Origin of the sequence: Vibrio sinus (assembly GCF_023634645.1) — a bacterium.
Taxonomy (GTDB): domain Bacteria; phylum Pseudomonadota; class Gammaproteobacteria; order Enterobacterales; family Vibrionaceae; genus Vibrio; species Vibrio sinus.
Genome location: NZ_JAMKMR010000003.1, coordinates 173,015 through 230,685 on the forward strand (window position 1 = coordinate 173,015; position 57,671 = coordinate 230,685).

At 42.6% G+C, this 57,671-nt stretch carries 46 protein-coding genes (2 of these 46 running past the window's edge); 26 read left to right on the plus strand and 20 right to left on the minus strand.

The features are described 5' to 3' along the window. Positions 1 to 216, plus strand: partial view of a threonine aldolase family protein gene (locus tag M9194_RS04715; RefSeq protein WP_250611445.1) — the 3' end only. The gene continues 867 nt to the left of window position 1, outside the view; only the last 216 of its 1,083 coding nucleotides appear in the window; the start codon falls outside the window, past its left edge; it ends in the stop codon at positions 214 to 216. A gap of 761 nt (positions 217 to 977) precedes the next feature. Beyond that, positions 978 to 4,472: an FYVE zinc finger domain-containing protein gene (locus M9194_RS04720; protein ID WP_250611447.1), complete on the plus strand. Its 3,495-nt coding sequence runs from the start codon at positions 978 to 980 to the stop codon at positions 4,470 to 4,472. Positions 4,473 to 4,555: 83 nt separating this feature from the next. On the opposite strand, the gene sthA is transcribed toward M9194_RS04720, so the two are convergent. Next, positions 4,556 to 5,956 carry a Si-specific NAD(P)(+) transhydrogenase gene (gene sthA / locus M9194_RS04725; RefSeq protein ID WP_250611449.1) on the minus strand — a complete coding sequence of 467 codons (1,401 nt, stop codon included), beginning with the start codon at positions 5,954 to 5,956 and terminating at the stop codon, positions 4,556 to 4,558. 254 nt (positions 5,957 to 6,210) lie between these two features. Beyond that, positions 6,211 to 7,041 (minus strand): MurR/RpiR family transcriptional regulator, encoded by an 831-nt coding sequence (locus tag M9194_RS04730; RefSeq protein ID WP_250611451.1) that lies wholly within the window; start codon positions 7,039 to 7,041, stop codon positions 6,211 to 6,213. Between the two features lie 271 nt (positions 7,042 to 7,312). Between M9194_RS04730 and M9194_RS04735 the strand changes: the two genes are divergently transcribed. The 3 genes from M9194_RS04735 to M9194_RS04745 all read left to right on the plus strand — a co-directional run bounded on the left by M9194_RS04735 (position 7,313) and on the right by M9194_RS04745 (position 11,379). Then, positions 7,313 to 9,229: a bifunctional 5-dehydro-2-deoxygluconokinase/5-dehydro-2-deoxyphosphogluconate aldolase gene (locus M9194_RS04735; RefSeq protein WP_250611453.1), complete on the plus strand. Its 1,917-nt coding sequence runs from the start codon at positions 7,313 to 7,315 to the stop codon at positions 9,227 to 9,229. Positions 9,230 to 9,279: 50 nt separating this feature from the next. Further along, positions 9,280 to 10,788, plus strand: coding sequence for a CoA-acylating methylmalonate-semialdehyde dehydrogenase (locus M9194_RS04740; RefSeq protein WP_250611455.1), 1,509 nt, complete (start codon positions 9,280 to 9,282; stop codon positions 10,786 to 10,788). Positions 10,789 to 10,929: 141 nt separating this feature from the next. Beyond that, positions 10,930 to 11,379, plus strand: coding sequence for a hypothetical protein (locus M9194_RS04745; RefSeq protein WP_250611457.1), 450 nt, complete (start codon positions 10,930 to 10,932; stop codon positions 11,377 to 11,379). A gap of 88 nt (positions 11,380 to 11,467) precedes the next feature. Here the strand turns inward: M9194_RS04745 and M9194_RS04750 are convergent, their stop codons facing one another. Both M9194_RS04750 and M9194_RS04755 read right to left on the minus strand, forming a co-directional pair. After that, positions 11,468 to 11,848: a hypothetical protein gene (locus M9194_RS04750; RefSeq protein WP_250611459.1), complete on the minus strand. Its 381-nt coding sequence runs from the start codon at positions 11,846 to 11,848 to the stop codon at positions 11,468 to 11,470. A gap of 40 nt (positions 11,849 to 11,888) precedes the next feature. Further along, complete coding sequence (locus M9194_RS04755; RefSeq protein WP_250611461.1) at positions 11,889 to 13,214, minus strand: hypothetical protein; 1,326 nt, start codon at positions 13,212 to 13,214, stop codon at positions 11,889 to 11,891. A gap of 274 nt (positions 13,215 to 13,488) precedes the next feature. Between M9194_RS04755 and M9194_RS04760 the strand changes: the two genes are divergently transcribed. From M9194_RS04760 to M9194_RS04770, 3 genes are all read left to right on the plus strand, one after another. Then, complete coding sequence (locus M9194_RS04760) at positions 13,489 to 14,421, plus strand: LysR family transcriptional regulator (RefSeq protein WP_250611463.1); 933 nt, start codon at positions 13,489 to 13,491, stop codon at positions 14,419 to 14,421. A gap of 58 nt (positions 14,422 to 14,479) precedes the next feature. Next, positions 14,480 to 14,776 (plus strand): Dabb family protein, encoded by a 297-nt coding sequence (locus M9194_RS04765; RefSeq protein WP_250611465.1) that lies wholly within the window; start codon positions 14,480 to 14,482, stop codon positions 14,774 to 14,776. Between the two features lie 212 nt (positions 14,777 to 14,988). Further along, positions 14,989 to 16,620 carry a sensor domain-containing diguanylate cyclase gene (locus M9194_RS04770; RefSeq protein ID WP_250611466.1) on the plus strand — a complete coding sequence of 544 codons (1,632 nt, stop codon included), beginning with the start codon at positions 14,989 to 14,991 and terminating at the stop codon, positions 16,618 to 16,620. Between the two features lie 66 nt (positions 16,621 to 16,686). On the opposite strand, the gene M9194_RS04775 is transcribed toward M9194_RS04770, so the two are convergent. Beyond that, the gene (locus M9194_RS04775) at positions 16,687 to 18,132 is read right to left on the minus strand and encodes a sugar porter family MFS transporter (protein ID WP_250611468.1); all 1,446 of its coding nucleotides are present in this window, start codon (positions 18,130 to 18,132) and stop codon (positions 16,687 to 16,689) included. Between the two features lie 498 nt (positions 18,133 to 18,630). On the opposite strand from M9194_RS04775, the gene iolE reads away from it, so the two are divergent. The 13 genes from iolE (at position 18,631) to M9194_RS04840 (ending at position 32,422) form a co-directional block, all read left to right on the plus strand. Beyond that, entirely contained in the window at positions 18,631 to 19,524 is an 894-nt protein-coding gene (iolE, locus tag M9194_RS04780) for a myo-inosose-2 dehydratase (RefSeq protein ID WP_250611470.1), read from the plus strand. 18 nt (positions 19,525 to 19,542) lie between these two features. Beyond that, positions 19,543 to 21,414, plus strand: coding sequence for a 3D-(3,5/4)-trihydroxycyclohexane-1,2-dione acylhydrolase (decyclizing) (iolD, locus tag M9194_RS04785; protein ID WP_250611472.1), 1,872 nt, complete (start codon positions 19,543 to 19,545; stop codon positions 21,412 to 21,414). A gap of 60 nt (positions 21,415 to 21,474) precedes the next feature. Continuing rightward, positions 21,475 to 22,650: a Gfo/Idh/MocA family protein gene (locus M9194_RS04790; protein ID WP_250611474.1), complete on the plus strand. Its 1,176-nt coding sequence runs from the start codon at positions 21,475 to 21,477 to the stop codon at positions 22,648 to 22,650. A gap of 11 nt (positions 22,651 to 22,661) precedes the next feature. Next, positions 22,662 to 23,663, plus strand: a complete 1,002-nt coding sequence (gene iolC / locus M9194_RS04795) for a 5-dehydro-2-deoxygluconokinase (RefSeq protein WP_250611476.1) — start codon at positions 22,662 to 22,664, stop codon at positions 23,661 to 23,663. A 99-nt stretch (positions 23,664 to 23,762) separates the two neighbouring features. Continuing rightward, positions 23,763 to 24,635, plus strand: coding sequence for a 5-deoxy-glucuronate isomerase (locus tag M9194_RS04800; RefSeq protein WP_250611478.1), 873 nt, complete (start codon positions 23,763 to 23,765; stop codon positions 24,633 to 24,635). 11 nt (positions 24,636 to 24,646) lie between these two features. Continuing rightward, positions 24,647 to 25,474 (plus strand): class II fructose-bisphosphate aldolase, encoded by an 828-nt coding sequence (locus M9194_RS04805; protein ID WP_250611480.1) that lies wholly within the window; start codon positions 24,647 to 24,649, stop codon positions 25,472 to 25,474. A gap of 78 nt (positions 25,475 to 25,552) precedes the next feature. Beyond that, entirely contained in the window at positions 25,553 to 26,398 is an 846-nt protein-coding gene (locus M9194_RS04810) for a MurR/RpiR family transcriptional regulator (RefSeq protein ID WP_250611482.1), read from the plus strand. A gap of 77 nt (positions 26,399 to 26,475) precedes the next feature. Next, on the plus strand, positions 26,476 to 27,306 hold the full coding sequence (locus M9194_RS04815; RefSeq protein WP_250611484.1) for a sugar phosphate isomerase/epimerase family protein: 831 nt from the start codon (positions 26,476 to 26,478) through the stop codon (positions 27,304 to 27,306). A 118-nt stretch (positions 27,307 to 27,424) separates the two neighbouring features. Beyond that, positions 27,425 to 28,240, plus strand: a complete 816-nt coding sequence (gene iolB / locus M9194_RS04820) for a 5-deoxy-glucuronate isomerase (RefSeq protein ID WP_250611486.1) — start codon at positions 27,425 to 27,427, stop codon at positions 28,238 to 28,240. A gap of 18 nt (positions 28,241 to 28,258) precedes the next feature. Then, complete coding sequence (iolG, locus tag M9194_RS04825) at positions 28,259 to 29,242, plus strand: inositol 2-dehydrogenase (protein WP_250611488.1); 984 nt, start codon at positions 28,259 to 28,261, stop codon at positions 29,240 to 29,242. Positions 29,243 to 29,378: 136 nt separating this feature from the next. Next, positions 29,379 to 30,158 carry a substrate-binding periplasmic protein gene (locus tag M9194_RS04830; protein WP_250611490.1) on the plus strand — a complete coding sequence of 260 codons (780 nt, stop codon included), beginning with the start codon at positions 29,379 to 29,381 and terminating at the stop codon, positions 30,156 to 30,158. Positions 30,159 to 30,311: 153 nt separating this feature from the next. Then, positions 30,312 to 31,232: an alpha/beta fold hydrolase gene (locus tag M9194_RS04835; RefSeq protein WP_250611492.1), complete on the plus strand. Its 921-nt coding sequence runs from the start codon at positions 30,312 to 30,314 to the stop codon at positions 31,230 to 31,232. A gap of 455 nt (positions 31,233 to 31,687) precedes the next feature. After that, complete coding sequence (locus M9194_RS04840; protein WP_250611494.1) at positions 31,688 to 32,422, plus strand: transporter substrate-binding domain-containing protein; 735 nt, start codon at positions 31,688 to 31,690, stop codon at positions 32,420 to 32,422. A gap of 75 nt (positions 32,423 to 32,497) precedes the next feature. Here M9194_RS04840 and M9194_RS04845 read toward each other — a convergent pair whose 3' ends face one another. Continuing rightward, positions 32,498 to 34,813 carry a methyl-accepting chemotaxis protein gene (locus tag M9194_RS04845; protein ID WP_250611496.1) on the minus strand — a complete coding sequence of 772 codons (2,316 nt, stop codon included), beginning with the start codon at positions 34,811 to 34,813 and terminating at the stop codon, positions 32,498 to 32,500. 352 nt (positions 34,814 to 35,165) lie between these two features. Between M9194_RS04845 and M9194_RS04850 the strand changes: the two genes are divergently transcribed. Both M9194_RS04850 and M9194_RS04855 read left to right on the plus strand, forming a co-directional pair. Beyond that, positions 35,166 to 36,068: a glycosyl hydrolase family 18 protein gene (locus tag M9194_RS04850; RefSeq protein WP_250611498.1), complete on the plus strand. Its 903-nt coding sequence runs from the start codon at positions 35,166 to 35,168 to the stop codon at positions 36,066 to 36,068. 136 nt (positions 36,069 to 36,204) lie between these two features. Then, the gene (locus M9194_RS04855; protein ID WP_250611500.1) at positions 36,205 to 36,609 is read left to right on the plus strand and encodes a hypothetical protein; all 405 of its coding nucleotides are present in this window, start codon (positions 36,205 to 36,207) and stop codon (positions 36,607 to 36,609) included. An 8-nt stretch (positions 36,610 to 36,617) separates the two neighbouring features. On the opposite strand, the gene M9194_RS04860 is transcribed toward M9194_RS04855, so the two are convergent. The 11 genes from M9194_RS04860 to M9194_RS04910 all read right to left on the minus strand — a co-directional run bounded on the left by M9194_RS04860 (position 36,618) and on the right by M9194_RS04910 (position 49,647). Beyond that, positions 36,618 to 37,892 (minus strand): MFS transporter, encoded by a 1,275-nt coding sequence (locus tag M9194_RS04860; RefSeq protein WP_250611502.1) that lies wholly within the window; start codon positions 37,890 to 37,892, stop codon positions 36,618 to 36,620. Continuing rightward, the gene (locus tag M9194_RS04865) at positions 37,889 to 39,460 is read right to left on the minus strand and encodes a hypothetical protein (protein ID WP_250611505.1); all 1,572 of its coding nucleotides are present in this window, start codon (positions 39,458 to 39,460) and stop codon (positions 37,889 to 37,891) included. Before M9194_RS04865 ends, M9194_RS04860 begins: the two co-directional genes overlap by 4 nt. Beyond that, entirely contained in the window at positions 39,457 to 40,371 is a 915-nt protein-coding gene (locus M9194_RS04870) for a thiopeptide-type bacteriocin biosynthesis protein (protein WP_250611507.1), read from the minus strand. Before M9194_RS04870 ends, M9194_RS04865 begins: the two co-directional genes overlap by 4 nt. Positions 40,372 to 40,373: 2 nt before the next feature. After that, positions 40,374 to 42,914: a lantibiotic dehydratase gene (locus M9194_RS04875; protein WP_250611509.1), complete on the minus strand. Its 2,541-nt coding sequence runs from the start codon at positions 42,912 to 42,914 to the stop codon at positions 40,374 to 40,376. Then, positions 42,911 to 43,672, minus strand: a complete 762-nt coding sequence (locus M9194_RS04880; protein ID WP_250611511.1) for a nitroreductase family protein — start codon at positions 43,670 to 43,672, stop codon at positions 42,911 to 42,913. The genes M9194_RS04875 and M9194_RS04880 overlap by 4 nt, the downstream gene beginning before the upstream one ends. Before the next feature lie 72 nt (positions 43,673 to 43,744). Then, complete coding sequence (locus M9194_RS04885; RefSeq protein WP_250611513.1) at positions 43,745 to 45,550, minus strand: nitroreductase family protein; 1,806 nt, start codon at positions 45,548 to 45,550, stop codon at positions 43,745 to 43,747. Further along, positions 45,543 to 46,253 (minus strand): hypothetical protein, encoded by a 711-nt coding sequence (locus tag M9194_RS04890; protein ID WP_250611515.1) that lies wholly within the window; start codon positions 46,251 to 46,253, stop codon positions 45,543 to 45,545. Before M9194_RS04890 ends, M9194_RS04885 begins: the two co-directional genes overlap by 8 nt. Next, positions 46,231 to 47,559, minus strand: a complete 1,329-nt coding sequence (locus M9194_RS04895; RefSeq protein WP_250611516.1) for a YcaO-like family protein — start codon at positions 47,557 to 47,559, stop codon at positions 46,231 to 46,233. The genes M9194_RS04890 and M9194_RS04895 overlap by 23 nt, the downstream gene beginning before the upstream one ends. Positions 47,560 to 47,587: 28 nt before the next feature. Next, complete coding sequence (locus tag M9194_RS04900; RefSeq protein ID WP_250611517.1) at positions 47,588 to 47,917, minus strand: hypothetical protein; 330 nt, start codon at positions 47,915 to 47,917, stop codon at positions 47,588 to 47,590. Between the two features lie 87 nt (positions 47,918 to 48,004). Then, positions 48,005 to 48,325 (minus strand): hypothetical protein, encoded by a 321-nt coding sequence (locus M9194_RS04905; RefSeq protein ID WP_250611518.1) that lies wholly within the window; start codon positions 48,323 to 48,325, stop codon positions 48,005 to 48,007. Between the two features lie 1,001 nt (positions 48,326 to 49,326). Then, the gene (locus M9194_RS04910; RefSeq protein ID WP_250611519.1) at positions 49,327 to 49,647 is read right to left on the minus strand and encodes a hypothetical protein; all 321 of its coding nucleotides are present in this window, start codon (positions 49,645 to 49,647) and stop codon (positions 49,327 to 49,329) included. Between the two features lie 918 nt (positions 49,648 to 50,565). Between M9194_RS04910 and M9194_RS04915 the strand changes: the two genes are divergently transcribed. Next, positions 50,566 to 51,519 carry a LysR family transcriptional regulator gene (locus tag M9194_RS04915; protein ID WP_250611520.1) on the plus strand — a complete coding sequence of 318 codons (954 nt, stop codon included), beginning with the start codon at positions 50,566 to 50,568 and terminating at the stop codon, positions 51,517 to 51,519. Between the two features lie 109 nt (positions 51,520 to 51,628). On the opposite strand, the gene M9194_RS04920 is transcribed toward M9194_RS04915, so the two are convergent. Next, complete coding sequence (locus M9194_RS04920) at positions 51,629 to 51,865, minus strand: hypothetical protein (RefSeq protein WP_250611521.1); 237 nt, start codon at positions 51,863 to 51,865, stop codon at positions 51,629 to 51,631. A gap of 217 nt (positions 51,866 to 52,082) precedes the next feature. On the opposite strand from M9194_RS04920, the gene M9194_RS04925 reads away from it, so the two are divergent. Together M9194_RS04925 and M9194_RS04930 are read left to right on the plus strand one after the other, a co-directional pair. Continuing rightward, the gene (locus M9194_RS04925; protein WP_250611522.1) at positions 52,083 to 54,746 is read left to right on the plus strand and encodes a heavy metal translocating P-type ATPase; all 2,664 of its coding nucleotides are present in this window, start codon (positions 52,083 to 52,085) and stop codon (positions 54,744 to 54,746) included. Between the two features lie 127 nt (positions 54,747 to 54,873). Then, complete coding sequence (locus tag M9194_RS04930) at positions 54,874 to 55,572, plus strand: substrate-binding periplasmic protein (protein ID WP_250611523.1); 699 nt, start codon at positions 54,874 to 54,876, stop codon at positions 55,570 to 55,572. Positions 55,573 to 55,609: 37 nt separating this feature from the next. Here M9194_RS04930 and M9194_RS04935 read toward each other — a convergent pair whose 3' ends face one another. Both M9194_RS04935 and M9194_RS04940 read right to left on the minus strand, forming a co-directional pair. Continuing rightward, a complete protein-coding gene (locus M9194_RS04935; protein ID WP_250611524.1) occupies positions 55,610 to 56,341 on the minus strand; it encodes a substrate-binding periplasmic protein in 732 nt (243 codons plus the stop codon). Positions 56,342 to 56,506: 165 nt separating this feature from the next. Further along, positions 56,507 to 57,671, minus strand: the 3' portion of a protein-coding gene (locus tag M9194_RS04940; RefSeq protein ID WP_250611525.1) for a hypothetical protein. The gene runs 164 nt beyond the window's last position; only the last 1,165 of its 1,329 coding nucleotides appear in the window; its start codon lies off the right edge, out of view; its stop codon occupies positions 56,507 to 56,509.

Consider the following 57,671-nt stretch of genomic DNA (forward strand, 5'->3'; position numbering starts at 1 on the left):
CTGCATTTAATTTTCCCAGTTTCATGTGAAAGACTAGAAGAGCTGAGAGTCAGATTAGCTGAAGAAAAGGGCGTGTATATCGGCCGGCCACAAATGATGGAGCATCCATCGATGTCTAAGATCGAGTGGTACGTTGGAGATAACCTATTGAGTTTATCAGATAGTCAACTCCGGGAAGTGTTAAATTGGTTAATTGAAAAAATGAACAACGCTTAATATAGCATTAATCTGCTCCGTGGCATAAGCTATGGGGCAGTCTTCTAATATTTCCCTCCTTTCTAAGCCTTCGTTTTATTTTATCTTTTTCATACTGTTACGTGGCACACGATCATGTGCCCAAATAGAAGAATATAGTTTCGGCTATATGCTTTGACTATAACTTTATAGCTTTATTAAGAATAACGAATACACCATTCTGTAATTGGAAGTTGTGTTAAATAGGTTATGTGGCTACGTCACCCACAGATAAGGCTTTAAGTTTATTTATGAAAAATGATATATATTTAAAAAAATTGATAGACTTCGTCAACAAAGACTATTTCTTCTACAGAAAATCTAAGACTATTGTCAATGATATTGAAGTTATCAATAAACTTATAAGTGAAGCGAATTCAAAAGTAGGCTATACGCAGTTAAAAGATGTAACGATAAGCAAAGAGATGTTGCTGGTGTTTAGCAAAGTGTATGCTATAAAAGGAACCAACGGCAAACTATATACTAGAAAAGTATTCAACGAAATTAAACTTGTTAATGATGAGAATCAAAGCTCAATTCAGTTTAGTAAATCAATAGAAAAAGCAATAAAGCTATGCTTTAATTATATATCTGAGAATGAAAATAAAATAAGTAAAACTCAAATAGAAGTTAAGAGTTATAATAATATTAAGGATAATCTTAATAAACTCATTGGTAATAAATCTGATATTGGGTTCTCAAGGCAACTACAGAAGTTTTATCATTCTACAATAGAAAAAACGATGGAGTTGTACGTAAATTATGTGCTTTTCCCACTGCTCACGGAGCCTGGTAACTATGCTTGTATGTTGCAGGCCTGTCTAAATAAAAGTGACTATCAATTTGTATTGGTGAAGAACTTTTTGAAAGGGTGCGCATTTGATATCGAAAGGAATCGGTTAATGAACCTCTCTTTGTCATTCTATAATAAAATGAATACTTTTTTTTGTGATTACCAAGCCAACAATCGAATATCTAGCCGCATTGATGAAATGGTATTGTTATCCGCCAAGCAATATTATGAAGTGTCTAAGAGTAAAAGAAAAACGATTAAATATTTCCCTATGTCAGAATTTAATAACAATAAAACCTCAAGATTAAAAGGAATATTTTTAAAGAAATGGTTTGTTAATCAAAAACCAAAGGACAAAATATGCAACTTAAATTATATGTTTAAGGAGTTAATGCAAAAAGAGGTTAACTTTATTGAATCATTGTTTGGCGTTTCAGAATTCACAAGGGCAAACTTCGCACTTTATAACAACATCAATAGAGTTGATGGCCTAAGAGTCACTAGGAAAACAGATAATATAAATAAATATAGTGCGAAATATCATGTAGAAGCAACATTCGCATTATTGGATAGGAAGCAAATTGATATGGTGTATCATGCAAATGTTAAATTTCTATGCGATCAATACTTGTTGCTAAAAAAATATGACTTAATGATCAATGCTCTTAAACAAAGAGCTTATCGAATTTCAAACAAAGGAAGGTTGGATGATATCATTACGGATAGTAAAAAATCGATTAAGTTTACGGACTCTGGTGTTAAATATTGGCATAAAAGTTCTATAGCTAAGAAACGAATCACATTAATAAAAGAGTATATTGATTCGAGTGTCAATACAGTAAGAAGCCATTTGGCTCAGAAGCATGTCATCCAATACCAAGGAGGTAAGATCGATGAGTTGCTAAAGAGTCACATGAATTTACTTCAGAAAAAAAATAACGCCGTCAATAATCAAGATAGAAAGGGATGGTTAGGTATTCCATTAGGTAAGATTGCATCAGATAAGAAGGGTGATCGCCTTTCTCAGCTTATTGGAAGTCACGAGAACAGCAATGAAAATAACACATATGGGCAATTGAGTCGTAACTATGTAAGAGATTTCAATCAGTTTGATAAAGAAAAAGGTCAGAATCAAGGCCTAGAAAAGTATTCCAATTATGACGCACTAATTTTTCGAGATATAAATGATACAAAGGAGTACAAAAAACTTCCTGAGATCTCGATAAAAAAAACCAATATTGACACTGATTCCAATGCTTGTTTTATGGAAGTTGATTTTATCTATATTCTATTGGCGAAAAAAGTCGATGAGTACTGTAATCAGAAGTTGGGCCAGTCGCGAAATGTTCATGTGTGTTACCCACCGTTAGAAATTGAATACGATACCAAAGATGACTGGAACGTACTGGTTGAGTCATCGAAGGAAAGAGTTTTAGAGCAAATATTTAAGCTTTCACCCGGTCAGCTGCTATTGGTGCCAGTGTGTGAAAAAGACGTCCACTTCTCATTGCTAGCGTTCCGGCAAATGGACCAAGATAGATTGGTTGCCTTTTACTTTGATTCGTATAATACGAAACCCTATCCATGCCTAGCATCATTTTTACATTTTGATATTCGAGAAAGGTATCAACACTTTGAAAATAGAAGCAGGGAGTTTTCATATCAAATATTTACAGGGAACTATCAGGTCAATAATGATTGTGCGTTTCATGTGATTAATGCTGCGTACTACATCATTGACTCCATGCATTTCAAAAACAAGTTTATCAGGAAGCACTTTAATCAATTCTTATCAACTAATGAGTACATAATACGAGACCACTCTGATGATAAATTTGAGTGTAATAACAAGACAAGTTTTGACATGAGATGTCATTATATCAAGATTGCCAGAACGATTGATACGTCTTCGCTACTAGAAATTCCCAACTACGATCTTGCGGATAATCAAATGACTTTTACAGAGAGTAAAGACGAAACCTTGACTGATCTGGTTGAAGAAAGTAAGGAGAAAAAAGCACGCTCTTCTGATATGGCGAAGTTTTGGAGTAAATACGAAGATAGTATTTTTAAATTCTCAAAACGAGCGATTAAACATTACCAGCATGTCAAGAACCCTGCTCAGGTCGCTATACACAATTTGTTCGTTTGTTCATCCGTATTTTGGCGCTTCTGGATAATTTATGAATCGGCGATAAAGAAAATTGTTGGGTACAGTGTTGATATGCATAACCAAGAGGGCAGTTTTGCTAATCAAGCGTTAATGATAGAGAAGAAACAGTACCTAGAGTCGTCGTTGGGCAACCGATTCTATGGAGTAAAGAGCAAAAATAATTCGACGTTACCCTTTATGTCGAAAAGTAAATGGTCGTTTTCATGTGACAGTATGACCTACAGAGTTGCGCAACATCGATATAATGGCTTAGCAAACTACACCACGAATAAAGCGGACAAAGTGTCCTATCTATTTATAAAACAAAGGCTGGCGATATACAGGAGTCATTCAAGTAACAAAAAAATGTCTCGCCTGAAGATTGTTCCTCCTTCAGTTAAAAGCCAAAAAAATTCCTTACATACTGCTTTGAAACTTATCTTAGACAAAGATAATCATGTTCTTTGGCCACAAGATATCCATCAAAGGTTCATTGACTGTATGAACTCCATTTTCAAAATGGACGAGTTCATCGCCAAGTCAATGTCGGATTACACGGTAAAAAGTCTTCCTACTAAGAATGATGTCTCCGTTCAACTGGAGAGCATGGTGCAAGAGCTCCTCAATGAGGTAGCATCATTTCGAAACTCTCTCACCTCAAAATTCAAAGGGTTTATGATGGAGTCTATTGACAGCCTATCCAAGTCGGTTGATGAGCAAATTAGCAACATTAAGGACTCGGTGATGAGTGAGTTTGTAAAAATCGGTGGAACCTTGCTTGTAGGGCCCGTGTTAGGCATCGTAGCGAACAAAGCTTACTCTACTGCTACTAATATCAAGAAGGAGATAGACAACGACATTGAAGAGTTGAAAGAAAAGGTCGATAACAAACTCGGTGAACTTAAGGGAGAAACTTGCCAGTTTTGGTTAGCGATAGAGTTACTGAGTTTTGAAGTACATTTAAAAGCGCTGCTTTATACCCTTAAAACGACAGAGAAGGTTGGACGCACACAAATTTGGGATACGCACTCAACAAAGTGTAATAGCTGTAAAGAAAAGTTCGGCATGTTACAACGGAAGAGGGTGCACCATTGCCGCGTGTGTGGCTCGAAAGTTTGTGGTGATTGTAGCGGTAAAGCTAGGTCTATGGATAAGTTTGAGCTGGTAATGGAAAAAGGGCACACCGCCAATAAATCGAATGAATCTTTTAGAATGTGTTTAAATTGTGCCAGATTAAGAGTGGTGACGTTTAATTGGGTCTCAAAACCTAAGAACAAAAGCGTTCGGATGTAGTTTGGATATTAGAAAATAAAACCGCGGGCTTCGGAAGTCCGCGGTTTTTCTGTATACCTAGTCAGAACAATCTGTAAACCTAGTTAGAACAAGCGGTTTAGGCCATTTAACGCGGCAACACGATATGCTTCTGCCATCGTTGGGTAGTTAAATGTTGTATTGGTAAAGTATTCAATAGTATTGCCTTCACCTTTTTGCTCCATGATTGCTTGGCCGATATGGATGATTTCGGCAGCTCGTTCACCAAAGCAGTGAATACCTAAGATCTCTTTGGTTTCTCGGTGGAACAGAATCTTCAAGCTTCCCACATCATTACCGGCAATTTGCGCTCTGGCAAGGTGTTTGAAAGAGGCATTACCCACTTCGTATGGGACTTTTGCTGCGGTCAGCTCTTGCTCAGTTTTACCAACAGAACTGATTTCTGGAATGGTATAAATACCCGTTGGAATATCTTCAATTAGGTGGCCTAGTGCACGACCTTTTAAGATAGCTTGAGCGGCGAAGCGGCCTTGGTTGTAGGCAGCACTCGCAAGGCTTGGATACCCTATGATGTCGCCAACGGCATACACGTGATGCGCGTCTGTTTGATAATCTTCATTGACATTAATTAAGCCCCTTGAGTTGGCATTCACACCTAATACCTCAAGATTAAGCTTATCTGCATTGCCTGTGCGGCCATTCGCGTAAAGCAGACAGTCGGCTTTTAGTTTTTTGCCTGACGTGAGGTGTAATATCACTCCGTCGTCTGTGCCTTCTATCTTCTCGTAAGTTTCGTCATTACGAATAACAATGCCGTTGTTCCAGAAGTGATAGGAAAGCGCATCGGAAATCTCGTTGTCTAAGAACGCAAGCAGGCGATCACGGGTGTTGACAAGATCCGTTTTTAAGCCCAATCCGCGGAAAATTGATGCGTATTCACAGCCAATAACCCCTGCACCATAAATAACGATATGCCTAGGATCATTTTTCAGTTCGAGAATAGAGTCACTGTCGTAGATATTTTTATGTTCAAAGTCGACATCAGCAGGCTGATAAGGTCTTGAACCCGTCGCAATGACAAATTTATCTGCGGTATAGTATTCGATATTCGAGTCGGATTTGGTGACTGCAACGGTGTTGGCGTCAATGAATTTTGCGGTGCCAGAAATTAGTGTGCAGTCATTACGGTCATAGAAGCCTTGGCGAAGCCGAGTTTGCTTTTCACTGACCGATTTTGCTTGACTTAAAATGTCATAAAACGTTGAACGTAATGTGGAGTTACTTTTGCGAAACAGTGGATTACTGTTTATTTCAATGATTCGGCTTACTGCTTGACGCAATGCTTTGGAGGGTATGGTTCCCCAATGCGTGCATCCGCCACCGATACTGTGTTCTTTTTCAATAACTGCGACATTCATCCCTGCTTTTGTTAATCCCATTGCAGCCCCTTCGCCACCAGGGCCACTGCCAATAACGATGACATCGAAGTTTGTTGGTTGGGTCATTCCCACTCCTTACAGATTACACAATAGCCAGTAATGAGAAATGTTAACAAAACAACGTACACCCGTCACATAAACTCATAAAAGTTCCATTGTAACCTAAGTTTACAGGTGAAAATGAGTCATCCGATATTGACGAAAGTCATATTATTACTGCGTGATTTCAAAATTTGGCAGCATTTTTCTCGAAAAATTAACAAATCTGAAATTTCCAATCAATTTAAATCATCATGTGATAATTAAATAGGTTCAAATAGTTAAGAAACAGACCCTTCAAACGCCAGAGAAACAGCAAGGCTTTGCACTAGACACATTGAGGCGGCTTGGGATCGAAAAGCATCCACTTTGGCTTCTTTAATAACAAAACATGCATCGCTAAAGGTCGCCAGCGGACTGATTTCACTATCAGTAATCACAACTTGTTTTGCCCCAGCTTTTGAAGCAATTTCGCTTAGCGATAAAGTTTCCTCGGCATAGGGACTGAAACTGATGGAGACGACGACATCACTCGGCCCTATCATGCTAAGTTGCTCGTGAAACATGCCACCTAAGCCGTCAATTAAGAACGCTCGCTTTTCCAAGTGTCTTAACGCGTAGGTAAAATAAGAAGCAATACTAAATGAGCGCCTCAACCCAATTACGTAGATGTTGTCTGCGCAACGCAAGACTTGGGCAGCCTTTTCCAGCTCGCTTGATTCCGTCGTCGTTGACAAATGTTCTAGCGCTTTGGCATTAGCTCGAGCAAATTGGTCAAGGATATCCTTGGCGGTTTCTGGTGGGCGCTGCTCACCTTCTAGCTGTTTAAATAAACGAGCTCTATCGGTATAGCTGGCGGTATCTTCGACTAACTTTTGACGAAATAATTGTTTCATCTCGTTGAAACCGCTGAAGCCAAAAGCATTCGCAAATCGGATTAAAGTGGAAGGAGGTACGTTAGCCTGCTGGGCAATGGAGGCGACAGTATCAAATGCCACACTGCTTGAGTTTTCAAGAATATATTGAGCAACTTGCTGAAGTCGATTACTGAGATGACCATAACTCAGTTGTATTTGTTCTTTTAGTTCGTTAAGGCTAGTTGCTGCTCTCATGCTGTATGGCTCCAGTTCGTTTTCTGTGTGCTAAAGATAGCGGACTTTGAACGATAATGAAATATATGTTTCATTCGTGATGGAGTGACCGTATAGGCTTTAACTATATGTAATATAAGGAGGTATATTCAACTTTACCAGGCAAAGGCAATTAGGCGTGATGAGTTTTGGATCACATAATAGTATATTTATTTCAAAAATAATTTTAAATGAAATAAATGTTTCGTATAAAGGTGGGAAGACACTGTTAAACACATTCAAGGAGTAATGGATGAAAGCCATCGAAAAAACGCTCGATCTTATTTGCATGGGGCGAGTCGCTGTCGATTTATACGGCCAGCAGATTGGTGCTCGTCTGGAGGACATGGGGAGTTTTGCGAAGTACCTAGGCGGTTCATCAGGGAATGTGGCGTATGGAACCGCGAGACAAGGGCTGAGATCTTCTATGTTAGCTCGTGTTGGCGATGAGCACATGGGAAGATTTGTACGAGAAGAGCTACAAAGAGTAGGCGTTGATACCGCTCACCTCATTACGGATAAAGAAAGATTAACGGCATTGGTCATCTTGGGTATCAAAGATGAGGACACCTTCCCATTGATTTTTTATCGTGACAACTGTGCAGACATGGCGATCAGTTCCGATGATGTGAGTGAAGAATACATCGCATCTGCACGGTGTTTAGCGATAACGGGGACACACCTATCCAATCCACAAACAAGAGAGGCGGTGCTGACAGCGCTGAAATATGCTCGAAAGCATGGGGTAAAAACGGTGTTGGATATCGACTATCGCCCAGTGCTTTGGGGCTTGACCTCGCTGGGGGACGGAGAAACCCGCTATATATCGTCTGAGCGAGTGACAGAACAGCTTAAAGAGGTGTTAAGTTGGTTTGATTTGATAGTGGGGACTGAAGAAGAATTTCATATTGCAGGAGGCGATGACGATACTCTGAAAGCCTTACAAGGTGTCCGACAAGTGACTGAGGCTGTTTTGGTATGTAAACGTGGGCCTTTGGGTTGTAGCGTATTTACCGAGCAAATTCCTAATAGCCTTGATAGCGGAATTCATGTTGAAGGGGTTAAAGTCGACGTGCTGAATGTACTGGGCGCAGGGGATGCGTTTATGTCTGGCCTTCTAAGGGGGTATTTGAACGATGAAAGTTGGCAGCAGTGCTGCAAATACGCCAATGCATGTGGTGCATTAGTTGTTTCTCGGCACGGTTGTGCGCCAGCTATGCCAAGTAAAGAAGAGTTGGACGATTACCTTTCTCGAGCAGGTGCGGTAACACGCCCAGATTTGGATGACCGACTTAATCATTTGCATAGGGTGACGACCCGAAACAAACACTGGCAAGAGTTATGTGTACTGGCCTTTGATCACCGAATTCAATTTGAGGAAATGGCGAGATCTTGTGGTGCAGATATAAATCGAATTCCGCAACTGAAGCGTCTGATTCTCGATTCAGCACAGCAAGTCGTAGCAGAGATGAAGCTAGAAGGTAAAGCCGGAATCTTGTGTGATAGTCGCTTTGGTCAAGGTGTGCTGAATGAATTAACTGGTAAGGGTTGGTGGATAGGTCGGCCAATAGAACTGCCTGCTTCGAGACCATTGCAACTTGAGCATGGTAATATCGGATCTCAGTTAACCAGTTGGCCTCTAGAGCATGTCGTGAAGTGCTTGGTGTTTGCACACCCTAATGATGAGCATGACATGAGACTTGCCCAAGAAAAACAGTTGAGCGAAGTATACCAAGCCTGTTGTCAGTCTGGTCATGAGCTACTGCTTGAAGTTATTTTGCCACAGCAATCCGATCTCAATGAAGAACACTATGTCACCATAGTCTCCCAGTTTTATGATATGGGTATCAAACCCGATTGGTGGAAGCTTCCGCCTTTATCTGCCCAAGCGTGGAGCAAAATGGAATCGGTAATTACGGAGCGTGACTCACATTGCCGTGGTGTCTTGTTATTGGGCTTAGATGCCCCTGATCATGAGCTCCAACAAGGCTTCGCTCAAGCTGCTCAAAGCCCTATTGTAAAAGGTTTCGCAATCGGCCGAACGATCTTTGCTCAGCCTTCTTTAGATTGGCTTCGGGGTGAAATAGGTGATGCAGCGCTTGTCAGCCAAGTGAAGCATAACTACAAAAATCTTATACAAATTTGGCGCAGCAGACATCACGCGCAGTAGTTTCTCTGATCGGGGTCATCCCCTAAGCACAACGAAATTTAGGAATTCAAATGGAAACAGTCAACAATTTTATCAATGGCCAGCAGAGTGAAAGCCATAGCGCACGATTGGCCGCGGTATATAATCCTGCAACAGGAGAGCAGATTCGTCAGGTAGTAATGAGCTCTGCAGCTGAAACTGCAGAAGCGATCTCCATTGCAGACAAGGCCTTCCCAGCATGGTCGAAAACATCCCCTTTAAAACGAGCACGAGTGTTATTTAAATTTAAGGAGCTACTTGAACAGAACATCGAAAAATTAGCTCGCATCATTTCTCAAGAACACGGCAAAGTGTATTCTGATGCGGTAGGTGAAGTCACAAGAGGTCTCGAAGTTGTCGAGTTTGCTTGCGGTATTCCGCATCTGCAAAAAGGAGAACACTCGGCTAATGTCGGTACGGGAGTCGATAGCCATTCTTTAATGCAGCCTCTTGGCGTATGTGTGGGGATAACACCTTTCAACTTTCCAGCGATGGTGCCGATGTGGATGTTCCCGATAGCCTTAGCCACTGGTAACACGTTTGTTCTAAAGCCGTCAGAAAAAGATCCTAGTGCCAGTATTTTTATTGCTGAACTGTTGCAACAAGCAGGTTTGCCAAATGGGGTGTTCAATGTGGTGAATGGCGACAAAGAAGCGGTGGACTCCTTATTGACTGCCGAAAGGGTACAAGCGGTAAGTTTTGTTGGCTCAACACCAATTGCTGAATATATCTATACAACAGCTTCCAATCACGGCAAGCGATGTCAGGCGCTTGGTGGAGCGAAAAACCACTGCGTTCTGATGCCAGATGCCGATATGGATATGGCGGCTAGCGCAATTCTTGGTGCAGCCTATGGCGCGGCAGGAGAGCGCTGCATGGCGTTGTCAGTGGCTGTTGTTGTTGGTGATGAAACCGGAGATAGACTTGTAAATCAGCTTAATGAGCAAATTTCTCATATGCGAGTTGGCCCGGGCATAACTGAAGGTAACGAGAATGATATGGGACCTGTTATCTCAGCGGCGCATCGTGAAAAGATCATTCAATATATAGACTCAGCTGAAGAGCAGGGAGCGAAGATAGCCGTAGATGGTAGAGGTTTTCAAGTAGAAAGCTTCGAGAGCGGGTATTTTCTTGGTCCAACGTTAATCGATCACGTGTCGCCCGATATGACGGTGTATCAAGAAGAGATTTTTGGCCCAGTATTGAGTGTGGTCCGGGTGAAAAACTATCAACAAGCTGTTGAGCTAGTGAATGAGCACGAGTACGGAAACGGCAGTGCAATATTTACCCGAGATGGAGATACAGCACGCCAATTTGGCGAAGAAGTGCTGGCAGGTATGGTCGGTATTAATGTCCCCATTCCCGTGCCTATGGCTTTTCATAGTTTTGGGGGGTGGAAGCGTTCTATATTTGGCCCACTCAATATGCATGGTAGCGATGGCGTGCGCTTTTACACCCGTATGAAAACCATTACTAGCCGTTGGCCTACAGGTATTCGCGAAGAAGCGCAGGAAAGCCGCTTTACTATGCCGACCATGTAACTGTCGCTGAGTGACAGGGCGTGGCTTCAACCTTTCCTTGTGAGCGGGTACACATGAATCGCGTTCCTTTCATAAAGTTACCCGCCAACTCGACTGGCCAGATCTACACTTTAACGGTGATGTAAAACAAGGACAGTTACGATGAAAACTTCAGTGTTACTTAAAGTGTCTTCGGTGTTATGGATGATTTGGGGGGCGTTCCATTTTCTTCTCGGTGTAGGGATGATTTATCTCTTGGCGTTGGGTAACGAAGCTTTGTCGTTTGAATTCGTTGCCGCTGACCCGCTCATGGCTGACATGATCAGGGAGTACGTGCCAATTGTGACCGCATCACTGAAGCAACACTCTTGGAACCTGGGGTGGTTCGGAGTTGTCACCATGGTGGGGAGCGTTTATATATGGAAAAAAAGCGCGACGGCAATCTTTGTTTCTGCACTTGTTGGCGGACTTGCGGATTTTGGTTACTTCGTCTTTGTCGATATGGAAGGGTTAGCGCCCCCCGCAGGTACGTTAATGACAGTATTTAGTGCTTGTGCCATTATTTTAAGCTTTTATGCGTATTACAGCAGCAATAGATTAGCCGACGCTTAACACAAACGGCACCTTCAGAGGCTGTTAGGTTATCCTCGAATCCTGTTGAATCCCCCTGAATGTGCACTTTGGGTATAGTTTGCAATCTCTATTTTTGATATAAAGTGTGTTCTCTAAGTGTCAGATATTTAGTTAGTTTTATTAGGTTACTTTGAAACTTCATTGCCTCAACCTTGATAAGCTCACATCGAATTCTGGCGTTGTGCTTGTCTACATCACATTTTATCTGCTTTATAAAGCCATGATTAGGATGAAAAATATCCCCGATATCTCGCTCTACTTTCTTTACTTTTATACGAAGGTTTTGAATATCTTCTCTCATGCGAATTAGGTCTTCTTTGTATTCTAATTTACGTGCTAGAAGCTCATTTAATGCTCGGTTGATATCATCGAGAAATTGAATTTTAAATGTTTGGAATTTTAATTGTTTAGATACAGAGTAAATATTTTTGCAATGTTCTTCTGTCATATCAATTCCTTATATAATTAGGCACTCACTACTACTTAATCTATACTTTGCTTTTTTTAACAAACGTACCACTTCTTAAGTATCCAATTTCATATATTTGCTTACTAATAGTACTTAATGACTTTACAGCTGCTTTATCGACAATTAGTAATTTTTTCCCATTGGCTATAAAAGAGCTAATGAGTCTTTTTATGGTGTTTATATCTTGTTTGGCAACTGGAGTTTGACTTTGAATTTTTTTGAGCCACTCAAAAGTTAGGCCGTGATCAAGGCCCTTCAGTACATCTGGATTATTGATTATGTAAGTATCTTTAGTTGGATCTGACAACCTTAAAATTTCATATATGATATGTGCTTGAGATTTGGCGTTATCCATCGCAGTTGTGTTGAGTTGAAGCTCAGCAACAGCATCTGATTCAGGCATTCTCAGGAAAAACTTGATATCTCGGTAACCTGCTTTTGTTGCTCCAGAGTTGAACTTTTTGAGCTCTGAAGTTCCTGTATTATATCTATCTTTTAATGCTTTTTGATGATGCCTTATTGCTTGGAAAGCAGCATAATTGGCAATTTCTTGCTTAGCGAGGATCATCTCCTCTGAGGTGTTGAACAAAATTGTGGCTCGAGCACAATCCTTTAATTCCCCGACATTCGAGCTTCTTTCTCGTATAGTGACTTTTTGTAGGGCGCCACTGAAGCTTTTTGTGCCCTGGAATGCTCCTGGTGGGCTACATACTCTACCATTGAACTTTTGAGCAATGTCTTCGGCGAGAGTGAGGAGTTCAATCTGAGCCTCCATGAACTTTTTATAAAGAATAAACAGCTGCCTTGCTTTGAGCTTGACGTTACTCAACTGACTTCGACCTTGCAGGCTGAGCCCCTTCCAGTTGATTTTGTTATTTTGCATTAAACCGTTATTATCAATTTCATTCTGGATACTTTCATCTAGGTATTTTGTTAGTTTCAGGTCATTACTCAATACAGCTAGCATCCCTGTTAAAGCTTCTTTATTTTTTTTTGAGCCATTTGGTGCATGATAATTATAATAATTTGTTGCATTAGCCAATTTTTTTCGACTAATTAAGTTAAACCCTTGTGAAAGGTTCCCACCTAGGACTTCTATTTGTCGTAAGACTTTTGATTTGTTTTTCTTTACTTCGCTCTTCAGCTTTTCGTCATTCTTTGATGTTACAGATTGAACCGTTTCGCATACCACACTAGTATGCTTTTTCCTTTGTTGGTAGCCAGTTAAACTCTTATCTCCGGTATTTTTACTTGCTTTTTCAAAGGTAGGGATGTCTAGCGCGTCATGGATGATTTCAACTCCTTTCTCGTAACTTAAAGAAGCAGTATAATTTGGATTTGTCATATTATTTTGCCGCCTGTTTAGTTGTATTAAATAGTAATTATTAAATTAACAATATGATTGATATTGCTATTTAATTATTGATTTCTATATTTCAATAAAGTCAATTTGTTTTTTTTTAACTTATCAGTAATAGGTTTTCATAAACAGGAATAAGACATATTCCATTTTTTATTTTATAAATAAATAAAATACTCAATACGGAAAGTGCTGAAAGACAAACTGTCTTTTAATGTGCTATTGTTGTCGTGTATATAGTATTATTGATTATATAAATATGAATAAGCAGAATAAACCTCTTAGGACAAATAGTGTTAGGCTTGGTCAGTTACGAAGCTTTTTGTATAGTTACGAAACTTGTAGTTTTTCCAAAGCTGCAAAACTGATGGGTGTTTCACAATCCGCGATTACTAAAAACATCAAAAGTCTAGAAGACCATTTCAATGTAAAGTTGTTCCACAGAGATACGCGTAATTTTGAGTTAACTAAAGCGGCAAACAAACTATACCCTATAGTTCATGCACTTTGTTTTCAAAGTGATGCGCTTGACGAGTGCCTTAACGTCATTGATTGTGGAGATTATGGTGAGGTGCGTATTGGGTTTGATAGAGTGTTTGCCCCATATGGAAGCCAGCTTCTTACCAATTTGTTTTCTCAACAATTCCCGGAAATGAAAATATCGATTGTTGATGACCATATTTCCTTTCTACATCAGAAACTTCTCAAAGGTAAAATGGACTTTTATATCTACTATCATGGTGCTTGCAATTATGTCGATGAGGCAGAGCATTTGGTTGTGCAGCCTTTACTGGATCTTCAACCTCTCGCGGTTGTATCTCCAGAAGCAGAGTTTTTAAAGAATGAGGAGGCACTGGAGTGCTATAAATGGGTTTGTCCTAAAGTAGAAGGATATTTTTCAGATCATAACTTCTGGGAAAAATATCAGGAGATAAAAGACAAGGGCAACATCATGTATGAAATAGACAGTAACCATACTCGGATAGATCTCGCAGTCGAGGGTGTTGCTGCTACCATTTTGCCCTCCTTCACCGTGAAACAGCAGTTGGCGTCTGGAAAGTTAATACCGCTGCCTATCGAGTTAGACCCTATTCGGTTATCCGTCTTTTATTTAAAAACCAATCCCATTGAGAAAAAGTACAAGCTGATACTGGACAATTTTGTTAAACGATTCAATGATTTTTACACTTGATGTAATTTGGGTATGGTATCTTAATGCCTCAATTAAGTATCGCTGATGGAGTTAAGAGATGATACGCCACATATTGTTAATAAAATTTAAAGAGTCGGCTCAGCTTTTAGAAGTAGATAGACTCAAGTCATTGTTTTTGAGTATGCCTGACAAGGTATCAGGTGTAGAGTCCGTTGAGTGGGGAGAAAACGATAGCCCTGAAGATAAAAATCAAGGGTTTACACATTCCGTCTTAATGACCTTCAAAGATGATGATGGGCGAACCAATTATTTGTATCACCCCGAACATGAAGCGCTAAAAGAGGTATTTAGACCACTGCTAGACGATTTGGTGGTTCTAGATTATCGGGTGTAGGATATCGATGCCATTGAATCAGCAAACCGAATTTCAACTTATTGAGGCTATGCTAGTGCAAGCTAAGCAAGATGGTTCTCTGGATAGGATGCTAAGTCAATATAGAAAATAGTACAAAACTGTTGAATTCGTTCTATTTAATTTAGGTCTTTCTTGCGACGGAAGAGAACTTAACTATCCTGATAGTTATGTGAAACAAAACTCATAGCTTTATGAACAATAAAATCGTCATTGTCGCTGCGATTATTTTTATATCGGGTTGTCTACTTAGTTTACTCAGTTTTACGCTGTTAAAGTCGTCTGAGAAACAAGTGATATTTAAAGAGTTTGAACGGCAAATCAACACCTACAATGCCCATATGCATGAGGAGTTAGAAACCAGTTTTGAAGCCTTGTACGCACTCGGTGTACTTTTTCATAAGCCGCCACTTCCCAGTGAATCAGAGTTTCGAGAAGTAGCATCTTCAATTACCAATCGTCATCCTAGTATTCAAGCGCTTGAGTGGATTCCTGTGGTGGAAAAATCTGAGCGAGAGGAGTATGAATCGACAAAACGTAACTCATTCCCAAATTTTACCTTCACCTCGTTGAACTCAAAAGGAGAGCTAGAGGTTTCTCCAATTAGAGATATCTATTATCCAGTCTATTATGTTGAGCCATATATTGGTAATGAGCCAGCACTTGGCTATGATTTAGGTTCTAATCGAACTCGATTGGAAACGATTGAAAAATCCCGCGATACTGGCCGGCCGCAAGCAACTGCGAGCGTTACCTTAGTACAGGAAAAAGATCATCAAGCTGGCTTTTTATCCTTTATTCCCGTTTATAACCAAAAACATCAGACTATTGCTGATCGAAAAAGTGCAATTGAAGGGTTCGTCCTTGGTGTTTTTCGAGTTGGAGCGATTGCTTCTGAAGCTATACAGTATAACCCCGAGATTAATATCGAAATTTATGATATCACTCAGGCTGAACAACCAGTCAAGTTATATGACTCTCAAGCGAGTTTAAAGGAACATTTTTCTGCTTCAAGCTACTCTTATGTGAGTGGGGACATTGAGGTGTTAGGACGCCTTTGGGAGATTGTTGCGACCCCATCAGTAGAGTATATCCAGTCACGCAGCAAAGCTTATCCATATTGGCTGTTGCTAAGTGGCATCTCATTGTCGACCGTTATGACAATAATGATATTGTTTCTAGGTAGAGCGAACCAAATCATTAGTAACCAAGTAGAGAAAAAGACAAGAGAGCTATCTTCACTGAATCAATTGCTCAGAAATCAGTCAAATTTAGATGTGCTAACGGGGTTGGCGAACCGACGTTCATTCGATAATTCTTTTGAAGTGATGTGGAACAAGTCCATTGAAACGGGTCAGCCGATATCGCTTATCCTTATCGATATCGATGATTTCAAAAAATATAATGACTTATATGGTCACTTATGTGGGGATGAGTGTTTGAAGTCGGTCGCAGAAGGTCTCAGCTATGTTCCTCTAAAGGAGTCGGATGTGGTTGCGAGATTCGGTGGTGAGGAATTTGTCGTGTTGCTTGATAACTGTTCCAATCCAGTAGCAATTGCCAATCGATGCCATTCTGCGGTAGAGAAGCTGCAGAGTAGAAACATGGGCGAGAGTACCATGCCTATTGATAAAGTCACCGTGAGTATTGGTGTGGCGACAGTGGTGGCTAAGTCTGGGGTAAGCCCCATGTCTCTTTTTGAAAAAGCCGATCAGGCTTTGTATACCGCGAAAGGCGCGGGGAAAAATCAAACCTGCTTCGAAAGTGGCCAAAAAACGGCTAGTTTTAAAGTGGTAAAATCGGAACATCAATTAGAAAATTTGTGAGTGCAAACCTTGTCGGTTAACACTCACAACGTGCCCTTTTAAAGTCCAAACCTCTATGGAAACAGATTATGCTGACGCTTTGTTTGAGCGGCGTGAGCGTGAAGCACGGCCAAGCTTCTCTGCCATCACGTCTTGCATTTTCTCCAACGCCACTCCTTTTGTCTCGGGTACAAATTTAACGACGAAGTACATACAGATCATCGAAAGTGCCGCGAACAGCCAGAAACTAAAGCCACCATTAAAGTGTTCTTTTAAAAACGGGTTGTCGTTTAATATTGGGAAGGTTTGCGTCACGATAAACCCTGCGCACCATTGGGCCCCAACAGCGATGGCCATTGCCCTTGAGCGAATGCTATTAGGGAATATTTCAGAGATCATAGTCCAGCATGCGCAGCCCCATGACGTTGCATAAGACACCACGTACAGACATAAAGCAAACAGAGCGGAATATCCAGCGGACTGATTATAAAGCACAAAGCCCACATAGGTCATACTCAGAGCGCACCCAAGCGTTCCCCATTTCATTAACGGTAAACGCCCGACCTTATCAATGAGGTACATGCCCAATGCGTTGCCAAGGATAAACACAACCCCAATGAAAGTGGTCTGAAATAGTGCGTTTTGCGTACCGCCAACAATAGGCTTTAAAATCTCCGGTGTGTAGTACATGATAACGTTGATGCCGGTAAATTGCTGAGCCGCCGCAACAAAGGTTCCCACTGCAACGATGGATAACATGAGCGGTGACTTCATACTAACTTGGCTTTTCTTCGCTACTCTACTTGCCATCAGTGAGTCTTCTATTTCGGCAATGACATTTTCGGCATGTTGTCGATTGGAAATCTTCGTTAACACCGCTCTGGCTTGATCAAGTTTGCCTTTTAACACCAGCCAACGTGGTGATTCTGGGATGGTGAACAAGAGTACACCAAAAATCACTGCCGGTATGATTTCTGAACCTAGCATCCAGCGCCAGCCTAAGTCCTGTAGCCAGAGCTCCGTCATTCCTTTTGCTATCATATAGTTGACAAAAAATACCACGGTTTGTCCAACGACAACGGATTGTTGAAACATGCTAACAGCGCGTCCTCTAAATTCCCTTGGGGCGACTTCAGACATGTACATCGGTGACACCACAGCGGCAAGGCCCACACCAAGACCACCAACGATGCGCAAGAGGGTGTAAAACGTAAAACTGGTAGCAAGCGCAGATCCGACAGCGGAAATAGAAAAAAGAATGGCCGCAGCGAACAGAGTATTTCGGCGACCATATTTTAGTGAACACCAACCAGCACTGAGTGCGCCAATGATACTTCCGAGTACCACACTAGAGACCGCCCAACCTGTTTCCGCTGGTGATAGCGCAAAGTAAGAGGTGATTGGGCCGATCGCGCCTGATATTACGGCAGTATCGTAGCCAAATAATATGCCCCCTAGTGCGGCGACACAGCAAATTTTCACAATGTATGCAATGTTTCGTGGGGATTGTACCGTCGAGTTGTCCGATGACATGTGTAGTACTCCTTTATGGGGCCTGCTCTCGTTATTCTACGGTGGGTGAGAGCTAGGGTAGGGTTGGTTGTTGTGTTTTGGATAATGCATTTGCTTTCATTAACGGAGTGGATGTTAATGATAAATATTTTTCATAATTTTTCGATTCATCCTAGTTACTAGATTCGAACGCGACTAGTGTTAAATCTCACTTTTTTGTTTATTTGTTATCCTAGTCAAATAATGACAAATATTTTTCATTGTGCGATATTGTTACAAGTAATTGAAATATATGCATTTAAAAATAGTTTAAAAACTAAAAATTTTGACTAAACCCTTTATTTCAATAAGGACTCAGGCATTTTTTCATTTCTTTTTCAATACGCCGTAATGATGAAAAATATTTTTCATTTGTTGGAGTATTTCACTATAGTGATGCCATCGATATGGGCTTGGCGGTGCGAAAACGATCCACCGCCTCGGCTGGGATAAGACCCTTTTTAACGGCGGAGTATCAAAATGAGTAAAGTGCGATTTGGAATTAGCCCTCTAACATGGACCAATGATGATATGCCCGAGCTGGGTGGAGAAATCCCACTAGAAACGTGTTTAAGTGAGATGGCTGAAGCAGGTTTTACTGGCACTGAATTAGGTACTAAGTATCCAAGAGATCCAGACGTTCTTATTCCGCTGCTAGATAAGCATAACTTGGTGTTAGCATCAGGTTGGTATAGTGGAAATTTGATGACGCTTTCAGCACAAGAAGAAATACAAGCGATGCAACCTCACATTCGATTGCTGAAAGCAGCGAAATGTCAGGCGATGGTATATGGGGAAGTCAGTAATACCGTGCATGGAGACATTAATATTCCGACTTCTCAGCGCGTCATCTTGTCCATGGATGAATGGAAATCCTACGCTGCTAAGCTTTCTGAAGTCGCGAGTTATCTGTATCACGAGCATGATATCAAGCTGTCTTTCCACCACCATGTTGGCACCATTTGTGAGACGGAAGAGGACATCAACTTGCTTATGGAATTGACTGCACCTGAAGTGTTTCTAACGTTAGACACTGGCCACGTGACCTATGGCGGTGGTGACCCAGTCACCATGATTAAACGTTGGGGACATCGAATTGGTCATATGCATTTCAAAGACTTACGCCTAAATGTTATGGAAACGGCTCGTGCCGAAGACAAATCTTTCCTCAATGCCGTACTAGACGGAGTTTTCACTGTGCCTGGTACTGGTGATGTGAACTACGATGAAGTGTTTGCTGCGTTAAAAGAACGCGATTATGAAGGATGGTTGTTGGTTGAAGCAGAACAAGATCCAGCAAAAGCGAACCCGTTAGAATACGCAAAGATTGCTTATCAAAACATCACGCAATACGCGAACAAATATCAACTCTAATCGTCAGGGAAGAGAATCATGAAAACCATACGTCTTACCGTAGCTGAAGCGTTAGCCAAATATCTAGCGGCACAAATGATTAAAATTGATGGCCAAGTGGAGCAGTTATTTGGATGTGCTTTTGCAATATTTGGTCACGGTAATGTTACCTGTTTTGGCCAACAACTTAAGAATATTGAAGATAAAATTCCTACTTGGCGAGGCCAAAACGAGCAATCTATGGCGACGGCTGCTATTGCTTATGCCAAAGCCAATCAACGTCATCGAATTGGCATTGCTACCAGCTCTATAGGACCTGGAGCAACCAATATGGTCACAGCAGCAGGTATCGCGCACACCAATCGTTTACCCGTCTTGCTGATCTCGGGTGATTCGTATGTCAGCCGATTGCCAGATCCCGTGTTACAGCAACCTGAGAACTTTTACGACCCTTCCATCACCTGTAATGATGCCTTTAAACCTCTGACTCGTTATTGGGATAGAATTGTATCCCCGTCTCAGCTTATTCACACGCTGCCGCAAGCGATTGATACCATGCTCGACCCAGAAACGTGTGGTCCGGCATTTATTGGCTTACCGCAAGACATTCAAGGTGTTGCTTACGACTACCCAGAAAGCTTTTTTGTTGAAAAGATCCATCGAGTTCGCCGTCCTGAGCCAGAGCTTGCTGATTTACAAGAAGCAAAGGCGTTATTGATCAAGGCTAAAACGCCGCTCATTATTTCTGGTGGTGGGGTGCACTATTCCTTGGCAACAGATGAGTTGGCTCAGTTTGCGAAAAAACACAATATTCCAGTGGTTGAAACCATCGCGGGTCGCGCCACCATGTTGCAAGACAACCCCCTCAATGCTGGGCCCATCGGTGTAACAGGTTCGGACTCAGCCAACTACATGGCAGCCGAAGCCGATGTGGTCTTGGCGATTGGAACACGTTTGCAAGATTTCACCACAGGCTCTTGGAGCGTTTTCCGCAATGATGACATGAAGCTCATTTCGATGAATGTGGCTCGCTTTGACGCGGTGAAGCATCAAGCCTTAGCGGTGAAGTGCGACGCTCGTCAAGGTATATCGAAGCTTTCCTCATTGCTGGATGATTGGACAAGCAGCCCGGAGTGGGCCGAAAAGGCCAAGATCAGAGCGGATGAGTGGAAGCAAGTCGTACACAAGCGTACTCATCCAAAAGAGGGAGATCTGTTGCCTGGTTTGTCGTCTTATGCTCAAGTCATTGGCAAGGTAAACGCCAAGATGCAGCCCGGTGATACTGTGGTTACTGCGGCAGGGGGATTGCCTGCGGAATTGGCCATGAACTGGCAAAGTTATCAAATTGGTAAGTTCGATATTGAGTTTGGTTTTTCTTGTATGGGCTATGAGATTGCAGGCGGATGGGGCGCAAAAGTGGCTAACCCTAATAACGATGTCGTGGTTTTAGTCGGTGACGGTTCATACTTAATGCAAAACTCTGATATCTACTCTTCCGTTTTAACTGGCCATAAGATGATCGTGGTCGTGTGTGATAACGGTGGTTTTGCGGTTATCAACAAACTTCAGAACAACACTGGCAATACTTCATTTAACAACCTTCTAGAAGATTGCCGCCGTCCTGATGGTGAACTGGCTCGTGTGGATTTTGCCAAACACGCCGAGGCTCAAGGAGCGTTAAGCGAAAAACTCATTTCCATTGATCAGTTTGAAGAGGCCTTCCAACGAGCGAAAGAAGCGGACAGAACCTACGTTATTGTTGTCGATATTGATCCGGTATCTCCAGCAACTTGGTCTACCTGTGATTGTTGGTGGGAGGTAGGGCTACCGGAAGTCACCCGTGATGATAAAACGGCGCAAGCTGTTGCAGCATGGGAAGAGGGGCGCGTCAACCAACGTCGTGGTGTTTAGAACCAGTATTAAGTCTGATTGTACAGCTTAATTTGGCGTTAAATTTATTCGAGGTGAAGTATGTTTAATGAAGAAAGACGTTTTGAACAGCCGATTCGTTGGGCGATGGTAGGCGGTGGCCGAGGTAGCCAGATCGGTTATTCGCATCGCAGTGCGGCACAAAGAGATAATTTATTTCAATTGGTTGCAGGTGCATTTGATCTAGACTCGGAGCGCTGTAAAGACTTCGGCACCAATATCGGAGTCGATGCCGATCGCTGTTATTCTGATTACAAAGAGATGTTTCGCAAAGAATCTCAAAGAGAAGATGGGATTCAAGCGGTCTCAGTGGCAACGCCGAACTCTACCCACTTTGAAATTTGTAAAGCGGCATTAGAATCCAATTTGCATGTCATTTGTGAAAAACCGATCACCTTTACTACCGAGCAGGCCATTGAGTTAAAAACGTTGTCTGAGCAGCGCAATCACGTGTTGGGCGTGATGTACGGTTACACAGGCTTTCCTATGATTCAGCAAGCTCGAGAGATGGTCGAGCGAGGTGATTTGGGCGAAATTAGAGTGGTGAACATGACGTTTGCCCATGGTTTTCACAACGTCGAGCACGAAAAAAATGAACCTGGCTTGAAGTGGCGAGTGAGCCCTGAGGTGTCTGGGCCAACTTATGTATTAGGTGATTTGGGGACACACGCCTACTACTTGTGCGAGCTCATTACCGGACTTGAGGTCAAACGCCTCTCTTGTATGCGGCAAAGCTTTATCCCCTCTCGCGCACCGCTAGAAGACAATGCTCATGTCATGATGGAGTTTGAATCTGGCGCTGTTGGTACTTTATGGGCATCTGCTGTCAACGCTGGTGCTATGCATCAGCAAAAGATCCGTATAGTGGGAGAAAAAGCCTCCATCGAGTGGTGGGATGAACACCCAAATCAACTGAAGTATGAAGTTCAGGGAGAGGCACCACGTTTACTTGATAGAGCAATGGACTATTTATACAACGACTCAGAAGGAGTGTCGTCAAATCGAATCGGTGGCGGGCACGCTGAAGGGTATTTTGAGTCCTGGGCGAATTTGTACCATCGCTTTGCGTTGGCTTTCCAAGCCGCAGATCAAGATGATCAAGAAACGCTGTCGAAATTGTGGTACCCAGACGTCAACGCAGGTATTGAAGGCGTACGGCTATGTGAAAAATGTGCAGAGTCGGCAGACCAAGATGCGGCTTGGGTAAATTTCAAATAGGGGTCAACATAATGACACAGATATTGTTTGAGCCAGAGCGCCGACTGGATGCCATTGTTTTAGGGCGAGCTGGTGTGGATCTTTATGCCCAAGAACACAACACCGATATGGGAGATGTATCTGGCTTTAATAAGTTTGTTGGTGGCTCTGCCGCCAACATCGCTGTGGCGATCAGTAAGCTAGGTGGCCAAGTCGGATTTATCGGTTGTGTTTCTGATGATAGCTTTGGTGATTACGTAAAGCATTATATGACACAACAAGGCATTAATCTCGATGGGATGAAAACGGATGCATCTGGCTCTAGGACTTCAGTCGCATTTACGGAGATGAAAGCGTCGGATTGTGATGTTCTTATCTATAGAAATAATGCCTCCGATCTGCTCATTCAGACTGAAGACATTGACCCGCAATACATCAAGCTGGCGAAGAGCCTTATTGTCACAGGTACGGCTTTAGCCAAAAGCCCAAGCCGTGAAGCGACTTTGCTGGCGATGCAATATGCGCGTCAATGTGGCACGAAAGTCGTATTAGATGTGGATTATCGCCCTTATTCTTGGCGCACGGACGTAGATGCAGCGCTTTATTATGGTATCGCGGCTGGGCTGGCGGACATCGTGATTGGTAATCGTGAAGAATTCGACATGATGGAAACTGTCGTCGCCTCAGGTAACACGGATGATGAGTTAACCGCGAAACGCTTTCTCACCGGACCGACTCAAGTGGTGGTGATAAAAGCGGGCGAGTTAGGCTCTAAGGTATATCGCTCTGATGGAACACATTTATCTCAAGGCATTTTCCCTGTCGAAGCGGCTAAACCTTTCGGCTCAGGAGATTCGTTTGCGGGAGCGTTTATCTGGACACTAGTGAATGGAGGCACATTGGAAAGCGCGACGAAGAACGGATCTGCGGCGGCTGCCATCAATGTGAGTGGCCAAAGTTGCACTGAAGCCATGCCGACAAAAGAGCAGCTTTTTGATTTTATCGAGTCAAGAAGGGGTTGTGAGAAAAGCTGAATTTTCAATTTGCCGAGCTTGTAAAGTGAACGTTGTTATCTTTGCTCTCCATCGTGGCTCGGCTTTCTTTTTTGTTGATACCGAAAGTGAGATAAGGCAATGGGAAAACATATTGCGCCATTTGATAACCAAAACAAAGCCATCATTGATGTAGACGATGATACGACACCGCTGTGCTATTTCAACCAAGTCAAACTAACCCAAGGTGAAACCTTTACCTACTCGCTGGAAGGTTATGAAACCGCCATCGTTTTGGCGAGTGGTACATGCAGTATTAGTGTTTTGGATGAGCATGATGTTGAAACAACGTTTGACAACATTGGTCAGAGAACGTCGGTTTGGGAGGGTGAGCCTGAATCAGTGTATGTCCCTGTATATATGAAAGCGAAAATAGAATGTGTCAGTGACAGTGCCGATATCATGATCGCAGGGGGCAAGTTTGATCAAACACTTGAGCCATTTTGTGTAAGGCAAAGCGATGTCGATATCGTCCAATATGGATCGGATGAAACCAAAACACATCGTAAAATTAAGCATGTTCTAGGACAAAAAAATGCCGATCAACGAGGTCGTTTATTGGTGAGTGAATTGTTTACGGTCGGGGCAGGAGGGTGGTCAGGTTTTCCTCCACACAAACACGATGAAGATCGTATTAAGGAAGACGGCAGTCAAGAAACACTTTACGAAGAGGTTTACCAATTTCGCTTTAACCCTGGCTTTGGCTTTGGTGCACAATTCCTCTATGAACACGAGGACGATTGCGGACCAGTTTACCACGTTAAAACAGGCTCAGTGATTGCGATAGACAAAGGCTATCATCCGAGTGTCGCAGCACCTGGGTATGAGATGTACTACTTCACCATTATTGTCGGCAAAACGTCTAAGTCGCTGATTCAGCACTTTGATCCTCATCATGAGCATCAAGTACACACCATTCCAGGCATAAAAGACATGATTTCTAAGTTTAAGTAAGGACTCTTAATATGTTAGTTAACCTTAATGAGTTGCTTCCTGAAGCGGCTAGCAGTGACTATGCGATTCCCTGTTTTAACGTATTTGGTTACGAAGACGCAAGCGCAGTGGTGAGAGCTGCTGAGCAGCTAAACCGCTCGGTCATATTAGCGTGTAATAAGGATGTGGTTGATTTCTACGGCGTGGAAACAGCGGCTTCAATCTTTCTCAACCTAGCGAAAAACAGCCAAGTTCCCGTTTGTTTGCATTTGGACCATACCTACGAGGAAGACATTGTCTACCAAGCATTAAAATCGGGGTTCAGCTCGGTGATGTTTGATGGTTCTCAGTTATCCATTGAGGAAAATATACGTCGAACTCGCCAAGTAGCAAAAGTGGCACATGCATTAGGTGCTTCAGTTGAGGGAGAAGTGGGTTCGGTGCCCTATACAGAAGGGCGGGATCATATTAAGTCCATTTATAGCTCTCCTGAGGATGTATTAAAGTTTTCACAAGAAAGTGAAGCTGATTGTGTTGCCATATCTATTGGCAATATTCACCGATTGCAAACACCGACTTGTGAAATTGATTTTGGTTTACTTGATCAGATAGCCAGCCAGAACACGGTGCCACTGGTGATTCACGGCACAACGGGCATCGCTGAAACGGATATTAAGAAACTGAAATCCAGCCGTATTGCTAAATTTAATATAGGTACCTGTTTAAGGCAGGCATTTGGTAACGGGCTTAGAGAGGCGTTAAATTCTGAGCCAGACAAATTTGACCGTTTGTACTTTATGCAAAAAGTACTACCCAGAGTGGAGTCTGAAGTAATCCGTAACTTCGAGATGTTGTCTTAAGGTTTTAGTAGAATAGGGCTCAGCTGGGGTAAGTCCCCGAGATTGATTTTTGAAAGTTTATTTAAGGACACCAAAGGCATGACGGTAGAGAGTAGCGATGTAGGTATGGTTCCCAGTGATCTGGATACTCTACGTGAGCAAGTAGTCCAAAGTTATGATGGTCTTAGTCTTCGCTTGCAGCAAGTCGCCGATTTTGTCATGGCACAACCTATGCTCGTAGCGGTTGAGACCATGGCCACCATTGCCGAGCAAGCAAATGTACCACTATCAACATTAAGCCGCTTTTCTAACGCAATGGGCTTTTCTGGTTTCAGTCAAATGCAGGCGCTATTTCGCGATCAGTATTTGAATCGTCCTCGCGACTACAAAGAGCGCGTGCGTCAAGCAAGAGAGAATGACCTGCTAGACTCGGAATCACCCGCAGCGATTTTTCATGACTTTGGCCAGGCCAATATGGATGCGATGGAGCGAATGCACGTTGATGTTTCAGAGCAGAAACTAGAAAAAGCGGTTTCGTTATTGGATAACGCTAATACCATTTATATCCAAGGGATGAGACGTGCTTATCCTGTGGCTTTCTATCTTTGGTATGCGTTGATGAAGTCAGACAACAATGTCGTGTTGGTAGACGATCATGGTGGTATGTTAAAGCCGCTTACTAAGCGCATGAACAGCAACGATGTGCTGCTTTGCGTGACGTTTAATCCATATGCGCCAGAGACCAGCACTTTGGTTGACCAAGCTTATTCCAAACAAGTGCCGATTGTCGCGATAACCGACAATCAATTAACAGAAAATGGCAGCAAATACAGCGTTTGCTTTGAAGTGAACGAAGGAGAGGTGATGGGCTTCCGCTCTTTGAGCTGCTCTATGTATCTGGCACAAACTTTGGCTGTTAGTCTGATGTGCAGAGACATCACTTAATCGACCATACTGCCTCAATACTCATGACATTGATAGGTTGAGGCGTTCTTTCCTCTCACAAGAAAAAGGAAGTAACGATGCCTTTTGCACTGCACGGCATGTGTTCGCTACACAGCAATATCGCCACGGATGTTCACTTAGCAAGTCTTGCTGGCTATCAAGGTTTAGAAATTCATACCGAAAAATTGTGGCGGTACATTGACGCGGGCTTTACCGCTGAAGAGCTGAAACTCAAGTTAGAACAACACAACATCGTCCCTAGCGCCATTGATATTATCGGCGGTGTAGAAGCACCAGATAAAGCGTCTCAGGCGAAATTGTGGCAGCAAACGCAAGTACTGTGTGAGTTTGCCAAGGTCATTGGTGCACCGACTATCCAGCTCAATGCATTTGAAGGCCTGAACGGGCTCGATTTGCAACGCAATATTGAGTTAACTGCGAAAAACATACGTTCTATTGCCGATATTGGCCGAGATTTCGATATACGCTTCCAATATGAAGGTGCTGCATGGACGCCGATTGCGAGTTTAGATTCGTATTTCCGGTTGTATGACTCGGTTTGCAGGGATAATTTTGGATTTGTCTTGGATACCTGGCATCTCTGGGCGAGTCGCGGCGCAACACCAGAAGAGTTAAGCAAAGTCAGCGAAGATCTTATTTATAATGTTCATATCTCAGACGGGAAGCGCCCCGAAATCAATGCAAATTGGCCTGATGAAAGGGAACTTAGGGGCTATCTTCCTGGCGAGGGTGATATACCGCTAACAGAGTATGTCAGTGCGATTCAGTCAACAGGGTACGATGGTTTTTACTCCGGTGAGTTTCTGAACGACCAGCTTTGGGAAGGGGATTATTTTGAGCTAGCGGGTGTAATGCTGCAGCAGATGAGATCGTTGGTAAATCACTAGGGTGTTCAGAACTGTTACCTAATGCACGTTCTTGCAAACTAGCAAAAATAACGAATGAAATAAAAATTCCCAGATAGTAAGTTACTGGAATAAATATTTCATTTTGTGAGGTCTCCTTGTGTCCCATTTGCTTTCTAAATACCCACATAACAGCACAGAACTAGTCAAGCATGAAGTCACGCCAAAGTCCGCGGGCTGGAACTATGTTGGTTTTAAGCTCATTGAACTGACCATTGGTGAGTCTATTGAAATATCAAAGTCCAGTAATGAGCGTTGTTTGGTACTGGTTTCAGGAAAGGCGACGATATCTGCAGGGAGCAAGGTGTTTGAAAATATCGGTGATCGTATGTCACCGTTTGAAAAGACTAAACCCTTTGCGGTATATGTTGCACCTAACGAGCCAATAAAGGTGGTGGCAAATACCGAATTGGAGCTCGCTGTGTGTGAAGCGCCTGGGAAAAATAATCATGCCACGCGTCTAATTTCCCCAGATGATATTGACGCCGAGCACCGGGGAACAGGGCAAAATAAACGTTATGTGCACAATATATTACCCGACTATAAGGAGGCGGATAGCTTACTTGTTGTTGAAGTGTATACGGATGAGGGTTGTAGCAGCTCCTACCCTAGTCACAAGCACGACCAAGATGCAGAGCCAAACGAAACCTATCTTGAAGAAACTTATTACCATCGATTAAACCCAGATCAAGGCTTTTGCATGCAAAGAGTCTACACCGATGACAGAGAGCTCGACGAATGTATGGCGGTGTATGACAAAGATGTCGTGATGGTGCCAAAAGGTTATCACCCGGTGGCGACTCTCGCAGGCTATGACAATTATTATCTCAATGTCATGGCTGGTCCAACGCGGAAGTGGTTGTTCACCTGGGAAAAAGATCATGCTTGGGTTAATTCTGAGGCCTATAAAAATTAAAAAGATAAGGATTATAGAATGTTTAATATAGCGTTAATTGGTGCAGGCCGTATTGGCCAAGTTCATGCAAAAAATATAGCTAATCATGAATCAACTCGATTGCTGTCTGTCGTTGAGCCGTATGATGTCAACGCAGATCTAATTTGCCAACAATATGGTGCAAATAGGCAAAGCTTAGAGCAAGTAATGCAAGACCAAAATATTGATGCAGTCTGTATTTGTTCAGCCACCAATACCCATGCAGAAATCATTGAGTTGGCGGCAAAAGCTGGTAAAGCCATTTTCTGTGAAAAGCCTGTCGATCTAGACTTAAGCCGCGTACGAGACTGCTTATCTATAGTAAAAAAATACGATGCGCCGCTTCTAATGGGGTTTAATCGTCGATTTGATCCGCAATTTTCCTCCCTTAAACGACAGTTTGATCAAGGTAAAATAGGTCGAGCATCCACACTATCCATTATTTCTCGAGATCCTGAGCCGCCAAGTGCTGAGTACGTCAAAGTTTCAGGTGGCATGTTCAGAGATATGTCTATCCATGATTTTGACATGGCAAGATTTATTTTGGGGGAAGATCCTGTGTCTGTGTATGCCACTGGTGGGTGCATGGTTGACCCAGAGATTGGCAAAGCGGGAGATATTGATACTGCTGTTGTGGTGATGCATTTTCCGTCTGGGGCGATAGCAACCATTCAAAATAGTCGACGATCAGGCTACGGCTATGATCAACGTATTGAACTGCACGGTGATACAGGCTCACTTCAGGTGACAAACAGGAATGAGAATCATGTTGTTCATCTCGCGGGTGAAGGAGTGGTATCGGCTAAACCCATGCACTTTTTCTTGGAAAGATATAAGGATGCCTATGTCGCTGAGTGGCAGCATTTCGTCGATATTTTACATGGTCAGGACTCAAATTGTTCTGGTGTTGATGGAGAAATGGCACTAAGGATTGCGGATGCGGCGCTCGAGTCTTTAAACACTGGGCTATGCGTGAAATTGTAGGACGGCTTAATTGATGAGGCCTTGGGGCCTCTTCATAGTCTAGGAACAATAATCATCCGTGGAGAATATTACGTTATTCTAATTTGGAATCATCGACTAGAATTTACTCAATGGGTCACTCCTAGAGTATTGTTGCATGAAACCTTTTTATATCTTCTTCCTATTTCTGTGTTTTCCTCTGCTTGCCGAACCTCTTAAGATTTATACCATCAATGAGCCACCACTTAATATCGTGAAAGGAAAAACTAAGGAGGGCATTGCTGTTGATGTGGTTAACGAAATTATTAAGCGGAACAATTTGCATGCGCAAATAGAGTACCGACCTTGGCCTCGTGCCTATCAAGATCTACTGAATGACAAAAATGTAGTGCTTTTCTCTATTAGTAAGACAAAGAGCCGAGAAAACCTATTTAAATGGGTAGGACCTATCGCACAAAAGAACATGGTTTTGTATGCAAGAAAAAACGCTGAAATTGATATTCAGTCGCTTCAAGAAGCGAAACAAGTTCCTTCTATTCTAGCGATGACATCTGATTCAAAGTCTCAATATTTAGTCAATAATGGGTTTAAAAATATAGTGAACTTGCCTACGTGGAAGCAAGCAGTATTAATGCTTGCGAAAAAAAGAGGTACTCTGCTTACTCAATCAGATATTGACTTCCCAGTACTTTTAAAAGAAGTCAATTTGAATCCCTCAGATTTTGAGCCTGTTTTCACTTTATTTAGTTCACAAACTTATATCGGGTTTTCTGACGAGACACCTGATGAGATTGTTAATCAGTGGCAAAGGACGCTGCAAGAAATTAAAGATGACGGAACGTTCAATCAAATCGTCGAAAAGTGGGCTAAGTATTACAATGCGCCACAGTGGAAAGTAAAACAGGGAATGCTTGTATCGCTGCAACCTGAAAAGTGATGAATGTCATTGGGCCTAGTTCTACTTAACGCTGAACTAATTACTAATAATATTTCTATTGTCTTAGCATATTTTATACCTTTTTGGTGAAGCTTGTAATTGATTGATCTATATTGAATCTCCACGTGTTCAAGGATGTCACAAGGAAGAAAAATGAAATGGAGAGTCGTATTCGCTACGCTTGGGTTGCTATTAGTCGTCACCGCTACGGCTTATATTGTTACCAATCCTGGATCTCAATCAGTTGGTAACCCTTCTAAAGCTGCTATCGAAGGTAACATGGTTACTCTTTCTGATGGTAATACTTACTATCGTTTTAAAGGACCAGAGAATGGCGAACTTGTCGTACTCGTTCATGGAGGGACTATTCCTCATTGGGCTTGGGATAAGCAGGTCGAAGCCCTTGTTGGAGATGGGTTTCGTGTACTGAGTTACGACAAATATGGGCGTGGCTACTCCGACCGCCCTGATATTGAGTACAGCCAAGATCTGTATTATCGCCAGTTACGCGAACTGGTTGATAAATTAGCCATATCCAAACCTTTTCATTTGGCTGGCGTGTCTCTTGGGGCCGGTACAGCGGTGAATTTTGCTGCTCGTCACCCAAACAGAGTCAACAAGTTCATTGTAATTTCCCCTGTCGTTTATCAATATCCTGTGCCGACTGTGTTTAAGATTCCCCTTGTGGGAGAGATCGTAGCTCGCTTCGCGGGAATCAATACGTTGGTTGATAGATTTACAGATTTATATGGAAAAAGCCCTCAGTTTGAACATTACCTAGGCTTATATAAAGAACAGTTATTTTCTCCAGGTTTTCAACAGTCTATGTTATCCATGCTCAGAAGCGATGCGCTTGGCGATTATCGTTCAGCTTATGACAGTGTGGCGAGAAGTCATAGAGAATCGTTGCTGATATGGGGGCAAGCAGATACGGAAATAAGCAAAGGCATGATCGACGAAATTCGTAGCAGAATGCCTGACGCCAAATTTGTGGCAATAGACAATGCGGGGCACGGCGCTTTATTTCAACAAGCTGACAAAATTAATAGTTATCTACTGGAGTTTCTTAGATAGAAAATTTGTTTAAATTCTGAACGTTAGATCCGTTTAAAACGACTAATATCTCATTTCATTTACTCGTGGTTTGACCTGCATTTTCCTAAGTATGTAGGATGTTGCATGCACAATTTTAGTGTAGGGCTTTAGCCCGAACGTCAGTTTAAAACAGGAGTAGAATGATGTGGAAAAATGGAACCACGAAAAGCACTCAAATCGGCTTTATTAATTATAATAATCAAAAAAATCATGGCACGCGCGCTGGTGCTGGTTTAGAACATGACTCAATTACCTATAAGCTAAAATGCTTACATCAGGATTGCGGCCATGTTTATGGAGCATGTGGTAGTGACATCTTCCATTGCAAATGTCCTCGATGCCAAGGTGGAGAGCCCGGCATAATGTTCTGAGCGTAATTTCCCTCTGAATTCGTCTACACTAGGTATAGGTGAGTTCAGAGGGGCGAAACAAGGATGAAGCGCCATAACAACTTCTATTTTACTCTGCTGTTTCTATGTTCGACCCAGGCTTATGCAAACAGTCATTGTGAAAGTAAAATAACCCTACTTTATCACGAGCGTATTCCTTACGTAGTGAATCAAAATGGAGCTGTAATAGGATTGACGGCAACGCCTGCATCCAAGGCTTTTCGGCAATCTGAAGTAGATATTGAGTGGCAGAAAACACCAGTCAAGCGCCAACTCATGATGATAAAAAACAATCATGATTGTCTTTGCACCATTGGATGGTTTAAAAATCCCGAAAGAGAACAGTACTCCAGGTATAGCCAGCCTATCTATCAAGATAAGCCTCAAGTTGCCATTACTTCAGCCAACAATCAATTGCTAGTCTCTGGGCGTCCATTACGTGAAGTGCTGCAACAACAAGAGCTTTCTATATTGATGAAAGATGGCTATTCGTATGGCAAATTTATAGATGAGCAAGTAGAAAAATATCAACCGACTACTTACAAAGTGTTGTACGAAAACTTAAAAATGTTGTCATTGATCTATCATCAAAGATACGACTATTTTTTTATCGCACCGGAAGAAGTCGATTCGTTAGTTGAGGAATCTAAGTTTAATCGCTCTGACTTTAACGTCATTGAGTTCAATGATATGCCTGAAGGTGAGAAACGTTATATTCTGTGCAGCAAACAGGTTCCTGAAAGCGTCATTCATCGTTTGAATAACCATATTGACGAATAACCAAATTAGGTTGAGGCTTACGGAGAAAGGCAGCGGAAAATGTTTTAAACATTCCGCTGCCTTTTTAACACCAAGTTATTCATATTTGAATCGGCTTATCTCTACATTGAGTGTGTCAGCTTGCTCAGATAAGGTTCTTAGCATTTGATCAGCTTCATCGACTTGAGTGCGAACGGAAGATGTAGAGTCCGCGATGGATGTGATACTCGTATTGATTTCTTCCGTCACGGATTTTTGTTCATCTGTCGCAGAAGCAACTTGGGTATTCATATCACTTATCTCGTTTAACATTGACATTATTTCACTCAACATGTCCGTATTTTGAGTGCACGTTTCTACGCCTTTTTGCACGGTAGTGTTTGCATTTTCAATTCCGCTCGAGACGTTGTTTGTCTCGGATTGCAGTGATTCAATCTTTTCTCGAATCTCTTCAGTGGAAGATTGCGTTCTGCCCGCTAACGAGCGCACTTCATCAGCGACGACAGCAAAACCACGGCCTTGTTCCCCAGCTCGAGCAGCTTCGATCGCGGCATTCAGTGCCAGCAGATTCGTCTGTTCTGCGATGCCTTGAATGACGTCGAGCACCTCAGCAATAGAGCTGGTTTCTTTATGCAACCGTTTTATCGCTTCGACTGAGGTCTGCATTTCTTGATCGAGTTGGCTAATTTCATTGCCTAATACTTGCCCAATTCGTACGCCTTCTGTGCCCGATTTATTAGCATGAGATACATGTTCAGAGGCTTTGTTTGCAAACTGAGAAACTTCAGAAATGGAAGCACTCATTTGATTGATGGCGGTTGCGACGGACGTGGTTCTCGTATTTTGATCAAAAATGGCTGTGCGAGTTTCTTCCATGCTATTTAACATATTTTGCGCGTCATCGCGTAAGGTATTGGAAGTTGACGCAAACTGTTGGAATACACCTTGCAACTTAGAGAACAGTGCATTCAGTGCGACAGACAACTCTGTCATTTCATCTTTGCCACTTTCTTCCAACCTTTGTGTCAGGTTATTGCTTTCACTGATTTCCTTAACACGCTGTGATGCGGAAGTGATTGGTCTAGAAATACTATTCCCGACAAGATAAGAACACCCAATACAAACGATAATGACGACCAGCACAACAGCCACAATGGTATAAAATACGGTTTCTATAAGAGCGTCTGCATCCGCCATCGCTTCTTCAACATCTATTTCGGTTAATATTGCCCAAGGCAATCCCGCTGCATCTAGAGGTGCATAGGCAGAAAATACGTCAACTTGCCGATAATCTGGGGTGATTAAGAACCCTTCTTCACCTTTCAATGCGTTTCGGGACGCAATGGTATCGACAGGCTGGCGGCCAATCGCCGAGTTCTTTTCTTCAATTTGCTGAATCATATTTGCGCTTAATCCCGCGGATTGTAATGCAGCAAAGTAATCTTTGGGAGCCTCTAATAAAAATCGAGACTGGCTTCGTAAAAGGCCATCCGGGCCTACTAAATAAGACTCTCCACTATCTCCTAAACCAATATTTTTCCAGTTTTCGTTAAACGTCATGATGGAATTAATTTCATCGACAGGCATCTGGAAAATTAAAACACCGACTTTCTTGTCTTGGTGGAAAATGGGAGTCGCAATGAAAGAAGCAGCGGCTTCATAAGAGGGATAGTAGGGGGCGAAATCTTCTAAATGATATTCTCCCTTGCTTTTATCTACCGCAGATACAAAGGCTTTAGATATTCCACTTCCTTGATAAGGCCCGCTGCGAAGATTGGTTGCAAAGTCTAACTCTTTAAACACCGAATAAACGATATTTCCCTCTAAGTCGACCAAAAAGATATCGTAATACCCAAAGGCTTCTAGGTAATGCTTGATGGAAGGGTGGTATAGCTGGTGAACTTTGTCATAGTCAGTGCCTAGGGAGTCTGACATCATTAAATGTTTCTCACCCAAATTATTAGGGTTGATAGCGATATAGCGGGTCTGTATTGACTGGGCTCTATCTGAAAGTTGCTGATATTTTTGTAATGCGTTATGGGATTGTCCTTTATTTGCCTCTTGGTATGTAGATCCAAATTGGTTGCGGTAATAATCCGTTAGCTTGACTTTGTCACTGTCTGACACTAGATATTTCGGGTATGTTTCAAAGGTGTTTTGAAACTCGACCATTGCTTTCTGGGTGGCAACATCATCAGCTAGCGTGTCTAATTGCATTCGAATTTGGTTGAAGTATCGCTCGATTTCACCCGATTTAATTTCTCGCACGGCGATGAGTTGATTCTTCGTTCGCTCATACATGGCGGCTTCTGAAAATTGGGAAACTTTCCACCCAATGAATGCCCCAGCAAGGACTAGTCCCACAACACACAGTAATGTGGTGGAGACAATTATTTTTGACGCGATTTTCATACTCTGTCCCTGAATTGATAAACAAATACCTTGTTTAAGCCACGTTCAGAGCCAATCGACGTTATGGATATCGCTTTTTGTTCGAATAATAATAGCCCATATATTTGTATGGGCTATGAATCCACTTACTTATAAGATAGTAGATAGCTGAGAGATTGCCTATCTGGTCATTTGCTTGGTTGTTAATTCACTTAGGGGGGGAACTAGTAAGAATGAATTTTGGGTAAATGTTAGGAAATCTAAAAAAGTATAATTATTGTTTTATATAACGAAATTCCTCAATGAGTCACATTTTTTGTTCGTTCTTAATGGTTTATTTGACCGATAAATCATGCGGTTAAGGACGGTCAATATGCAATGTAGTCAGTTTCTAAAAGTAATGCTTCTCGGATCTCTAGTTTTTGTATTCTCTCCCAGTTATGCCTTTAACAATGTCGCTTACGTTGAAACCAACGATAATGCGCTGTCAAACGTTGCTTGTTTTGTTCAGACTCAAAAATCTCAGGATGGTAAGACAAGCTATACAACCCCATTTTTTAATGAAGCTGTAATTTTTGCGGCCAATATACATGGTTCAGATCCAAATAACCCAAGCGTTTATCTGAATAAACAAGACGATGCTTTACTCAATGACACCACTCAGGTAGCGACGTTGCAAAGTAAGGGGATTAAGGTCTTGGCCGCTCTACTTGGCGATCATGAAAACTCTGGGTGGAGTTGTATGACTGATGCTAATGACGCTAAGGTATTTGCGGATAAGATAGCCGATTTTGTTCAAAAATATCATTTAGATGGTATCGCTATCGATGACGAATACAGTACGTGTACGAAAAACGACACGTCTATGATTATGATTGTTCAAGCGTTAAAACAAAACCCTAAATTTACCGGGAAAGTCATACAAAAAGTACTGCTTTGGGATAAAGGGCTATTTGCCACAACCTACGGACAATATAACGTGAAGTTGGCCGATTTTCTTGATTCTGCAACGCCGGGATACTATCCAGGTGATAATAGTGCCATCGAGCCCTATACCAATTATGGGATGTCACAAAATGACCTGTATGCTTCTGTGAGTACCACCTACACTGATTCTGTCTCGGCCGCTTCCGTCGCCAAAAATGCAATACAGCAAGGGTATGGTGGGCTAATGGTCTTTAACCTCACAGCAAACTCGACTGATTATGTAAAATCTCTGGCGAAAGCTGAGTATGGGAGTGATAACATTTCAGTAACACCCAACTGTTTGAAATGATTTTTGCGCTAGACTTGAGCCAATCTCTACGTGCAATTTGAGATTGGCTCATTGGATCTAACCGATATAGCGCTTCGCTAGCACTTTGTGATCAAGGGCTATACTAGATTGGGGCAGTTTAGCAAGTAGTCGGTGTATGAAATCAAGAAATATCCATGGCGAGTGGAGTATATCATTTGAAAATAGAATCCTTCATTGTGTTGGCAGTGGAGCGTTTAATGCCGAGGCTAGCGCTGCATTTTTCCAAGAGGTGAAAAACACGGTGTTGAACTCGGAAAATGGAGATTCATCACCTTGGGTATTTTTGTCCGATTTAAGACACTGGCAAGGTTCATCGCTTGACTCTTGGGAAGAGGTAGACAAGAGCATTGAGTGGATGACTAAGCATAACTGTGTTTTTTTCGCGCTTGTATTGGAAAATAAGCTTCAGGAGTACGCTGAAGAAAAGCACGTGACTGATCGCAGTAAGCATCAATCTTTTTTTGATTTTGAACAAGCATATCAAGTTTGCATGGATAAGCTGATGGAAGCTGGGCGTTAGGATATCGCTTACGAACCATGGCTTTCCGGCAGTGCTGGCGGTGAGGAACGGTTCATTCGACTTGCACCGTATCCCAGAAGAAGAATCAATATACCCAATGGAAGTGCCAGTTGCAGTACATGCTCAAAGCCGTAAATATGGATGAGATAACCCGCTACCATATTGGACATGACAAGTGGGGCGATATTGCTAAACATGAGTAGACCTGTCGTTTTGCCTTGCATGGTGGGTGAGGTTCTACGCTGCAGTTGAGAGATAAAAACCACCCCGAACGCGGCAGTGACCACTGCGGTTAAAGCAAAACTGGTGAGAATAAACCAAGTCGTATTAATCAGTAGTAAACTTGCGGACAGTATTTTACCAAATGTACCAAGGGCCACGAGCTCGTATTCTCCTAAGTGAGAAAGCCGAGACCATTTTCCAGCGATCATTGAGCCTAGAATACCGCCCAAGGCACTCGCCGTGACTAACGAACCTTGGAAACTTGGTCCTCGGTGGGCGAAGCCTGACAACAACGGAATACCTAGATCATAGAGCCAGATGATGGGAAAAACACTCAGTGCATTGAAGGTTAAAATCGGCCACAGCTTTGTTTGCTCGGTGACGAGTTTTTCGACGGAGCGTTCTAGATTAACACGCTGTTCAGAGAGCTTATCTTGTTCCGCAAGTGAGCGTTTCTGACCAATAGCTCGGTGTGACGGTACCAGTAAGAATGCGGCGATAAAGCTGGTTGCGTCGATGGAGTAGGCTAAAGAGAAGACCGATGTATTGAGCTGAGTATTCCCAGAGTGTGGCTGGCTAAGTACATAGCCTAAGCAGATCGGAGCGACCACTCCTACAATTTGTATCGCAATATTCAGCCTACTGTGTGCTTGAGTGAGTCCTTTTGTGGTCACAAACTGCGGGATAGAAGCTTGCAGAGAAGACAAGACCAGTACGCTTAGGATCCCTGACACTATGGCTAACACGATAAACAGTGCCATGGTAGGCTGCAAACCTCTGTATAAGGCGATGGCCACGCTGGCATAAAATACAAACCCGAGGACAAAGCTGCCTCGTAGTAATCGCACAGGGGCAACCTTATTTGCCCATTGTCCCGAGAGCAGTGAAACCATTGCCGAGACGAGTTGCTTCATGGTCAGAATGGCTCCTAGACTTAGCGCCGCCGCAGAAGAAATACCGACTAACCAAGGTAGGATAAGAGCGCTAGCCATACTACCAAATACAGATATGACGCAAGCAGCCACCAAGCGATTAAAAGGTGAGCGTAAATCCCCAATCATATCAAAGCCACGTTCTTACTATTTTCACCTTCAATCACATCTTCAAGCTGCCTGTTAAGCAACCACTGATCTTGCTCATCGCAGCATGAGAGCAATTGCTGGATAGATTGGAGTAACTGTTGAGCAAGTTTTGGGTCTACTTTGTTATCAATGCACTGTAACCGGATTATTAGAAACTCAACCGTCAGACGTGAGCGAATTGGGCTCTGTGGCGGGAATAATTTTGAAATTATGTCTAGCGCTTTCTCACATTGAGATGCGGCCAATTGTAGTTGACTATCTGCCAAATATAATTGTGCTAAACACCTCATTGACAATAAAGCGTTAAATCCTCCGTTCTGATTGTGCAAAAGCCCGTAGCTTTCTTTTGCTTCGTTGAGTCTTTCGGCTTTAATGTAGTGTCGACATGCCTCCGCATAACATAACGAAGCGGTATTCGGTTGGCCCATCAAGATGAACTCGTGAGCCGTTTTCTTAAGTTGCTGTGCCGCAGGTCCTGCTTGATGCGCCATTCCTAGGCAAAGGCCTAACTTAAAGTTAAGGTAAGCTCGGCGTACAAGGTCGTAATCTTGGCTAAGCCGTTGTGTTGCCTTCTCCAATAGAGTGATGCAGTGATTCAAATTCTTTTGTTGAAAAAAATTGATCCCCGCTGACCAAATTAGGGCTGCTGTGAGGCATTGCGGCATCACCTGATGAGGTGCGTTAGTAATGGAATCCAATGTTCGTCGGTGTAATTGACTAAATTGTGGGGAAAGAGACGTTGCCAATGCCAAATCAAGTTTTAGCCAATCTTTAGTATCGCCTAACGCATGGCTAATATCGTGTTGCAACGTCTCAATATGTGACTCAAGAACATTGGCATCATTTGCCTTACGAGCGAGGACTAACTGAAAGCGCCGATAGAGGATTTGTTTGTCTGGCGATGAAGACAAGCGTTGAGCGTGCTTAAGCACAATTTTGCTGCTAGTGGGTTTTCCTTGTACTAACAATATGCGTGCTAACAGCCAATAATAATCGTCAGTAACTGAATGGCTATTTTTGTTGTGCAATTTCTGTTTTTGAAGGTATTTCAGTACCGTTAAATAGCACCCGGCAGACAGCCATTGTTTTAGCGTATCGATATGCACGTGTGTATGCCGGGCTTTTTCATCTAATATGGTCACTACAATTAATAGTGGTCTCTTAAGATGCTGCGCGAGAAAGGAAGCTAGTGAAAGGAAATCAGAGTTATGTGTGGTTTTTACCTTGAGTATGGTTGGTCGGGTTATTTTCTTTTCAAAAGCATCTAATATCGCGCTGTAAATTCCCCAGTGATCAGCAGCAAGTGGATGGTGGCCATCTTCGGTTTCATTAAACAATCTTTGGTGTAGATGAGAAGGTAGAATGTCGGAGTCTAATACTGCCCACGGGTGCTCTCCTTGTCCTGTGGTGATGACATCGAAGTGGCTCGCGTTTAATTTAAGCTCTAAATCCTTATCGTTCGTTTGGCAGACACAAGTGTGATGATGTGTTTGGACAAATTCTATACCTTGTTGAATGGAAAACACCTTGTGATTCTTATTATTCATTGTATTCCCCTTTGTTTATTCGTATTTGTATAATTCGCTTCTAGAAATGTGTGAAGTAACTCAGCCATAAGTACCTCATCAGCGACGGTGAGCCCAAGGCGATTGTTATTGGTATGGGTAAGTTGCCAGACCTTTTCCAAGTATCCTGGTTTAAGGGACACATAGTCAGCACCTAGTGTCGGTGAGTTCGATTGGATTGCTTGTTGAGCGGGCTGGTAGCAAAGCCATTCAAATAATTTGGAATGCCATTGATACTCAATATCTGCACCGCTATTAATCAAACTCATAACGGAAGAAATTGGGTTTTTAATGTCTAGGAGTGAGAGAAAGTTTGAGATGAGCTCTTTTGGTGGTGATGGGCGATTCTCACCAGTTACCGTCCCCCAATACTTGGCATACTTGGTTAGAAAGCTTTGCCTCATTGCATGCGGCCAATACCAGCGCTGCATAATGTCGAGTAGACGAGCGGCGGCGACAAAAATGCGCAGGCCGCTGTGTCCTCTTGTGCTTTCTAAGCAAGGGATAATCCAGTTGCAACTCGCGTCAAAGTTGCGCTCAGCTAGTGCCAGTGCTGCCCCACAGCCGTACTTATGGTATTCGGGGTGGTATTGGGCTAACTCAATGACGTAAGGCAAAGGGTAGCAAGCGAGCGCTTTTTCTATTTCACTATGCATAGAAACTAAAGATTGATGTTCCTCATAGTACATTCGCCAACGTAAGTGATAGCCGTCAAAGTAAGAGTTACCTTCGTTAATGTGTGTGTCCCTATAACGAAGGAAAAACGCATGATGTACCTGTTTCGTGGATTTCAACTCTTGGAGCATGGGCGCTAGGTAGTCGATGATCAGGTTATCCGTGTTCAACGCTTTATTGCCAGGTGAGTGATAAATCTTGCAGTAGTACCATGCCATAATTACACCGCCTCTGAATGACCGTCGAATTGAATCATGTACTCGGTTACATGATTCTGCTTCGTTTTGGTGTTTATTATTGAAAGCTTTTCCATACTGGGATCAAGAGCGGTGAGCACCACGGGCTTATCTGTGTTTTCAATGTCTTTCAATAACTGGCTAAGAGAGATAGGATCAGTAAAATCAAGCAGCCAGGGCGATGTCATGCTACCAAATACTTTAACCATTCCCTGTGTTGGAATATTTCTTTGCGCGCGCCACTGAGTGACTTCGAGTAGGTAGTCCGGCCAGGTCTTGTTGCCGCGCACTGGTATTTCGTTTGTCGGAATAGCAAATCGGCTTCGTTCCAACAATAATTGTCCAATCTGTACAGCAGGTCGCCAGAAGGGCAGTGTGTGTGTTGTTAGCCAGGATTCACGATCAAGATATTCGTAAATATTTGCTCGTTCAGTGACCGCATCATCGGCGTAGCTTTCACCCAATACAGCGACGAGTTTGGCTAGATCAGGCAGTTGAGAATCTCGTAAGAAACCCAAGTGTACGGGCTCAAGCGCTTCAAGTATATCGTTGCCAGTCTTGTCTTTATGCGCTCCATCAACGTGATAAAGGGTGAGTAAACCATCTTGATTCAATTTTAGACGCAGTTCGTCCCAGTGAATCACTGAGTTGGTATCGGAGTGGGTGGACGGCCAGGCTAATGTTTTTGTTGATGTCCAAGCTAGGTGCTCAAAGTTTAATCCCAGCTCTGGTGATACAAGCAACTCATTTTTTGGTCGCATTGATGTAACTTGATTTAACGCCATGGGCTGAGCGGCCAAAAATCGAGTTAAATATTTATCTCCACCTGACAGAATACGGTTGAGTGCCAATATTGGGGGAGAAGCTTTCTTGTCTGAGGGCGTATTTGTGTGACTTGAATGCGTTTGGTCGTCGTGACGAAGGAACTGGACATACAGGGCCAATTTGGCAGGTTCGGACAGAGTGTTCGGCATATCTTCGTAGAAAGATGATAAAGGGATGTAACATGTCGAATTTTCATCGTCTGGAGCTTTATCTCGAGCGCTGGATACTACGCCGTCAGCCCATTGAGTGTTTCGCCATCCAGGGGCCATTTGGGCGAATTGTATTTGCCTCATCAAGCCATCGTTTTTGATAACTTCGCTGAAAAAATCGAGTACGTTGTGGCATACCCCTGTGTGTCCGAAGCTTTTGGTAAATACATGTGTCATCATAAGTCTGCTATAGCGATTGCGACTGGAATGACCGATCATTAGTGCAGGCTCTAGAATTTTTTTAGCTTTAGTACTGTCGAATGGCAGTGTTTGGTAAAGGCCTGATTTCATATGAGAGTCGAGCTTAACATGTACTGGAGGCTTTTGGCTCGAGCCGTGAGAGTTTACTTTGTTATTCTTTAGCGTGCTTTGTAAATATTGGATAGTAGGTTCAAATTCTGGAACAGTTAATCCTTTGTTGGTGATGTGTTGGTTGAGTTCGACGATTCCCTGAATATCCGTTGAAAACTCAGGCCATATAGGTTCAATGACGCCCGCTTTTAACAACTCATCGATCCAACTATTTATCGTGTGAGTTTGCTGATCACTGTCAATAGTCAATGCTTGGCTGAGGCTTTGATATGTATGGCTTCTCTCTTGCACGCATGTTTTTATTCGCTGAATCATTGGATGATCGCCTAACGTCATCAGGCCTACACCAGGATGAATGGAGAGCGAGCCAACAAGGTGGTATTGCCAAAGACTTTGTTCTCTATCGTGAGTGAGCTGCAAGGTTGGGTTAATTTTCAGTTTCACATGGTTATTTTGATTGGAGAGAAAGGCTTGCCACAACCATTCCAAAACTTGAAAACGTTCGATAAATACCCGATCGCAATCAGCTGGTGTGGTCTGAGTGTCACTGAATGTGACTAGGTTCGCTGCGGCAAAGCGCCCAAACGGGTCAGGTCTGCAAGCGGAGCGACATAAATATCGGGCGACAGTAAGAATTCCGCGTCTCGATTTTTTTCGTTTCCAATCTTCAGCGAGTTGCTTGGGAAAGTCGTGCCAGTGCTGTGTTTGGCTACTAAGGCGAGGAGAAACTAGGGCGAGAGCATCGGCAAAACCAGTACTTCCCAAGGACTGAGATAACGCATTGAGTTTATCATCCAAAATTCGATCATAAACTGAATGCCACTCTTCCCTATATTGATTGATAGTCAGTTCCACGTTGTGTAGCAGATCTAAACGAGTATCAAAGTCTTGGCTGAGTTTTCCGAAGAGATCGTCATATCGGCTCCCTATCTGCTGCTGGCGAAACAGGCGACGTTGTAGGTCGATAAGTTTTCTTCTCAGTTGTGTCTCTTCACACCCTTGAACCAGTGAAAAGCTAAGCACTCTCAGTTGCTCTTGATGTGATGTTAGGCTCTGTTGTAATTTAAGCCATTCCGTTAGCCATACATCTTGCTCGTTATTGTCAAGATAGGCAATTGCTGAGGTAGGTTGCAGACAAGTACGTATCTGACCCCAAGGTCGGAATGTCCAGTTCATCATACTTGTTCACCATCTCGTTCGTTATGCTTAGGTGAAACGTAGTTCCCCACAACAAATGACAGTGCCAGTGCTAGGTCATGACCATCAATTCCAAAATCTTGCTCTAATGCGCTTGCTGCAAAGCCACCAGAGGCAGTGCTGGTAAATCCTCTACTTTGAGTGGTTAAATACAGCCGATCGAGTAGCCAGCCGGTACTGATCATTGCGTGACGAAAACCACGGTCGCCATAAGCCGTTAGCCATTGGGACAAGGGTTGAGCAATAAAAATGACATAACATGCATTGCTGTGGTTCATTTGGGAGAGAACGTCGTATTTATACTCTGATAAGTCTCGAATAAATAATGGCCTAAGTGCATGTTTTTCTTGGAGGTACAGATATCCCCCCTGAGCCAGTCCTTCCACTGAAAAAGAGAGAACAAACAACTGAGGTTTCAAATTAGGGCTTGGGATCAAATCGGTCGAAAAATTAGTTAGGGCACATTGTAAGGTTGTTGCCAGTGAACTCAACGGCGACGCAGGGAGCGGTGACAATGCACTTGCTGAGCGGCGATTGAGTATTAGCTGCATGGCGGACAATGACGATGGAGTAAATTGACTGTCCGAGGTGTTTGTATTGAGAGCAATATCTTCACTAATGCCATTCGGTAATTGTGCTGGACGCAATGTATCGAGTTCAATGGGTACTGAATGCGCTTTAGTTGCTTCGATCATCTGCTTTGATAGTGGTACGTTGTAGTGAAATTCTGTTTTTTTCATGTTAGTTGCCTCATCTAATTCGGAAAGACCAGCAGGCCAAGTGCTCAATGGATAAATGCCGTTCCCAATCCGTTAGTTACTTTGGGCGAATTCAATGATCAAGATAGGTAATTGCTCTTCTTCATTCACGTGAAGCAAGGTTGTGACAGCATCGTCATCAAATTGGGTGTGAATATGAGCCTTAAGCCCCATAGCAGGTGCCAATTGAACAATTCGGTGAGCAATTAACCCAGCATCTAAATGGCACAGTTGGTAGCTTCGTTCTCCGTACTTTTGACGTACTCGACTCAGGCTGCCACACACGACCAATAGCGAATCAGAGGCTGAATCCTCCCCAAGATTTCGACTTTTAGGTTCAATACCCAGCTGACCTGCAATATCCGTACGGTTGGAGGGAGAAATAAGACCCAGCTTCTTTAAACTATGATTCTGTTTTTGGTAAACGTTGACCTCTGTTTGATGCCTATTTGTTGTCAGCAGGTAACCCTCTGAAGAGCCTAAGTTACCCCCGGAGGCGGTTAAGCGAAATGCATTTGATTTGTTCGTATTTGGGTTGTGTCGATGTACTTCACCTAAACTTAGGTAGAGTAAGTCACTGATGGAAGCGGCCATCTGAACATTAGAAACTGGCTCACCAAGCAGTAATTCGGCATTCGTCTCCTGCCAAACTGGGTTTGGCTTTGGTAACGTGGTATAGCCACTGTTTAAAGAGGAGTTATCTGTATTGATTGAAAGGTACGAAGTAGCGGTAATCTGCTTAACTTCGGGGCTAATATGCCACTTCATTGCACCTGGATTATGGGTTTGCCATTGTTGAAGGCTGACCGTTCTTAAATAGATCAATGGCAGGTTATGCCATGTTTCCTTATCTTTCTGGGCGGTACTAGTACCAGAGTCCGCCTTTTGCCTCACTACTTGTAGGTTGGCAGGCAATGTGGAGCGAGTCGGGTTGCAATCGTGACAGTGAGAAAGTCTCAGAAAACGTATTGACTCTGTATCAGGTAGACATGAACGTTGTTGGTTGATTACCTGACAACTGAATAAGTTGGTATGCCAAGCCATCAATTGCTGTACGAGTAACCCCGCCCAGGCAGGCATAAGCACAGACCGAGTCTTCTCATCTGGCGGGATGGGACTGGATCTTTGTAAATTTAAGCAATTTAGACAACCAGATTGCGATGGTATAACAAGTGGCCCTACGGTCAATAAGGTAGGATTGGCAAAGCAAACTGGTTGTTTATGTTTAACTAAAAAACGATTTTCATCCGATTGCTGATTTGATGAAGAGCTGATGCAGACAACGATGTTGGCGTGATCCATTTTTAAGTCTTCTGGTAATGTTTCACCTAACCAAGAAGTATTAATGTTGTGTGCAGTGAGAAGTTCAATAACCAGATGACATTGAGTCTTGTGGCCGACTAGCGCTACAGATAGTTGTTGTAGGTGATTCGCGGCTTCGGTACGGTGCGTAAAACGCTGGATGATGGGCAGGAGAGCACTGATCTGAGCCAAGTGGGAGAGCGGCTCATCGCTGCTAAGGGGAACACTTTTACTTTGATCTTCGATAAGTCCCTGTTGGTTGAGGAATAACAGAAGGTCTATTAGACTTGATTCTTCTAACTCGGGTAATTTTTGCAGGATTTGATCGGCCGTATGTTCCCCATCCAGCAGTGGAAACAGATGAGTTTTAATCCAATTCATGGACTCCCCGTGCAAGGTTCTTACTTCCCTCCCTCTAAACAAAAACTCTTGTTCACCGTTACGTATATTAACCAGATTTGGAACCAATATCGGGCGCTGTGGAAAATTGAATTCAGGCCAAGTTTTATGATAGTCACTGAGCCCAGATGAACTGTAGGTATCGACGATTTTACTCATGACCGGCTCCTGTTGCAGGTGAAGGGGTTAGGCTCTCACGTAACTCATTCAAGTAATCTTCACTGGTAATATGATATTGGCCGCACTGAGGACACGTGCCCAAAGGATATAAAGGATGAGAAGAGACATTTGCTGTCAACATATTTCCCGTTATATATCGATAACTTGTATTTTTCGTGGTGGTAGAAGAGATAGTTTCTGAATTGGACGACAAAGATTTCATCACCACTTGGACGGCGTAAGCACTAACTTGCGCAGCTTGGCATTGAAATAGTCCTCCTGGCACGGTTTCTTTTAGCGTGTTTGACGTGTGTTGCTTAGTGATCTGCGTGGAAAATGCTTGTTCGGCATTCGCGTTATGCGAAAGTGAGAGCCTACGTTGATGCCAACATTGATAACAAGGTTGACCTGCGGATGAAAAAATAGGGCTGATAGCAAATTCGGGAGCTCTCATCGAGATGCATAACAATTGGACGTTATGTTGTTGACACGCCTTGCTCATGGCAAGCGCATGTGTATGCGCCTCTATATCATAAGCACAAACAACGGTGTGTAACTGAGACCAAGGCAAGGTGCTGTGATTATAGCATTCGGCTTCGAGCTGGCTTACATTGAGCTGCTTGTGTAACTGGGAGGCTAGCATTCCGCCACCCAAGATCGCGATGTGCTTGTTTGTTTTATCACGCAAAGGGAATGGGGTCATGATTCACCTCATGTGTCTTGTTTAGGGAAAACCCCATGTTTTGAGGTTCAGTAAATAGTCTTGGGGTACCAAGAAATCTAAGTGCGTGGCAGAAGGTGAGTGGCATCAGTTGTGGAGCGATGACTTTTACCACCACCATACCAGTATCTTTAACTTCAGGCAGTGTTACGTCTGCTGCGTAAAGCTCGAGTTCTAGCTTTGCAAAGCGCTGTAAAATGTTATTAAGAAACTTGTACGGATGTTCCGGCTCAAAGCCAGCATCTTGACGCCAAGGCGCATAAGGCGGTTGTACATTCATGGCAAAATCAAACGCACTTGTATGACGCTGCCCTGCGTATAACGCGCCAAAATCTAACGGGCTAGCAAGTTTACCAGCGACGATCTCATCTTTACTGCAAGATGGCGGGTTATTGAGAAGCCCTATTCTTACACTGGAGGCCTCTTCGATTACTCTTAAAGCGGCATCTCTAGATGTGGTTCGGCACGCTGCCATGCATACATAGTGAGGGTAAGTATCTGATTGTTGGATTAGGGCGACAACGGGTAGGCCTAATGTCGTCGTTATGTCGAACAAGGTGGTCGTAATACCTTGTGCGCTCAATTGTTCAAGTAAGCGATGTATTTCTGGGTCATCAATCGCGTTAGGATCGAGTTTAGGGTGAGGCAGTTTATGCAGCCACCAAAGGGCAAAGCTATCTCTTTCAACAATCTCACATAGCGCTGCGAGTGTTGCTTGAGTATATGAGGTGCCAGCGGCAAATCCAGTTGAGACGGGATAAGTATAATGTTCAGATAACGGTTGATTAAGCCCCATGCAGACCACATCAATAGGCAGCCAAGCGGAAGACTGTTTTATCAAGTTAACGCCATCAACCCATTCATCTGTGCGGGTGTCAGAAAAAGGCTTCAGCTTGATATTATCAGGTGCGTAAGATAGCTCAGTGCTAGAGGGCTGAGGTAAGGAACGAGGGTCTAGAGCGTGACCTTGAAGTTCATTATATGACGCGCGCTTACGGCCCAGTAAAGGTGGAATCATCGCGCAATAACGTTCAATCGCTTCGCCTATAGCGCGGATTTTAGCGACATCAGAATCAAGTGCGGTGCCGTAACCTGTCGCGCTGCCATAGCCAAGGGTTTGAGGAAGGTGCTGGCAAAGATGGTAAAGGCTACCAACACTGGCACTATAGCCAAATAAGCTGTCTTCGCTAACTCCAGTATTGGGCAGTAATGACAGCTCGCCAAGTAACCCTCCGTCTTTGTCGAACAGAGGGTGTAAGGAATGAATCAGTGCGTTTAGATTTGACAAGTTCAAGCCCTCTAGTGTTGTGTTGAGATCAGCGATGTGACGGTTTGTTTTGAGACGCGACAAATTGCATATCTGGTAGTGTACTGAGCGGATCAATTTCGTGAGACTTTGAGATGATCGCTTCGATGAACTCCGCTTCTCCAAGCTCTTTCATACCTTTGTCGTGAATCGTCATCATCGCGTCCGCTAACGCCGGATTTTGATTATTTAACTGTTCAATCTCATCGAGTGCTGCTGTGCTAGCAGACGAGTAAGTAGAATTGGTACAGGCTGTACTTGTTGTGCTGGCTGAGCTGTTCTGAGTGTGCTCTCTAACCTTCTCAACAAAAAGTTCGATTTTTTTGAATCTATCTTGCATACAAACCTCCGCATATAGGTAAGAAAACCTGGGCAGCTAGACCGCCCAGTTGATGTAGACAAAAATGGATGTAAAGCCTGAGATTACCTATTTGACCTGAGTGGCGGAATCCATGGGTTGGTCTGCTGGGATAGCGATGTCTACCATGTTTTGCTTGGCTTCGACAATGTTGTCGACCATACCATTTTGGCCGAGTTGTTGTACGCCGACTTCATGGAGAGTGGCCATCGCCATTGCTAGCTCTTTATCATTTTTGCTGAGGGCGTCGATCTCTCCCATACATGCAGTACTAGCTGAGGAAACGCAGCCAACGGTACATGCCGTACTTGCTGTACTGCTACTGGCGTTTTGGGTGACATTACGTACTTCGTCAACGATAAGTTCGATTTTCTTAAATTCATTAGACATATTCTTTCTCCTACAAGGGTCAGAACGTCCATGTCATTTAAGTCATCCATGTATACGACAGCAATGTAAGTCTAGACTTTCAGAGCTGGTGTATATGTTAGACAATCTCGCAAAGCTTAATAATTATTGGCGTGTTAGTCGTAAACGATTACCAATAATTATTATGTTCATTGGTTCTTTATATAGTCATCAAAATCAATGTGACAAAAAATTACAACTGTCAAAAACCTTGTGTATAGCGTTAAAATCACACATAGAAGGTGAAGAAAAATTATTGTTGGAAAGCATTAGCATTCTTCTGCGCTATCTTGTTTACTGGTATTTATCGACTAGTAATAACACAACTTTCTGCTCTATATTTAATACTTATATGAAATAGGTCTCACGTCAAGTGTTTCTGGTGATTAAATATTATTAACTATTGATAATTTAAAATATGATAAAAGTGTCAATATATAGCACTGAATCATATTGATTTTTAAATTATAAATCAAAGATTGTTTTTATGTAATGTTAAGATTTCAAATATGATTCAATTTTATTAATAATATGAACAACTGGAAATGTTGCTTTTACTTTGATCTTTTAATTGAATGGAAAATATGTTTTTCCATTCTAGGTTAAATAACTTAAGAGAAAGGGGAATATTGAACGGTTTCTTGAGTGTTAAGATTTAAAATCCTAGTAGTGAATAATTAATGGGTAACGTCATGAATAGGGGGGCTCATAGTGGATAGAAGATGAGAGGGCAATTGGTTAAATTACCGTATGATAATAAGATAGTAAGCTAATCTGAAACTAAGTATTTCTATGACTTACAATATCGATATAAAGCGCTTGATATATTTAGCGGTATATTTAGTATTTCCTTGAAAGTACTGATTTTTTCAGTACGACATATTCAATTCAACTTATACAAGCCTCCGTATATAGGATGGAAAACCTGGGCTGCTACACAGCCCAGGGGAAGTAAATAAAATGGATTCGACGACCAAGATAATTTATTTGACCTGAGTGGCGGAATCCATGGGTTGGTCTGCTGGGATAGTGATGCCCACCATGCTTTGCTTGACTTCGACAATTTTGTCGACCATACCTTTTTGGCCGAGCTGTTGTACGCCAACCTCATGAAGAGTGGCCATCGCCATTGCTAGCTCATTGTCATTATTGCTTAAAGCTTCAATCTCCCCCATACATTGAGTACTAACAGTAGAAATGCAGCCGGCGGTACATGCTGAACTTGCTGTACTGCTGCTGGCGTTTTGAGTTGCACTACGTACTTCGTCAACGATAAGTTCGATTTTCTTAAATTCATTAGACATATTCTTTCTCCTACAAGGGGCAGAACGTCCATGTCATTTAAGCCGTCCATGTATACGACAGCGATGTAAGCCTAGGCTTTCAGGGCTGGTGTATATGTTATGAAATTTTACAAAGTTAGATAATTAGTGGTGTGTCAATAGAAACTATCACCAATAATTATTGTATTCATTGGTTTTTATATAATCATCAAAATAAATCAAACAATATGACTGCTAAAAGCTGTGTGTATAGCATTTTAAATCGTACATATAAGGCAAAGATAAATTGTTTCTATAGAGCATTTTCGACGCTATATTTTTCTGATGGTTTTTGGTCGGAAATAATACAACCTTTTACTCTGTACTTAATATTTGTATGAAATAGGTCTCACGTCAAGTGTTTATGGTGTTTAAACATTGTCAATTGTCTGTAAATTAAAATGTGATAAAAATATTAATATATAATGCTGAATTAGATGAGTTTATAAATTATAAATCAATGGTTGTTTTTATGTAATGTTAAGATTCCATATATGAGATATATTTATTAATAATATTAACATCTGGAATGCTGTTTTTATTTTGATCTTTTAATTGAATGGAAAATATGTTTTTCCATCCTAGATTAAATAGCTTAAAAGAAAGGTGTATTAAACTGTTTCTTGAATGTTATGACTTAAAATTAATGGTAATGAATAGATATTGGGTGATATTACCAACTTAGATGCGAATAGTGGATATATGAAGAGTGAACTATTAATTAAATTACCGTACGATAATACGATATTAAGCTAATTTAAAAATTAGCATTTCAATGACTTGTAATATCGATTTAAAGCGCTTAATGTGATTAGTGTCATATGTAATACTTCCTTGAAAGTGCTGATGTTTTCAGTACGCCATATTTAATTCAACATGATTCAAAATTTAGGGTTCAAAATGAGTACATCGTTTCCAAGTACCGATCTACTTAACGGAATAGTGATCTTCTCAATAGTGGCCAAATGTGGGAGCTTTTCACAGGCTGCCAAAATCTCAGGACATTCGATCTCTTATGTGAGTAAAGAAGTCAGCAAACTAGAAGAGAGACTTCGAGTCAAACTGATTCATAGGACGACACGTACGCTACGATTGACATCTGAAGGGGATGCTTATTTTCAATATTGTCAAAAGGTAATAGAAGAGATTGAATATGCAGAGTCTCAAGTTAGTGGGTATAAAGAAGAACCAGTGGGAACTTTGCGAGTTAGCTGCCCTTATAGCTTAGGGTTGGCAAAAATCCATCAAGTATTTCAAGAGTTTCTACAATTATACCCCTCTATGCATTTGGAATTAGACCTCAACGAGAAAAAGACCGACCTAATTTCTTCAGATATGGATGTTGCTATCCGCGCGTCAAACCAAATGCATGATGATGATGAGGTTGCAAGTAAATTACTTATTCAGTCTCACAGTATTACCATTGCTTCTCCTGACTATCTAAACAAGTATGGTACACCGACTTCACCCGTCGATCTGGTGAACCATAACGTCATAAGTTATTCCAACATGACATCCCCAAATATTTGGCGATTTGGGGATGAAAGCGACAATGACATACAAATTCAGGTTAAAAACGTTATTACTACTAATAGTCCTGAGATGGAGTTGAAATTTTGTAAGTCGGGGTATGGTATAACGCGCATCCCCTGTTATTTGTTGCGTGATGAATTGCAAGAAGGTCAACTGGTAGAGCTATTCTCTGATTACCCTAAGCATCCTGTCAATATTTACTTAGTCTACCCAAACAAGAAAACTCATCCATGTAAACTCAGAGTATTCATTGATTTCTTGATGGAAAAGTTAGCAGCTGCACCAACTTGTTCGATGGGCAGCGTATCAAGGAGTGAATAATGGGGCGCACACTAGGAGGTTATGTAACCTGAACATAGGAAAGTTGGGCCAAATACTTGCCCAACTGATTTCGGAAGCATACTGATTGGCCATTTCTATGGCCGATCTTTTAAGCTTCAAAATCCTTCTTTCTGTCTTCCAACTGGTTCGATGATGAGTTTTTACTTTCATCGGATTTATTGCACATGCCCATCATAAACACGAGCATGACCAAACAAATGATAAGTGGCACTAAGAAAGCGCTAGCAAGTGCGCCAGTAAGCAAGCTTCCATCATTAAATAAGTATCCTACTATTCCCATCAATGCGACTATAACAAATAGATTGCGGTATTTTTTTAGATTCATGTTTCTCTCCATTTTCATCTTTCCGTTTCCACGAATTGCGACTTACGGTTGTGTTAATTGATCGTCTACGTGGATAACGTTAAGCTTTACCCCAAGGGGAAAGTCAACAGTGAAAAAATTCAATTTATTTTGGTAGGGACCTTGACCTTAACCGAAGGGTAAGCTTTAGGATGTACTCAATCCAAACAAATTGAAGGTGAACAGTATGGGTGTTCCAATGAATTACAATAACGCTGAGCTTACTCAGACTTTTGATATAGAGAACATGAGTTGTGCAAGTTGCGTCAATAAGATTGAGAAAGCACTAAACGCACTATCTGGTGTCCATCAGGCGACGGCTAACATTGCTGATAAAACCGTTACTGTACAAGGAACGGCCTCAGAGCAAGAGATCTTGAAAACACTGTCCGATATTGGCTATCCAGGCCAAAGCTATAGTGCAACATCCAGTGACCAAGTTTTTGACATAGAAAACATGAGCTGTGCGAGCTGCGTAGCGAAGATCGAATCTGCATTAAAAGCGGTGCCGGGCGTTACTAGTGCATTTGCTAGCATAGCTGATAAAACCGCAACGGTAAGTGGAAGTGCAACAGAAACACAGCTATTAACAGCGCTGTCTGATGCAGGCTATCCGGGCAAAAGTGTCGCTACGGCCTCTAACGAGTTCACCTTTGAAATTGACAACATGAGCTGTGCAAGCTGCGTAGGTAAGATAGAGAAAGCGCTAAACACATTAGATAGTGTGGTGAGCGTACAAGCCAGTCTTGCTGATAAATCGGTCACCGTGAAAGGCAATGCACTTGAATCGGATATGCTCAAAGCATTAGAAAGCGTTGGCTATCCAGGTAGAAAAATTCTTGCTGATGAGCAAAGAGAGAAGAAAAAAGCAGAAGCCGAGCACAAACAATACAAGCACATGATGTGGGGAGCAGGGCTGTCACTTGCGCTGGGTATCCCACTTATGATTTGGGACTTGGTAGGATCAACGGCGATCAATACCCCGACCGAGCAATGGATTTGGGGAGTCATCGGTATCCTCGTTCTAGGAATCCTTATTGGCCCAGGTGGGCACTTCTACAAAGGGGCGTGGGCAAACTTGAAACACGGCAGCTCAAGCATGGATACCCTCGTCGCCATGGGTATTAGTACTGCTTGGGTATACAGCATGGTAGTGGTGCTTTTCCCAGATGTGTTCCCAGAAGCGGGGCGCTATGTCTACTTTGAAGCCGCCACTTTCATTGTCGGTTTAATTAACTTAGGCCATGGCCTTGGACTTAGAGCTCGCGGTAAAACCAGTGAAGCGGTGAAAAAGCTAATCGGTTTGCAACCTAAAACCGCGCGGGTCATCCGCGATGGTGAAGAAATTGATTTGCCGATAGAAGAAGTGAAAGTAGGCGATAAGATCCGTTTACGTCCTGGTGATAAAGTGTCTGTTGACGGTAGAGTGTTCGAAGGTTCTTCAACGGTAGACGAATCTATGTTGACTGGTGAGCCTATCCCAGTATTAAAAGAAGCGGGCGATGTGCTGTCTGCAGGTACCATAAACAAAAACGGCAGCTTAATCTTTGTGGCCGAAAAGGTAGGAGCGGATACCGCATTAGCAAATATCATTCGCTTGGTGAAAAGTGCGCAAAACACTAAACTGCCGATAGCTCAGTTAGCGGATAAGATTTCTGCTGTATTTGTTCCGTTTGTGATTGGCGTGGCACTGATTTCTGCTTTAATCTGGTATTTCGTTGGCCCAACGCCTGCGCTTACCCATGCGTTGATCGTGTTTACTACGGTTGTGATTATCGCTTGCCCATGTGCTTTAGGCCTTGCGACCCCACTTTCTATCATCACTGGTGTCGGTAAAGCCGCAGAGCTGGGCCTATTGGTTCGAAATGGTGAGTCGTTACAAAAAGCGAGCAAACTCGACGTTATCATTGTTGATAAAACAGGAACCGTTACTGAAGGCAAGCCAAGTGTTACCGATGTGGTTACTTTAAATGGTTACCAAGAAGAAGAGCTTTTGCGCTTAGCGGCAAGTATAGAGCAATCTTCTGAGCACCCGCTAGCGGAAGCGGTGGTTGAATCAGCTAAATCTAAAAACTTACTATTGGAAATGAGCACTGATTTTGAAGCTATCTCGGGTTACGGTATTCAAGGTAAGTTGGCAGACAAATATCTCGCTATGGGTAACCATAAACTAATGGCGAAAAATAACATTGATGTTCAATCTGTGGCTAATCAAATTGATGAGTTTGCAGAGCAAGGCAAAACTCCTATGTACCTTGCCATTGATGGGGTTCTTGCAGGATTGATTGTTGTAGCGGATGCGATTAGAGAAGATTCAGCAGCAGCGATACGTCGTCTACACGAAATGGGACTGAAAGTTATTATGGCAACGGGTGATAACCCTAAAACAGCTGCGGCGGTTGCCAAACAAGTGAACTTAGATGATTTCCGTGCTGAGTGCCTACCTGAAACCAAAGCACAGTTGATTGATGAATTGCAACAACAAGGTTTGCAAGTCGGTATGACAGGCGACGGTATCAATGATGCACCAGCCCTGGCCAAAGCGGATGTAGGCTTCGCGGTCGGCTCAGGTACGGATGTGGCTATCGAGTCAGCGGATATTGCCTTAATGAGAGCATCCTTACACGGTTTGGCCGATGCGGTAGAGTTGTCAAGAGCGACGCTCAAGAACATCAAGCAAAACTTGTTCTTCGCCTTCATCTACAATGGCTTAGGTATTCCATTGGCGGCCGGTGTTCTTTACCCTATCTGGGGGATATTGTTGAGCCCTATCGTTGCGGGTGGTGCGATGGCGTTCTCATCCTTCACAGTGGTCACCAATGCAAACCGTTTACGTCGATTCAAAACCAGTTTACGTAAATAAAAGATACGTAAATAATCAACTCACAATCCGCCAGTATGGCGGATTGTTTCATTTCTAATCGCTAACCCAATAAAAGCAAATCTTATCTACAATTATACAAGGTCATAAATCGAGCGTTTGTAAATCGATGTTAGGGAAAACACTACTTCATATTTGTTTGGTTGTTCTGGTTGTTCTGGTTGTTGGTAGTAACACGGCTATCGCAAGCTACCGTATGCACTTTTTCTTACCGGATTTCCCTCCTTATACCATGCCGGATGAGCAAGGTAATGCGGTGGGAATTGGTGTCGATAAAATGAAACTGATCCTCGACTCTATCGATGTCGATTACACCTTCAAGGTTGGATCAAACCACGGAAGAGCATTATCTGAGTTGAGAAGTGGACGCTCAGATGGTTTCTTTATGGCTTCTCAAAACGAGCAGAGAGACCAATTTGCCAAGTTTGCCAATTCAGTAATGGTTAATCGGTGGGTATGGGTTGTGCGAAGGCAGAGTCGTGAATATTTTGATCCTGAAAACAAAGAAAAGTATGTCGTCGCGAGCTTAGTCAATACCAACACCAATTTTTGGCTCAACAAGTCCGGTTATAAAACGGCAGCACCAGCGTCCGATATCAAATCGCTTATCAGTAAGCTTAGTAGCAAAGAAGTCGATGCGGTGTTCGTTGCACAAGAGGTATTTAACGAAGAGTTTAAATACGACACGAGATTTCAAATCATGGTCCAAGTGGAGAAGGAGTTTAGTGTCTATATCTCCAATGCTTTTTTGAAGAAGCATCCGGAGTTTATGGAGAAGTTAAATCGGGCTATTGAAAAACACCGTTAGTCTTGAGTAAGCAGCGATTGATAGCAGCTTAAATTTATCACTGATGTTTAGATAAAATCTTATCGTAGGTCCCATCCGCTTTCATTTTAGCGAGTCCCTCGTTAAATGCGGAGATTTTGTCTTTATCAACGCCTTTATGAAACATGATATACACCTTATGGGATTGAATTTTAGGTTCACTGATGTAGTCAATTTGGTCACGTAACTCTGGGTACTTTTCTCGAATTAAGTAGATGCCAGATATCAGATCCGCAGGTATCAGATCGAGTCTATCTGCGCCAAGCATCTGCATCACTCGACTATCACTGACAACGTCTTTTTTATTTAAATAGTTAGCATCATCAAACTCCGGACTGACCGAAGAGCCACGTACGACGCCGATTCTTAATCCCTTCAGATCTTGCAATTTACTCCACTTAATGTGTTTGTCCTTTCTTTTAAAGAAGACATAGTCGCTGGTCATAAAATGTTCTGAAAAGAGATAGTGTTTAGCTCTTTCTTCGGTATAAAAAGCGACTCCTGTTCCATCTATATTTCCCGATTTTACCTCTTCCAATACCCTTGCCCATGGGGATTGAGAAAAGTGAACCTGATAGCCACTGCGGCTGTAGGCTTCTTTAATTAATTCAGCAATAGGACCAAAGTTTTTGAGCTCTCTACCGTAATATGGCAACCAACCGCTACCTGAGATAGTGACAATATTTTCAGCGAAGGACGGTGACGAGGAAAGGCTTATCAAGATTAGTAACAATGATGTGAGATGTTTCATAGGTACATCCCTTGGTAGCAAATAATTTTAAACTATAGGTCACATATTTTACTTTTACTAAAATACAAATAGATCAATATTAGTGAGAGAAAAGAGATCTTTGCTTCGCTCCCGACATGCTGTAGCTGCGTGGGAGCGATACCATTGCGTGGATTAGGGTTTAAGTTACTCAGGTTTTGCCCTGAATGAATCTAGAGCCAGCATCAATGCAAAGAGCCCTACGGAGAATAGCAAGGTTTTACTCATGACGGTTCCGGCGATGGCTGGATGGCTTGCTTGAACTGTGGTGATAGCGAGTATTCCCAAAAGAATGACCGATATAAAGCCTTTGGCTGCAATAGGCATCTCAGAGAAAAGCTGTTCGCCCAATAGACGTTTACGTAAGCTTTTTGTTTGCATAAATTCAACGGTAGCATGAACACTGCAAATGACTAATACCAAGGTCGGGAGCATCAATTCCCACACCCAATTGACAGGGCTTGTTGGTGTCGGCGGCCATGTAGCTGGGATACCAAACTCAATGACCATCAATAGAGCCAGTAACCCTGTCGTAAGCCAATACATCGGCGCTCTGAAAATACCCATAAATAAACATAACGCCGCTAAACTTTCGAACACGAATTGGGTCGGCGCTAGTGTTGATGATATGGATGCTGAGAGCGCTAAAAAGGATTTGACGATTTCAGGCGCATTAGAGGTCTTTTGGTAGGTGTCTACTAAGTTTTTGTAGCCTTCACTAGTAAACCAATGCAGTGAAATGTCGGCATTAACTTGATAGATGAGCATCAGGCCTATCGTGCAAGCCATTAAAAACAGATAGTTGCGATTGATGCGAGCGAGGAGTGAATACTCTGGCTCCTCTCTTTTGTGATCAAAGGCTAGAGAGAAATATACCAGCACCGCGCTTAGCAAGGAGAACAAAATAGTAACGATGACGAGATGTTCGCCGCCATTCTTAGACAAAATATTAAAATAGCTAAATACGAACAACAATACGACGGCGACAATACTATTAAGCGTAGTGTTTCTGCAAGGCAGCGTTTTTAAACCCAACCATGTTGGTCTCTTTGCAGAGCTGAGGCGCATGTCCCATCGAGCAATGGTTAAGATCAGAGAGAAGAGGGCTGGAAATAACAGCTCAAAAATCCATGCCCCTGGACTGCCTAGGTTGGATAGCCAAAAACCAGTGTATAACAAGGCGGACAAAAGTGGATAAATCGGACTAGATGAAAAAAACAACCCAATGACGCTACCGATCATGAGAACTACTAAAGCTATCACGGTTAGCGCTGAATAATGGGATAGTACGATTAGCAGGTGATTCCAGTAA

Coding starts and splice junctions, on each gene's coding strand:
- M9194_RS04720 (WP_250611447.1), top strand. CDS start 978: ATGGAGTTGTACGTAAATTATGTGCTTTTCCCACTGCTCACGGAGCCT.
- sthA (WP_250611449.1), bottom strand. CDS start 5,956: ATGACCCAACCAACAAACTTCGATGTCATCGTTATTGGCAGTGGCCCT.
- M9194_RS04730 (WP_250611451.1), bottom strand. CDS start 7,041: ATGAGAGCAGCAACTAGCCTTAACGAACTAAAAGAACAAATACAACTG.
- M9194_RS04735 (WP_250611453.1), top strand. CDS start 7,313: ATGAAAGCCATCGAAAAAACGCTCGATCTTATTTGCATGGGGCGAGTC.
- M9194_RS04740 (WP_250611455.1), top strand. CDS start 9,280: ATGGAAACAGTCAACAATTTTATCAATGGCCAGCAGAGTGAAAGCCAT.
- M9194_RS04745 (WP_250611457.1), top strand. CDS start 10,930: ATGAAAACTTCAGTGTTACTTAAAGTGTCTTCGGTGTTATGGATGATT.
- M9194_RS04750 (WP_250611459.1), bottom strand. CDS start 11,848: ATGACAGAAGAACATTGCAAAAATATTTACTCTGTATCTAAACAATTA.
- M9194_RS04755 (WP_250611461.1), bottom strand. CDS start 13,214: ATGACAAATCCAAATTATACTGCTTCTTTAAGTTACGAGAAAGGAGTT.
- M9194_RS04760 (WP_250611463.1), top strand. CDS start 13,489: ATGAATAAGCAGAATAAACCTCTTAGGACAAATAGTGTTAGGCTTGGT.
- M9194_RS04765 (WP_250611465.1), top strand. CDS start 14,480: ATGATACGCCACATATTGTTAATAAAATTTAAAGAGTCGGCTCAGCTT.
- M9194_RS04770 (WP_250611466.1), top strand. CDS start 14,989: ATGAACAATAAAATCGTCATTGTCGCTGCGATTATTTTTATATCGGGT.
- M9194_RS04775 (WP_250611468.1), bottom strand. CDS start 18,132: ATGTCATCGGACAACTCGACGGTACAATCCCCACGAAACATTGCATAC.
- iolE (WP_250611470.1), top strand. CDS start 18,631: ATGAGTAAAGTGCGATTTGGAATTAGCCCTCTAACATGGACCAATGAT.
- iolD (WP_250611472.1), top strand. CDS start 19,543: ATGAAAACCATACGTCTTACCGTAGCTGAAGCGTTAGCCAAATATCTA.
- M9194_RS04790 (WP_250611474.1), top strand. CDS start 21,475: ATGTTTAATGAAGAAAGACGTTTTGAACAGCCGATTCGTTGGGCGATG.
- iolC (WP_250611476.1), top strand. CDS start 22,662: ATGACACAGATATTGTTTGAGCCAGAGCGCCGACTGGATGCCATTGTT.
- M9194_RS04800 (WP_250611478.1), top strand. CDS start 23,763: ATGGGAAAACATATTGCGCCATTTGATAACCAAAACAAAGCCATCATT.
- M9194_RS04805 (WP_250611480.1), top strand. CDS start 24,647: ATGTTAGTTAACCTTAATGAGTTGCTTCCTGAAGCGGCTAGCAGTGAC.
- M9194_RS04810 (WP_250611482.1), top strand. CDS start 25,553: ATGACGGTAGAGAGTAGCGATGTAGGTATGGTTCCCAGTGATCTGGAT.
- M9194_RS04815 (WP_250611484.1), top strand. CDS start 26,476: ATGCCTTTTGCACTGCACGGCATGTGTTCGCTACACAGCAATATCGCC.
- iolG (WP_250611488.1), top strand. CDS start 28,259: ATGTTTAATATAGCGTTAATTGGTGCAGGCCGTATTGGCCAAGTTCAT.
- M9194_RS04830 (WP_250611490.1), top strand. CDS start 29,379: ATGAAACCTTTTTATATCTTCTTCCTATTTCTGTGTTTTCCTCTGCTT.
- M9194_RS04835 (WP_250611492.1), top strand. CDS start 30,312: ATGAAATGGAGAGTCGTATTCGCTACGCTTGGGTTGCTATTAGTCGTC.
- M9194_RS04840 (WP_250611494.1), top strand. CDS start 31,688: ATGAAGCGCCATAACAACTTCTATTTTACTCTGCTGTTTCTATGTTCG.
- M9194_RS04845 (WP_250611496.1), bottom strand. CDS start 34,813: ATGAAAATCGCGTCAAAAATAATTGTCTCCACCACATTACTGTGTGTT.
- M9194_RS04850 (WP_250611498.1), top strand. CDS start 35,166: ATGCAATGTAGTCAGTTTCTAAAAGTAATGCTTCTCGGATCTCTAGTT.
- M9194_RS04855 (WP_250611500.1), top strand. CDS start 36,205: ATGAAATCAAGAAATATCCATGGCGAGTGGAGTATATCATTTGAAAAT.
- M9194_RS04860 (WP_250611502.1), bottom strand. CDS start 37,892: ATGATTGGGGATTTACGCTCACCTTTTAATCGCTTGGTGGCTGCTTGC.
- M9194_RS04865 (WP_250611505.1), bottom strand. CDS start 39,460: ATGAATAATAAGAATCACAAGGTGTTTTCCATTCAACAAGGTATAGAA.
- M9194_RS04870 (WP_250611507.1), bottom strand. CDS start 40,371: ATGGCATGGTACTACTGCAAGATTTATCACTCACCTGGCAATAAAGCG.
- M9194_RS04875 (WP_250611509.1), bottom strand. CDS start 42,914: ATGATGAACTGGACATTCCGACCTTGGGGTCAGATACGTACTTGTCTG.
- M9194_RS04880 (WP_250611511.1), bottom strand. CDS start 43,672: ATGAAAAAAACAGAATTTCACTACAACGTACCACTATCAAAGCAGATG.
- M9194_RS04885 (WP_250611513.1), bottom strand. CDS start 45,550: ATGAGTAAAATCGTCGATACCTACAGTTCATCTGGGCTCAGTGACTAT.
- M9194_RS04890 (WP_250611515.1), bottom strand. CDS start 46,253: ATGACCCCATTCCCTTTGCGTGATAAAACAAACAAGCACATCGCGATC.
- M9194_RS04900 (WP_250611517.1), bottom strand. CDS start 47,917: ATGCAAGATAGATTCAAAAAAATCGAACTTTTTGTTGAGAAGGTTAGA.
- M9194_RS04905 (WP_250611518.1), bottom strand. CDS start 48,325: ATGTCTAATGAATTTAAGAAAATCGAACTTATCGTTGACGAAGTACGT.
- M9194_RS04910 (WP_250611519.1), bottom strand. CDS start 49,647: ATGTCTAATGAATTTAAGAAAATCGAACTTATCGTTGACGAAGTACGT.
- M9194_RS04915 (WP_250611520.1), top strand. CDS start 50,566: ATGAGTACATCGTTTCCAAGTACCGATCTACTTAACGGAATAGTGATC.
- M9194_RS04920 (WP_250611521.1), bottom strand. CDS start 51,865: ATGAATCTAAAAAAATACCGCAATCTATTTGTTATAGTCGCATTGATG.
- M9194_RS04925 (WP_250611522.1), top strand. CDS start 52,083: ATGAATTACAATAACGCTGAGCTTACTCAGACTTTTGATATAGAGAAC.
- M9194_RS04930 (WP_250611523.1), top strand. CDS start 54,874: ATGTTAGGGAAAACACTACTTCATATTTGTTTGGTTGTTCTGGTTGTT.
- M9194_RS04935 (WP_250611524.1), bottom strand. CDS start 56,341: ATGAAACATCTCACATCATTGTTACTAATCTTGATAAGCCTTTCCTCG.